The sequence below is a fragment of the Streptomyces sp. genome (assembly GCF_036524955.1).
In the GTDB taxonomy this organism is placed as follows: domain Bacteria; phylum Actinomycetota; class Actinomycetes; order Streptomycetales; family Streptomycetaceae; genus Actinacidiphila.
On sequence record NZ_DATDBG010000020.1, the window covers coordinates 1 to 47263 of the forward strand.

Annotated in this window: 42 protein-coding genes and 2 pseudogenes; 14 read left to right on the top strand and 30 right to left on the bottom strand. The window is 71.3% G+C overall.

All coding sequences use genetic code 11. From position 1 onward, the window contains the following. From VIW71_RS01755 to VIW71_RS01780, 6 genes are all read right to left on the bottom strand, one after another. Positions 1 to 122 (bottom strand): biotin carboxylase N-terminal domain-containing protein (locus VIW71_RS01755; protein ID WP_146166841.1); only part of this gene is annotated, 122 nt, incomplete at its 3' end. Positions 123 to 184: 62 nt separating this feature from the next. After that, positions 185 to 385, bottom strand: a complete 201-nt coding sequence (locus tag VIW71_RS01760; protein ID WP_331620031.1) for an acyl-CoA carboxylase epsilon subunit — start codon at positions 383 to 385, stop codon at positions 185 to 187. 20 nt (positions 386 to 405) lie between these two features. Continuing rightward, a complete protein-coding gene (locus tag VIW71_RS01765; RefSeq protein ID WP_331620032.1) occupies positions 406 to 1980 on the bottom strand; it encodes an acyl-CoA carboxylase subunit beta in 1575 nt (524 codons plus the stop codon). Continuing rightward, positions 1977 to 2957 (bottom strand): alpha/beta hydrolase, encoded by a 981-nt coding sequence (locus tag VIW71_RS01770; protein ID WP_331620033.1) that lies wholly within the window; start codon positions 2955 to 2957, stop codon positions 1977 to 1979. Before VIW71_RS01770 ends, VIW71_RS01765 begins: the two co-directional genes overlap by 4 nt. Positions 2958 to 3127: 170 nt before the next feature. Continuing rightward, complete coding sequence (locus tag VIW71_RS01775) at positions 3128 to 10111, bottom strand: SDR family NAD(P)-dependent oxidoreductase (RefSeq protein ID WP_331620034.1); 6984 nt, start codon at positions 10109 to 10111, stop codon at positions 3128 to 3130. After that, on the bottom strand, positions 10108 to 11946 hold the full coding sequence (locus VIW71_RS01780; protein ID WP_331620035.1) for a fatty acyl-AMP ligase: 1839 nt from the start codon (positions 11944 to 11946) through the stop codon (positions 10108 to 10110). The genes VIW71_RS01775 and VIW71_RS01780 overlap by 4 nt, the downstream gene beginning before the upstream one ends. A 622-nt stretch (positions 11947 to 12568) precedes the next feature. Here VIW71_RS01780 and VIW71_RS01785 point away from each other — a divergent pair. The 5 genes from VIW71_RS01785 (at position 12569) to VIW71_RS01800 (ending at position 14751) form a co-directional block, all read left to right on the top strand. Beyond that, entirely contained in the window at positions 12569 to 12727 is a 159-nt protein-coding gene (locus tag VIW71_RS01785; RefSeq protein ID WP_331620036.1) for a hypothetical protein, read from the top strand. Between the two features lie 5 nt (positions 12728 to 12732). Beyond that, a complete protein-coding gene (locus VIW71_RS01790) occupies positions 12733 to 12873 on the top strand; it encodes a hypothetical protein (RefSeq protein ID WP_331620037.1) in 141 nt (46 codons plus the stop codon). Between the two features lie 245 nt (positions 12874 to 13118). After that, positions 13119 to 13859 (top strand): IPT/TIG domain-containing protein, encoded by a 741-nt coding sequence (locus VIW71_RS01795; RefSeq protein ID WP_331620038.1) that lies wholly within the window; start codon positions 13119 to 13121, stop codon positions 13857 to 13859. A gap of 300 nt (positions 13860 to 14159) precedes the next feature. After that, complete coding sequence (locus tag VIW71_RS26480; RefSeq protein WP_414720624.1) at positions 14160 to 14462, top strand: hypothetical protein; 303 nt, start codon at positions 14160 to 14162, stop codon at positions 14460 to 14462. Between the two features lie 37 nt (positions 14463 to 14499). Continuing rightward, positions 14500 to 14751, top strand: a complete 252-nt coding sequence (locus VIW71_RS01800; RefSeq protein ID WP_331620039.1) for a hypothetical protein — start codon at positions 14500 to 14502, stop codon at positions 14749 to 14751. 33 nt (positions 14752 to 14784) lie between these two features. Here VIW71_RS01800 and VIW71_RS01805 read toward each other — a convergent pair whose 3' ends face one another. From VIW71_RS01805 to VIW71_RS01830, 6 genes are all read right to left on the bottom strand, one after another. Continuing rightward, positions 14785 to 15003 (bottom strand): hypothetical protein, encoded by a 219-nt coding sequence (locus tag VIW71_RS01805; protein WP_331620040.1) that lies wholly within the window; start codon positions 15001 to 15003, stop codon positions 14785 to 14787. A 1-nt stretch (position 15004) separates the two neighbouring features. Then, entirely contained in the window at positions 15005 to 15400 is a 396-nt protein-coding gene (locus VIW71_RS01810; protein ID WP_331620042.1) for a carboxymuconolactone decarboxylase family protein, read from the bottom strand. Between the two features lie 256 nt (positions 15401 to 15656). After that, a complete protein-coding gene (locus VIW71_RS01815) occupies positions 15657 to 17018 on the bottom strand; it encodes a UDP-glucose dehydrogenase family protein (RefSeq protein WP_331620044.1) in 1362 nt (453 codons plus the stop codon). A gap of 192 nt (positions 17019 to 17210) precedes the next feature. Further along, complete coding sequence (locus VIW71_RS01820) at positions 17211 to 18404, bottom strand: right-handed parallel beta-helix repeat-containing protein (RefSeq protein WP_331620045.1); 1194 nt, start codon at positions 18402 to 18404, stop codon at positions 17211 to 17213. 57 nt (positions 18405 to 18461) lie between these two features. Then, positions 18462 to 20300, bottom strand: a complete 1839-nt coding sequence (locus tag VIW71_RS01825; RefSeq protein WP_331620046.1) for a right-handed parallel beta-helix repeat-containing protein — start codon at positions 20298 to 20300, stop codon at positions 18462 to 18464. Positions 20301 to 20356: 56 nt separating this feature from the next. Further along, entirely contained in the window at positions 20357 to 21604 is a 1248-nt protein-coding gene (locus tag VIW71_RS01830; RefSeq protein ID WP_331620047.1) for a glycosyltransferase family 2 protein, read from the bottom strand. An 859-nt stretch (positions 21605 to 22463) separates the two neighbouring features. Here VIW71_RS01830 and VIW71_RS01835 point away from each other — a divergent pair. After that, complete coding sequence (locus VIW71_RS01835; protein ID WP_331620048.1) at positions 22464 to 23678, top strand: S8 family peptidase; 1215 nt, start codon at positions 22464 to 22466, stop codon at positions 23676 to 23678. A gap of 244 nt (positions 23679 to 23922) precedes the next feature. Here the strand turns inward: VIW71_RS01835 and VIW71_RS01840 are convergent, their stop codons facing one another. The 17 genes and pseudogenes from VIW71_RS01840 to VIW71_RS01920 all read right to left on the bottom strand — a co-directional run bounded on the left by VIW71_RS01840 (position 23923) and on the right by VIW71_RS01920 (position 38200). Then, positions 23923 to 24537, bottom strand: coding sequence for an NUDIX hydrolase (locus VIW71_RS01840; protein ID WP_331620050.1), 615 nt, complete (start codon positions 24535 to 24537; stop codon positions 23923 to 23925). Then, a complete protein-coding gene (locus VIW71_RS01845; protein ID WP_331620051.1) occupies positions 24534 to 25751 on the bottom strand; it encodes an MFS transporter in 1218 nt (405 codons plus the stop codon). The genes VIW71_RS01840 and VIW71_RS01845 overlap by 4 nt, the downstream gene beginning before the upstream one ends. Before the next feature lie 161 nt (positions 25752 to 25912). Continuing rightward, positions 25913 to 26446 carry a GTP cyclohydrolase I gene (gene folE / locus VIW71_RS01850; protein WP_331620053.1) on the bottom strand — a complete coding sequence of 178 codons (534 nt, stop codon included), beginning with the start codon at positions 26444 to 26446 and terminating at the stop codon, positions 25913 to 25915. A gap of 474 nt (positions 26447 to 26920) precedes the next feature. Further along, a complete protein-coding gene (locus VIW71_RS01855) occupies positions 26921 to 27175 on the bottom strand; it encodes a hypothetical protein (protein ID WP_331620054.1) in 255 nt (84 codons plus the stop codon). After that, entirely contained in the window at positions 27172 to 27378 is a 207-nt protein-coding gene (locus tag VIW71_RS01860; protein ID WP_331620055.1) for a hypothetical protein, read from the bottom strand. The genes VIW71_RS01855 and VIW71_RS01860 overlap by 4 nt, the downstream gene beginning before the upstream one ends. A 52-nt stretch (positions 27379 to 27430) precedes the next feature. Then, positions 27431 to 28291 carry a peptidoglycan-binding protein gene (locus tag VIW71_RS01865; RefSeq protein ID WP_331620057.1) on the bottom strand — a complete coding sequence of 287 codons (861 nt, stop codon included), beginning with the start codon at positions 28289 to 28291 and terminating at the stop codon, positions 27431 to 27433. 53 nt (positions 28292 to 28344) lie between these two features. After that, complete coding sequence (locus VIW71_RS01870) at positions 28345 to 28572, bottom strand: hypothetical protein (RefSeq protein ID WP_331620058.1); 228 nt, start codon at positions 28570 to 28572, stop codon at positions 28345 to 28347. A 560-nt stretch (positions 28573 to 29132) separates the two neighbouring features. After that, positions 29133 to 29285, bottom strand: a complete 153-nt coding sequence (locus tag VIW71_RS01875; RefSeq protein WP_331620059.1) for a hypothetical protein — start codon at positions 29283 to 29285, stop codon at positions 29133 to 29135. A 60-nt stretch (positions 29286 to 29345) separates the two neighbouring features. Further along, positions 29346 to 30041 carry a hypothetical protein gene (locus VIW71_RS01880; RefSeq protein ID WP_331620061.1) on the bottom strand — a complete coding sequence of 232 codons (696 nt, stop codon included), beginning with the start codon at positions 30039 to 30041 and terminating at the stop codon, positions 29346 to 29348. 186 nt (positions 30042 to 30227) lie between these two features. Next, on the bottom strand, positions 30228 to 31685 hold the full coding sequence (locus VIW71_RS01885; RefSeq protein ID WP_331620062.1) for an L-serine ammonia-lyase: 1458 nt from the start codon (positions 31683 to 31685) through the stop codon (positions 30228 to 30230). Between the two features lie 122 nt (positions 31686 to 31807). Further along, positions 31808 to 32194 (bottom strand): annotated as a pseudogene (locus tag VIW71_RS01890) (oxidoreductase C-terminal domain-containing protein); the annotation flags it as partial. A gap of 147 nt (positions 32195 to 32341) precedes the next feature. Next, complete coding sequence (locus VIW71_RS01895) at positions 32342 to 33298, bottom strand: sugar kinase (RefSeq protein WP_331620063.1); 957 nt, start codon at positions 33296 to 33298, stop codon at positions 32342 to 32344. Continuing rightward, positions 33295 to 33990, bottom strand: a complete 696-nt coding sequence (locus tag VIW71_RS01900) for a bifunctional 4-hydroxy-2-oxoglutarate aldolase/2-dehydro-3-deoxy-phosphogluconate aldolase (protein WP_331620064.1) — start codon at positions 33988 to 33990, stop codon at positions 33295 to 33297. The genes VIW71_RS01895 and VIW71_RS01900 overlap by 4 nt, the downstream gene beginning before the upstream one ends. Before the next feature lie 67 nt (positions 33991 to 34057). Beyond that, positions 34058 to 34471: a sensory rhodopsin transducer gene (locus tag VIW71_RS01905; RefSeq protein WP_331620065.1), complete on the bottom strand. Its 414-nt coding sequence runs from the start codon at positions 34469 to 34471 to the stop codon at positions 34058 to 34060. A gap of 221 nt (positions 34472 to 34692) precedes the next feature. Next, the gene (locus VIW71_RS01910; protein ID WP_331620066.1) at positions 34693 to 36162 is read right to left on the bottom strand and encodes an APC family permease; all 1470 of its coding nucleotides are present in this window, start codon (positions 36160 to 36162) and stop codon (positions 34693 to 34695) included. Next, complete coding sequence (locus tag VIW71_RS01915) at positions 36159 to 37364, bottom strand: mandelate racemase/muconate lactonizing enzyme family protein (protein WP_331620067.1); 1206 nt, start codon at positions 37362 to 37364, stop codon at positions 36159 to 36161. The genes VIW71_RS01910 and VIW71_RS01915 overlap by 4 nt, the downstream gene beginning before the upstream one ends. Before the next feature lie 59 nt (positions 37365 to 37423). Further along, positions 37424 to 38200, bottom strand: coding sequence for an SDR family NAD(P)-dependent oxidoreductase (locus VIW71_RS01920; protein WP_331620069.1), 777 nt, complete (start codon positions 38198 to 38200; stop codon positions 37424 to 37426). A gap of 111 nt (positions 38201 to 38311) precedes the next feature. Between VIW71_RS01920 and VIW71_RS01925 the strand changes: the two genes are divergently transcribed. The 8 genes from VIW71_RS01925 to VIW71_RS01960 all read left to right on the top strand — a co-directional run bounded on the left by VIW71_RS01925 (position 38312) and on the right by VIW71_RS01960 (position 46331). After that, positions 38312 to 39070, top strand: coding sequence for a GntR family transcriptional regulator (locus VIW71_RS01925; RefSeq protein ID WP_331620070.1), 759 nt, complete (start codon positions 38312 to 38314; stop codon positions 39068 to 39070). Between the two features lie 92 nt (positions 39071 to 39162). After that, entirely contained in the window at positions 39163 to 39762 is a 600-nt protein-coding gene (locus VIW71_RS01930; protein WP_331620071.1) for a DUF4760 domain-containing protein, read from the top strand. Positions 39763 to 40253: 491 nt separating this feature from the next. After that, positions 40254 to 41015: a DeoR/GlpR family DNA-binding transcription regulator gene (locus VIW71_RS01935; RefSeq protein WP_331620072.1), complete on the top strand. Its 762-nt coding sequence runs from the start codon at positions 40254 to 40256 to the stop codon at positions 41013 to 41015. A 200-nt stretch (positions 41016 to 41215) separates the two neighbouring features. Beyond that, positions 41216 to 42214, top strand: coding sequence for a zinc-dependent alcohol dehydrogenase family protein (locus VIW71_RS01940; RefSeq protein WP_331620073.1), 999 nt, complete (start codon positions 41216 to 41218; stop codon positions 42212 to 42214). A gap of 105 nt (positions 42215 to 42319) precedes the next feature. Further along, positions 42320 to 43600 (top strand): ABC transporter substrate-binding protein, encoded by a 1281-nt coding sequence (locus VIW71_RS01945; RefSeq protein WP_331620074.1) that lies wholly within the window; start codon positions 42320 to 42322, stop codon positions 43598 to 43600. 58 nt (positions 43601 to 43658) lie between these two features. Further along, positions 43659 to 44045: a hypothetical protein gene (locus VIW71_RS01950; RefSeq protein WP_331620075.1), complete on the top strand. Its 387-nt coding sequence runs from the start codon at positions 43659 to 43661 to the stop codon at positions 44043 to 44045. 2 nt (positions 44046 to 44047) lie between these two features. After that, the gene (locus VIW71_RS01955; RefSeq protein ID WP_331620077.1) at positions 44048 to 44656 is read left to right on the top strand and encodes a carbohydrate ABC transporter permease; all 609 of its coding nucleotides are present in this window, start codon (positions 44048 to 44050) and stop codon (positions 44654 to 44656) included. Between the two features lie 67 nt (positions 44657 to 44723). Beyond that, on the top strand, positions 44724 to 46331 hold the full coding sequence (locus VIW71_RS01960; protein WP_331620078.1) for a glycoside hydrolase family 13 protein: 1608 nt from the start codon (positions 44724 to 44726) through the stop codon (positions 46329 to 46331). Between the two features lie 18 nt (positions 46332 to 46349). Here VIW71_RS01960 and VIW71_RS01965 read toward each other — a convergent pair. After that, positions 46350 to 47129: pseudogene (locus VIW71_RS01965) on the bottom strand (IS982 family transposase); the annotation flags it as partial. Between the last annotated feature and the right edge of the window lie 134 nt (positions 47130 to 47263).

Below are 47263 nucleotides of genomic sequence, written 5' to 3' on the forward strand. Positions count from 1 at the left end.
ACGTGCAGCGCGTCCCGGTCCGGGTCGGCGTAGACCGCTACGCTGGCGATCCCGGCATCACGGCAGGCACGGGCGACGCGGACTGCGATTTCACCGCGGTTGGCGATGAGCACCTTGCGCACGATGGCTCCCTCCTTGAAACAACTCCTTGAAAACAAGCCGTCTCGTCTCGGTTCCGGCTCGGCTACCGCACGCGGCTGATCAGCCAGGCGCCGGGCCCGCGTTCGGTGATGTGCTCGGTCAGGTGCAGCGCCCGGCGGCTCCACCACCGCGCGGGCGGCCCGGCCCGGCCGCCCGCGGGCGCCACGAGCATGGCCGAGACCGAAGCCGTGAGGGCCACCACGACCGCGGCGACCTCCTCGTCGGTCGGGCTGCCGTGCGTCACCCGCACTCCTCCGGCGCCCTTCACAGCGGAATGTTGCCGTGCTTGCGCGGCATCCGGTTGACGCGCTTCGAGCCCAGCATGCGAAGGGCGCTCGCGACGTGGAAGCGGGTCTCCCGAGGTCTGATCACGGAGTCGATGTAGCCGTGTTCGGCGGCGATGTACGGGTTGCACAGCGCGTGCTCGTACCCCGCGCGCAGGCGTTCCTTCTCCGCCTCGGGGTCGTCCGACTGCCGGAGCGTCTCCTTGTGCAGGACCCCGACCGCGCTCTCGCCGCCCATGACGGCGATCTCCGCCGTCGGCCAGGCGAGGTTGACATCGGTGCCGAGGTGCTTGGAGCCCATCACCCCGTATCCCCCGCCGTACGCCTTCCGGGTGACGACGGTGACCATGGGGACGGTCGCTTCGGCGTAGGCGTAGATCAGTTTGGCGCCGCGGCGGATGATGCCGGCGCGCTCCTGGTCGACGCTCGGCAGGAAGCCCGGCACGTCGACGAAGGTGAGCACGGGGAGGTGGAAGGCGTCACAGGTGCGGATGAAGCGGGCCGCCTTCTCGCTGGCGTCGATGTCCAGCGCGCCGGCGGCGTACATCGGCTGGTTGGCCACCACGCCCACGCTCCGGCCCTCGACCCTGCCGAAGCCGCAGATGATGTTCTGCGCGAACAGCGGCTGGACCTCCAGCAGTTCTCCTCCGTCGAGGACGGCGGACACCACGCGGCGTATGTCGTACGGCCGGCCCGCGTCGTCGGGGATGAGACCGTCCAGCGCCGGATCGCCGTCCCCGGGACCGACGCCCGCGAGGTCCGGGTAGTACGGCGGGTCCTCCATGTTGTTGGACGGCAGGTAACTCAGCAGCGCCCGCGTGTAGTCGAAGGCGTCCTTCTCGCTGCGCGCCAGGTAGTGCGCGGCGCCGGACAGGGTGTTGTGCCCGACGGCGCCGCCCAGCTCCTCCCGGCCGACCGACTGGCCGGTGACGATCCGCAGCACCTCCGGGCCGGTGACGAACATGTGCGAGATGCCGTCGACCATGACCACGAAGTCGGTGACCGCGGGCGCGTAGACGGCACCGCCCGCGCAGGGGCCCAGCATCAGCGAGATCTGCGGGATGACCCCGGACGCCTGCACGTGACGCTTGACGATGTCGGCGTACAGGGCCAGCGACCGCACGCCCTCCTGGATGCGGGCCCCGCCCGAGTCGTTGAGGCCGATGACCGGACAGCCGGTGCGCAGGGCGAGGTCCAGTACCTTGACCACCTTGTGGCCGTACATCTCGCCGAGGCTGCCGCCGAAGACCGTGAAGTCCTGGGCGAAGACGAACACCTGGCGCCCGTCCAGCGTGCCGTGGCCGGTCACCACCCCGTCGCCCGGCGGTCGGTGGTCCGCCATTCCGAAGTCGTGGCACCGGTGCCGGACCATGGCGTCCAGTTCCACGAAGGAACCGCCGTCCAGCAGCGCGTCGATGCGCTCGCGGGCCGTCAGCTTGCCCTTGGCGTGCTGCCGGTCGACCGCCTCGGGCGCGGAGGGAGCCAGCGACTCCGCACGGCGGCGGTCGAGTTCCGCCAGCCGGTCAGCGGTGCTTCTCCCCCGTGGGGTGCTCACCGGGCCACCCGGAGCGCGGAGAGCACGGAGCGCCAGGCCAGGTGCAGTTCGCGCTCCCAGTACGGCCAGGCGTGCGTTCCGGTCACGTAGAGATGGGCGGTGACGTCCACGCCCGCCGCGCGCAGCCGGTCGGCGAAGGCCCGCGTCGGGGGGTAGGCCGGGGCCTCCAGCAGACCCGCCGCCACCGGTGCGTTCCGGGCGAGCGGACCCGGCAGACCGGCGGCGGCGGAAAGGTGCACCTTGACGCCGCGGAACCGGTTCACCATGCGTGCCGGATTGTGCTCGTTCCACACCGCGCGGTTCTTCTCCGGATCGCCCCACAGCCGCATCGGGTCCACGCCCTCGCGCATACAGGTGAGGGTGATGCCGCCGCGCAGCCCCGGGTCGTCGAGGTCGACGACACCGCTGAAGGAACCGGCGAAGACGTACTGCCCGGGGTGGCGGGCCGTGTAGGCGAGGGCGCCGAGCCCGCCCTCGGAGAGACCGAGCACCGCCCGCCGGGTGTTGGCGCGGAACCCGCGCTCCAGGATCTGCGGCAGTTCCACGGTGTGGAAGGTCTCCCAGTTCGGGCCGCCCTTCCGGCCGTAGTTCCACCAGTCCGTGTAGAAGCCCGCTCGACCGCCCTCCGGCGTCACGACGATGACGTCCGCCTGCGGCGCCAGCTCCTCGATGTCGGTCTCACGGGTCCAGGAGGTGTAGTCGTCACTCGCCCCCTGAAGCAGGTAGACGGTGGGGAAGGTGCGCCGCGCATCGGGGGACCAGCCGGGCGGCAGCATCACCCGCACCGGCATCCGGGCGCCCATCGCGGGCGACTCGATGCTGAGATCGGCGACGTTCGGCCCCAGCCGCCGGATCGCGCTGACGTACGCGCCGTCGTCGGCCCGTACCGGCGGAACGTCCTGAACTGCCAGGTCAGGGCCGGTGGCGGAGACGCTCGGGGTCGCGCCTGGCAGGGTGATCGCGGTGAGGAAGCCCACGCAGGCCACCACCGTGCAGAGCCCGCGGGTGAGCGGGCGGCGGTGCCTCGGTCTGGCTCGGACCCGTCGATGGCGTGGAGCGTTGCGGGGTGCCAAGGTCTCTTCCTTCGTGTCGGTGGGGCGTGCTCGGTAGGCCGGTCGGTCCGGTCGCGTGCGTCAGGCGCGGTCGGTCAAAGGGCGGTGGCGAGATGACCGGCGATGACCTCCACGTACGGTGGATCGATCAGCGACAGATGGTCGCCGGGGACCGGGACCACCTCCAGCCGGGGGCACAGCGGTGCCCATCCCAGGTCGGCGTCGTCCCGCAGATAGCGGGGGTCGATGGCGGTGGTCAGCGCCTGCGCCTTCTGCGCGCGGTAGAGGACGACGGGCTCGGGGCAGGGGCGTGGGCGGTAGCGCTCACCGATGCGGGCGTCGATGTACGAGGTGCGCTGGTGTTCCAGGACGCCCGGGCTCATGTCGAGCCCGGCGTCGGCGACGTGCCGCATCAACGTTTCGACCTGCGCGTCCTCGTCCATGGCCGCCAGCTCCCGGTACGGCAGCCGCAGCCGCCGTCCGTAGGCGGTCTCGACGTACTCGGCGAACCGCGCGAACCGCTCCAGCAGGATCTCCTCCGGCGGAGGGCCGGGCAGGGCGGCGGGCAGGATGGTGTCGATGAGGCCGAGGTAGCCGACCCGCTCACCGCGCTCCCGCAGGCGGGCCGCCACTTCGTAGGCCAGGCAGCCGCCGAAGGACCAGCCGAGCAACCGGTAGGGGCCCTCGCTCCGGACCTGGCGCATCAGCCCGAGGTAGTGCTCGGCCTTGTCCTCCACCGAGGTCAGCGACTCCACCCGGTCGAGGCCGAAGACCGGTTGGCCCGGGGGCAGCAGATCGGTCAGCGGCCGGAAGACGCTCGTGGACCCGCCGGCGGGGTGGAAGACGAACAGCGGCGCCCGGTCGGTCCGGGGGCCCGGGTCCCGCAGGACGCGGAGCGGCGTATCGCCCGCGCCCTCCAGCGCCGGCCGGACCAGGTCCGCCACGGCGGCCACCGTGGGACTGCGCCGGATCTGCGCGGCGGTGGGGGCGGAGATGTCACCGCCGAGCCGGGCCCGGATTCCCTCGGCGAGCGCGACGGCCGACGCGGAGTCGTCCCGCCACTCGGGCAGTTCCTGATGGACGCTCCCGGCGGGGCGCCCCGACACCCGCGCCCACACGCCGGCCACCAGCCGCTCGGCGGCGTCCCGGGGAAGGACGGTGCCGGGGAGGGGCGGGGCGGTCTGCGGCGGCGCCGAAGTGCCCTCCGGGCCGGACACCGACGTACCGTCCGGGCCGGGTCCGGAAGAGCCGCCCGACACCGGGGTGCCGTCCGCACGGGGTCCGGGAGAGCCCTGCACCGGGGTGCCGCCCGGACCGGGTCCGGGAGAACCGCCCACGCCCGGCACAGCGGTGCCGCCCGACACCGGGACCCCGCCCACACCCGACACCGAAGTGCCGCCCGGGCCGGGTCCGGGAGAGCCGCCCGGCGCCGGGGTGCCGTCCGGCGCCGCTGTTTCCGCCGTACCGCCTGCCAGGGAGCCCTCCGCGTCAAGCGCCGACAGCAGTGCCGCCGCCGCCTCGTCCAGTGAGCCTCCTCTCAGCAGCAGGGTCTCCGGCAGGACGATCCCGAAGTCCTGCTTGACGGCGTTGCGCAGACGCACGGCCACCAGCGAGTCGAGACCGAGCTCCGTGAGCGGCACCGTCGTGTCGATCTCCTGCTCGGCGAAGCCCATGACCGTCGCCACCCGCGCGGCGAGCCGGCGGACCACCGCCGCCAGGGCGGACGTACGGTCCAGCCGGCGCAGCTCCTCGACGCCGAACCGCTCACCGGTGTCCTCGGCGGCGGAGCCCAGGAGGTCGGCGAAGAACGGCACCGACTCGATCCCGGGGAACGCCCGCACGACACGGCGGGCGTCGAGGCGTACGACACCGGTGTAGGGCCGCCCCGCGCCGACGATCGTCCGGAGGGCGTCCAGCCCCTCGTCCGGGGTGAGCGGATCGACGGCCAGGGCTGCCATGTCCGGAGCGCCGCCGGTTCCGGCCCACGGACCCCAGGCGATGGACTGGCCCGCCGCTCCGCGAGCCCGGCGCCGGCGCACCAGGGCGTCGAGGTACGCGTTGGCGGCCGCGTACGCGGCCTGCCCGGGGGAACCCAGCAGAGCGGCGGCGGAGCTGAACACCAGCCACCAGTCGAGGTCGTGACCGGTGGTGGCCTCGTCCAGGTGGCGGCCTCCGTCGGCCTTGGGCCGGAACACCGCGTCCACATCGCCCGGTTCGAGCCCGGTGAGCACGGCGTCACGCAGGACCCCGGCGGCGTGGGCGACTCCGCGCAGCGCATGCCCGTGGCACACGGCGCTCGCCACCAGGCGCGGGGCGGTGCCGGGTTCGGCGATGTCGCCCAGCACGATCTCCACCTCGACGCCGAGCGCGCGCACCTCCCGGAGCACGGCCTCGGCTTCACCCCTCGGCGGGCGGCGCCCGTTCAGTACCAGACGGCCCGCCCCGCCCTCGGCCAGGCGGCGCGCGGTGGCCAGGCCCAGACCGCCGAGCCCGCCGGTCACGATGTACGCGCCTCGCGGACGGACAAAGGGCACACCGGCGGCTTCCGCAACCGGGTCGACCCGGGAGAGCCGTGCGGTGAGCCGGGTGCCGGCGCGCCAGGCGACCTGGTCCGCGTCGCCGTTCCCGAGCAGTTCCCGCGCGAGGTCGTCCTCCGCTCCCGGCGCGGTGTCGATGTCGACCAGGCACGGGCGCAGATCCGGGTGCTCAAGGGCGAGTACCCGCAGCAGACCGCGCAGGCAGGCCCGGTCCGGGTCACCGGGCTCCGCACCGGTCACGGATTCCGCGCCCTCGGTGACCAGGAACAGGCGGGTGGACGGGGCGTGACCGGCGGTGCCGACGAGCGAACGGGCCACATCCGCGGCGGTGAGGATCGTCTCGCGCGCGCCGTTCGGGCCGACTGGCCCGGTGCACAGCAGGACGACAGCCGCCGGGGCGTCGTCCGCCAGGCCGTCGTGCCAGGCGGTCACGGTACGGCCCGAGGACCGCGCGTCACCGCGGTCGACGGTGGTACGGCCTCCCGCCCGCCGCAGCGCGGCGCACAGGGCGGTGGCGGTGCCGTCGCCGTTCCCTTCCGCGCCCGCGGGTCCGGCGGTGAGCACGAGCCAGTCGCAGGGCGCGGCCGGCCGCTGATCGGGCAGCGGGGTCCTTCCCCAGGCGATGCCGTATGCCGTCTCGCTCACCGGCAGCGGAACTTCGCGCGCTTCGGGGACCCGCAGCGCGACGCCCTCCGCCTCGAGCACGACGGCTCCGCCGGCGTCCTCCAGGCAGACCGACCAGCGGGCGGGGGCGCCGTCCGGGTCGCCGGGCGGGGTACGTCCGGACCGGTCGCCGGCGGGGGCGGGCCCGGTCCGGTCACCCGTGGGCACCGTCGGCCGTACGCGGCACACCCCGGGTGCCGCCGTCGGCCGGCCCACCCGCAGCCGGCCGATCGCCACCGGAACCGCGTCCTCGGGGACGGGCCCCGCCGGACCGCCGCGCGTGGCCGACGCGGGTACGCGCAGGCACGCGTCGAGCACGGCCGGATCGAACTGCCAAGCGGTGGCCGGGCCCTCGGGCACCGTGGGCAACTCGACGGTGAGGGTCTCTCCGTCCGGCTCGGCGCGAACCCGGTTCTCGGGCGGGACGCCGATCTCCACGGTCGCGGAGGCGTGACGCGTCCACGTACCGGCGGCCGACCGGGTGTGCAGGGTGACGGTCGCCCGGCCCGGCCCGGTGGGATCGAGGAGGGTCATGACCGGTGTGCCGTCGGCGAGCGGCAGCAGACGGTCCAGCGAAAGCCCGTGGACGACGACGCCGTCCGCGGCGGTGGCGAACGCCTCGGCCGCCGCCGCGACGACCGTCTCGGCGCATACGGCCAGCGGCAGCACGGAGGTGCCGTGCACCCGCTGGTCGAGGCGGCTCCAGCCGTCCGTGCCCAGTTCGCCCCGCCACAGGGTGCGCCGCGTGCCGGGCACGTCCAGCCGGGTGCCGAGCAGCGGGTGTCCGCCCGCGCGCACCGGGCCGCCGGTTCTGGCCGCCACCCAGTGGCGGGTGTGCCGCCATGGAGCGGTGGGCAGCGATGTCCGCCGGCCGGTCGGCCACAGCAGGTCCGGGCGCCGCTGGATTCCGGCCGTGTGCAGGGCGGCCAGGCTGGTGTGCAGCGCCGACGCCTCGTCACTGTCACGCAGCAGGGTCGGCAGTACCAGGCACGCGCCGTCCGTCGTCGCGTCGAGCGTCTCCCGCAGGGCCGCGGCGGCGACAGGATGCGGTGAGATCTCCAGGAAGGCCCGGTGTCCGTCGGCCGCCGCGGCGGCTACCGCCTGGTGGAACCGCACCGGGCGGCGGGCGTTGTCGCACCAGTAGCCGGCGTCGGCCCGGGGCGCGAGCCGGGGGTCGTCGTGGGCCGTTCCGTACCAGGGGATCGTGGGCTGCCGGGCGCGGATGTCCGCGAAGGCGGCGCGCAGGTCCGGGAGCACCGCGTCCACGGCGGCGGTGTGTCCGGCACCGCCGACATCGAGCAGGCGCGCCTGGATTCCCCTGTCCTCCAGTTCGGCGACCAGGTCGCCGACGGCGCCGGCCGGCCCGGCCACCGTGCAGCGCCGCGGCGACGCGTCCACCGCGACCTCGACTCCGGGAAAGCGCGCCAACGTGTCGGCCCGCTCGTCACCGGGCAGCGCGACCGCGGCCATGGCCCCGGCCCGGTCCGCGTCGACCGCGCTGAGCAGCTCCGATCGGCGCAGCATGACGCGGAGTCCGGTGGCGGGGTCGAGAGCCCCGGCCACCACGCCCGCGGCGACCTCGCCCATGGAGTGCCCGACGACGGCGGCGGGCTCGACCCCGTAGGCGGCCCATGTGCGGGCGAGCGCCAGCTGAAGCCCGTACAGCAGCGGTTGGACTTTCGCGACGGCGGTGAGCGGGACGCCCTCGGTGATCAGCCGGCTCAGCGGTGTGCCCGTTTCGGCGGCGAAGACCGGATCGAGGTCGTGGACGGCGGCGGCGAACGCGTCGTCGTCGGCCAGCAGCCGGCGGCCCATGCCGGCCCACTGGGAGCCGTAGCCGGTGAAGACGAACACCGGTCCGGGGCCGGCCGATTCGATCACCGGTTGCCGCGGACCCACCACGCCTTTCGCCGCCCGGTCGGCGCCGAGGGCGCGCAGCCCGCGCGCGAGGGCGTCCCGGTCGCGGCCCACGACGGCGGCGCACACCGATCCGTACCTGGTGTTCCCCAGCGTATGGGTCACGTCGTCCAGGGACGCCCGCGCGCCGGCCGGGCCGGTGAGCCAGTCGGCGAGTCCGAGCGCCGTGTCCGCCAGCCGGTCCTTCGATCGCGCCGACACCACGAGGACGCGCGGCACGGAGGGCGCGGCCGGGGCGCCGGTGTCCTCGCTCGGCTGCCCCTGCCACTGTTCGAGGACGGCGTGCGCGTTGGTGCCACCGAAGCCGAACGCCGAGACTCCGGCCCGCGCGGGACGGCCCGGGTGAGCCGGCCACGGGGTCGCCTCGCTCACCACCCGCAGGTTTCCCGCCGTGAAGTCGATGTGCGGGTTGGGCCGCCGGAAGTGCACGGTCGCGGGAAGCGTCCCGTGGTGCAGGGCCAGGACGGTCTTGATGAGACCGGTGATGCCCGCGGCTCCTTCCAGGTGTCCCAGGTTGCTCTTCACCGAGCCGATCAGCAGCGGGCGGTTTTCCGGCCGGTCCCGCCCCAGTACGGCGCTGAGCGCGCCCGCCTCGATCGGATCGCCGAGCAGCGTGCCGGTGCCGTGCGTCTCGACGTAGTCCACCTCCGCCGCGTCGGCCCCGGCGTCCCGCAGGGCGGCCCGCAGCAGGGCCTGCTGCGCCACGGGATTGGGCGCCACCAGTCCGGACGAGCGTCCGTCGGAGTTGACCGCGGTGCCGCGGAGCACCGCCAGGACGGTGTCCCCGTCGCGGACCGCGTCCGCCAGTCGCTTCAGTACGACGACGCCGCAGCCCTCGCCGCGGACGATGCCCCGGGCCGCGGCGTCGAACGGCCGGCACCGGCCGTCCGGCGCGAGCACACCCGCCTGGTCGAAACCGGCGGTGATCATCGGGGAGAGCAGGACGTTGACCCCCGCGACCAGCGCCGTGTCGCACTCTCCGAGCCGCAGGCCGCGGCACGCCTGATGCAGCGCCACCAGCGACGACGAGCACGCCGTGTCGACCGTGAGGCTCGGGCCGCGCAGGTCGAGGACGTACGACACCCGGTTCGCCACGATGCTCCCGGCCGATCCCGTACTGGTCCACTCGGTGACCCGGGACAGATCGGCCGCGGTCAGAAACCCGTACTCCAGCGCGCTGAGACCGACGTACACCCCCGTCGAGCTGCCCTGCACCGTGGGCGGCGGCATTCCGGCATGGTTCAGCGCCTCCCACACGACCTCCAGCAGCAGCCGCTGCTGAGGGTCCATCAGTTCCGCTTCGCGAGGCGTGATGCCGAAGAACTGGGCGTCGAACCCGGCCACGTCGTCGAGGAACGCGCCCCAGCGGGTGGCCGGGGGAAGGGCTGTCGCGGCGGCGACGGTGTCGGCGCCCCATGCCCGCCACCGCTCGGCCGGCACCTCGCTCACGGCGTCGCCGTCGCGGAGCAGGAACTCCCAGAAGGCGTCGGGGCCGCCGATGCCTCCGGGGAGGCGGCAGCCGATACCCACGACGGCGACGGGACCGGAGGCGCCGCGGGACGCGGCAGGGTCGTCGGTTGCGGCGGGCTGCGGGGTCGCCTCGGCCGCCGCGGCCTCCTCCGGCGCCTTCCCCGTGTCCCCCGTCTCCTCCGTACCCCCCGTCTCCTCCGTGAGATGGCGGACCAGCTCCGCCAGGCTCGGGTTCTCCCACAGCAGGGTGGCCGGAAGCGGCCGGTTCAGCGCGTCCTCCAGTTCGCCGGAGATGCCGACCGCGTCACGGGAGGACAGACCGTAGTCCGCGAGAGGACGGTCGGCCTCGATCTCCTCCGGGGCCCTCCCGCACGCGTCGGCCACCAGCCGGCGCAGCAACGCCGTCAGGCCGCCGGGACCGAGGGGCCCGTCGGATCCCTGCCCGCCGTCCCCACCGTCCCCACCGCGCCCGTGGTCCTGGGGCGGCCTCATTCCTCTCCCCCCGCTCCGGCGAGGTCCGGCTCGCCGTGCTCGGCCCGCTCCACCCGCTCCACCCGCGACGTCCAGCCGCCCGTCAGGTACTGGTCCCGGCAGGCGCCGCGCGCCACCTTGCCGCTGCTGGTGCGCGGCACCGTTCCGGGCGGCACCAGCACGAAGTCGTGAAGGGCCACGCCGTGTCCCGTCACGACGGCCTTGCGCACCGTACGTACGACCGCCTCCAGTTCCAGGCCGGGCTCGGTCACCCGGCGGGAGTGCTCGGCGACGACGACCAGGCGCTCCTGACCGCCGACCGTCAGCGAGAACGCCGCCACGTGGTCGACCCTGATGACCGCGTGCGCGTCCTGCACCGTCGCCTCGATGTCCTGCGGGTAGTGATTGACGCCGTCGATGACGACCAGGTCCTTGATACGGCCCGTGACATACAGGCAGCCGCCGTGGAACGCCCCCAGATCACCCGTGCGCAACCACGGCCCGGCCCCGTCGGCCTGTGACGGGCCCTCGGTGGCCAGTGTCGCGCCGAAGGTGTCCGCGCTGCGGCCCGGGTTGCGCCAGTACCCGCGCCCGACGTTCGGACCCCGCACCCAGATCTCGCCCACCGCGTCCTCCGGAAGGGAGCACCGCGTTCGGGTGTCGACGATGGCGACCTCCTGTCCCACCGGCACCCCGCAGGCGACGAGTTCGGTGGTTTCCTCGGCCGCGACGCCCGTGACGGGCTGGAGGACGCCGTGCCCGAGCAGTTCCCGGTTGAACGCGGTGACCTCCGGTGCCCGGCCGGTCGGCGACGTGGAGACGAGCACCGTCGCCTCGGCCAGGCCGTACGAGGGGCGCATCGTGTCCGGGCTGAGGCCGGCGGTGGCGAAGGCCCGCTGGAACCGGCTGATGGTGGCGGGGCGGATCGGTTCGCTGCCGTTGATCATCACCGACACGTCGTGCAGCGCGAGACCGGCCTGTCGCGGATCGTGGATCCGCCGGGCGCAGTAGTCGTAGGCGAAGTTCGGCGCGGCGGTGACGGCGCCCCGGTGGTGGGCGAGCAGCCGCAGCCAGCGCAGGGGCTGCTGCACGAACGCCGTCGGGTCCATGATCACCGACGGCACCGCGCAGACGACCGGGAGGGCGACCGCGAGCATCAGGCCCATGTCGTGGAAGAGGGGCAGCCACGAGACGACCTGGTTGCGGTCGCGGTGGATGTCGAACACCTCTACGGCCTGCCGCACGTTGGCCACGACATTGGCGTGGGTGATCTCGACGCCCGCCGGTTTCCTGGTCGAACCGGAGGTGTACTGGAGGTACGCGCAGTCCTCGGGCCGCGGCCGAACGGGGTCCGGAACATCGGTACGCACCGGCGGGCATTCCTCGATGTGCGCCCGGCCGAGGGAAAGGATCCGGTCGGCGCCCGGGAGGCGGCGGCTCGCGCAGAATTCGGCGACATCGGCCCGCGCGCCGGGAGTGGTGATCAGGCAGACCGGATTCGCATCCCCCAGTGCGGCGGCGAGCCGTTCGTCATGGCCGGGCAGGTGCGGCGGAAACAGCGGCACCGCGATCGCGCCCGCACGCAGCGCACCGAGGAAACCGACCACGTACTCCAGTTCCTGCGGAGCGACCACCGCGACACGCCCGCCGGTGCCGCCGGCCCGCATCAGGCACTGGGCGACCGCCTCCACCCGCAGGTCGAGTTCGGCCCAGGTCACGGTGGTACGGCGGCCCTGCGGATCAGTGGCGAAGTCCACGAAGGTGAAGGCGGCGGATTCCGGGGTCAGCCGCCGGGCACGGGCCAGGTGACCCACGAGTGTGTCCGCCGCGCCGTCCGCGTCCTCCGGCGCCGCCATTCGACCGGTACCGGACAGGAAAATAGAGGAACGTCCCTCCGATGGATGATCCGCCATAGCCTGGCCTCCGCCCGAGTGAGCCCACGGAAAAAGCAAAAGAATCATGGGCCTGATGTGATTCCTGGAGCAGCGGACACCGGAATTCCCCTGCCGCCGCCGCGCGCAGGACGTCGGAACCGGTGCCGAATGAACTGCCGTGACTCGCGAACATAACAGGTCAGGGGATCGACTTCGCATTCGACGCGTAACCCTTCGGCGGACTGCGGGAGCACCGGGGGGTTACAGCGTTGACACAAAGGGGTGGTACATCAAAGACTCCGAATTTCACCACCTCAATTAATACGACTATTGCTCCGCGCCTTGATTTTGATTCACCCCCGGTGATTTGCTGTGCATATCCAAACCGGCGGGCCGCCCACCTTTCCCGGGGGAGTTACGACAGGCGGTACGCCGTTGACTCTCACAGTCGGCGGGAGGTTGTCCGGCCGCCGGCGTCGTTGGGCAAGCTCCCCCGGGAGGGACATGGATCCACCAGTCGGTGCCACTCCAGGCACCGACTGGTGCGGCTCCCGAATCAGGGCAGAAGGGGCATCCCATGCGAGCTTCTCGCACGATCTCAGCCATGCTCGGCACCGCGGCACTGGCAGCGGGCCTGTCCCTCGTACCCACCAGCGCCCACGCCGTGCAGTTCGTGGGATGCAGCGAAAACGCACTGGTCAACGCGATCAACGCGGCCAACACCATGGGCGGCGACGACCTGGTGCTGTCGCCGTTCTGCTGAACTCGGTGACCCTGCGGGGCGGCAAGGCCTCGACAGGCGGTGTCGGCGGGGGCATCGCCAACCTCGGCGGCACCGTGACGCTCAACGCGGCCACGCTCCGCGACAACACCGCCCAGGCCGGCAGCGTGCCCTTCTGCTCCGGCTGACCGGAGACACTCGCGCCCCCGCGCGCGCCGCCGTGGCGCGTCACGCCCTGGTCGCAGCCACCGAACGGCGTGCGCCGTTCCACTCCTGCCGAGCCCGGCACCCCCAGCTCAACCAGCCGACTCGGCGAGCCGACTCGAACGGCTCAGCTCCAACCGTCCAGCCAACCAGTCGAACCAACCCAACCCAACCAGCCAAGCCAGCCAACCAGGCCAACCAGGCCAACCAGGCCAACCAGGAGGATCCCATGCCGATCTCACCCAACCAAGGCTCGACCGGCGGAGGAACGACCGTGACCATCACGGGCACCAACCTCACCGGCACGAGCGCGGTGCGCTTCGGGACCAAGCAGGCCACCGGCGTCACGGTCGTGTCGCCCACCCAGGTCACCGCCGTCTCACCGTCGGGCACCGGGACGGTCGACGTCACGGTGACCACACCCGGCGGGACCAGCAACCCCATACCCTTCTTCTACGTCGGGGCGCCCTTCAAGGCCGCGCTCAGCGACAGTTCCGGCCCGGTCGCGGGCGGCAACACCGTCACCATCACCGGTACCGGACTGAGCACCGCCACCAGCGTCGCCTTCGGCCCCAACTCGGCCACGCCCACGGTGGTCTCCGACAGCCAGATCACCGTCGTCGCGCCGGCCGGGACAGCGGGCACGGTGAGTATCAGCGTCACCACGGCGGGCGGGACCAACAACGGCCTGTCCTACACCTACGTCGCAGTGCCCACGGTCACCACCGTCAACCCGAACACCGGTCCTGAGTCCGGCGGCACCGCGGTGACGATCAGCGGCACCAACCTGGGGAGCACCCAGTCGGTCACCTTCGACGGCAACGCCGCGCCGTTCTCGGTGATCAACTCGACCACGGTGTCGGCCGTCTCCCCGGCCGGTACCGGTGCCGTCGACGTGGCCGTCACCAACCCCGCCGGCACGGCCACCGCCGTCGCCGGCTTCACCTACGTCCCGGGACCCGGCATCTGATCGACGGCGATGAGGGCAACCAACCCATCGAACGTCACGCACGGGTCATCTCGGGACCTGGAGGACACCACGGGGGTCCTCCAGACGCGGGCTCCAGCCGACAAACCCCCACGGTCGGCCGGAGTCCGCGCATTCGTCACCACCCGGGAGCAGCCATGACCAGTCCTGAAGCCTCGCCCACGACCAGGTCTCTCACGGCACACAACACCGCCGCCGCGTCGACGGTGCCGGTGGTCCCTCCCCGGCCTCACGGGCATCGCACCCGCCCAAGGGCCGACGTCGGGCGGCAATACCGTCACGCTGACCGGTGCCGGCCTCACTCTGACCCAGGCCGTCACGTTCGGCACCGCACCGCCGCCTTCACGGTGCTCTCCGACACCCAGGTCACCGCGATCGTGCCGCCGGACCCGCCCTTCCGGTTCCTGTCACCGTGGCCACGCCCGGGGGAATCAGCACCAGTGTCACGTACACCCGTGCGCCTCCACCGCAGATCTGAGACCGGGTACCGCGAGCCGAGCGGCGACCCGAGGCGCCCCCCTATACCGCACGTCTCGGTCCGTCGTCCTGCCGACACTCCGCATTCCCTGCACACCACTCGAATGATGGAATCCTGAATCGGGGTGGAAGTCGTTATCGATGCATGAGCGAGTTCAACGCGAATACGGTACCGGCAGCTCCCACCACGACGGCCGGCTACTGGCTCGGAGGGTGGGTGTTCATCCCCGCCACCCTCGGATCCATCGGCGACCGCCGGGACGCGTATCTGGAGCGCGAGGGCGAACGGGTCCCGCTCCTGCACTGCTCGGTGGATCTCACACAGTTCGTGGAACTCATGATCGGCATCGAGGCGGAACTCGCCCATGACGACGCCGACGCCCCGGAACGGGAGTGACGAGCCCGTGCGTCCGGTCGCCAGAGCCCGGCGTCACTTCCTGCTCTGCGGCCGCGCCGGCGCGCACAGCGACAGGTCGCGGACCTGCTCGTCGTACTCGTCCAGAAGCCCCCGCAGCTGTTCGAGCAGTTGCGCGGGCATCTCCGGGGGCGGGGAGTCGGTGACGTAGCGGGCGGCAGCGACCAGGGCCGCCAGCTCGTAGACGTGGAACGTGCCCCGGAGCACCGTCAAGCGCACTCGTTCGAGTTCCATGTCAGGCTTGCGACCGTACGTAGTCGACGACCTGAGCCAGTTCGGCCGCGAACTGGTCGTAGTCCTCCTGCATGCCGTTCAGGTACGCGCTCCAGCCCAGGCTCGCCTTCGCGTAGTGGACGGCCTCCTGGATCTCCTCGTCCGTCGCACCGAAGAGCTTGGCGGCCTCGGTGTGGAACAGGCTGCAGTAGCGGCACTTCGTCTCGGCGTGCAGGCCGACGCCGATGAGCTCCTTGTACTTGTTCGGGATCAGCGTTTCGCCGAGTTCGATCTTCTTGAAGATCTCCCACTCGGCTGCGAGCAGGTCGGTGGGGATGCGCTGGAAGAAGTGCGGGACCAGACCCAGGGTCTGCTTGATGTCGGCCTCGATCTCGGCGCGGTTCGGGGTGGCAGCCATCACGGCTCCCTCCTGGGAGGCGCCGCGTGCCCGACCCGGGCCCCGTTCGTGCCGTTCACGAGCTGGGAAGGCGTCGGGTCTCCCGATGGCACTCACGGCCCTCACCTCAACTCAAGCACGGTGGGGCCGTGCTGTCACCCGGCGCCGTCCCCACCGCTTCTTGACCTGGCCGACCGCATCCGTGAACTCCCGTTCCGGTGACGAGTCACCGCACTCGGGGTCCCCGACCGGTTCCGGAGCGTGATGCCGATGCGGATCAGGGGCGGCCCAGCGCCCGGTACTCCCAGCCCGCCGCGCGCCACTCGGCGGGCTCGAGGGCGTGCCGGCCGTCGACGATGCGCCGCTGGGCGACCACCGCGCCCATCGCCTCCGGGTCGATCTCGCGGAACTGCGACCACTCGGTGAGCAGCACCACCACATCGGCTCCGCCGGCGGCGGAGATCGCGTCCGTGTCGTACGTCAGCTCCGGGAAGGCCCGCTGGGCGTTCTCGGTGGCCGCCGGGTCGGTGACGGTGACGTGGGCGCCCAACCGGTGCAGGGTCATGGCCACGTCCAGGGCCGGGGCGTCGCGGATGTCGTCGGAGTTGGGCTTGAACGCCGCTCCCAGCGCGGTCACCCGCGCGCCGGCCAGTTCGCCGCCGGCCAACTCCCGTACCAGGTCGACGGTACGGGCGCGGCGCCGCAGGTTGATGCCGTCCACTTCGCGCAGGAAGGCGACGGCCTGGCCGACGCCCAGTTCCTCGGCGCGGTGGGCGAAGGCCCGGATGTCCTTGGGCAGGCACCCGCCGCCGAAGCCCAGGCCCGGCTTGAGGAACCGGCCGCCGATCCGGTCGTCGTAGGCGAGCGCCTCGGCGAGTCCGGTCACATCGGCTCCGGCGACCTCGCACACCTCGGCCATCGCGTTGATGTACGAGATCTTGGTGGCGAGGAACGAGTTGGCCGCGACCTTGACCAGCTCCGCGGTCGCCAGATCGGTGACCACCACCGGGGTGCCCTGGGTGATGATCGGCTCGAAGGCGGCGCGCAACTGCTCCTCGGCCCAGGCCGAGTCGGTGCCGAAGACCAGCCGGTCGGGCCGCAGGGTGTCGTCCACGGCGTAGCCCTCGCGCAGGAACTCCGGGTTCCAGGCGAGTTCGACCTCGGTCCCGGCCGGGGCCACGCGCTGGACCAGCTCGGTCAGCCGGGCGGCGGTGCCCACCGGCACGGTGGACTTGCCGACCACCAGTGCCCGCCTGCGCAGGTGCGTGGCGAGCTCTTCCACCGCGCTGTCGACGTACGTCAGGTCGGCCGCGTTGGACCCCTTGCGCTGCGGCGTTCCCACGCAGATGAAGTGGACGTCGCCGAACTCGCCGGCCTCCTCGAAGCTCGTGGTGAAGCGCAGCCGGCCGGAGTCCAGGGCCTTGGCCAGCAGCTCCGGCAGGCCGGGCTCGAAGAAGGGCACCTCGCCCGAGCTCAGCCGCTCGATCTTGGCCGGATCCACGTCCACGCCCAGGACGTCGAAGCCCAGGACTGCCATGCAGATGGCGTGCGTGGCACCGAGGTAGCCGGTACCGATGACGGTGAGACGAGGAGCTGGTGCGGTCATGGTGGCCTCCAGGAGTGCGTGGGCGGTTGACATGCGTCACCCGCGAGTGATGTGTCGTGTATGTCGCGTATGCAGGAGTGTTTTCGGGTGTGCGAACCCACCGTCACGGCCGGTGACGGTTCATGGGGGATCAGGTTGTGTCAGGGCGCGCTGGGGGGCGGGACGTGCGGTACGTCAGGACGTGCGGTGCGGCAGGAGGTACCGCGTGTCCGGGCGTACCGCGTGTCAGCGGGTGCAGTTGATGTTGGCCTGGCCCTGGGCCGCGCCGGTCACCTTGTTGTCGCAGGCGACGGTGTTGCCGTCGGAGGTGAGGTGGAACCCCCAGCCGGGTCCGTCCACCTGCGCGGTGTTGCCCTTGAAGATGTTGCCGGTGCCCCAGCCGTCGAGGATCTGATGCGTCTGGAAGCCGTCTCCGTTGGAGTGGCGTCCCGTGTTGCCCTGCACCAGCCAGCCGTTGCCCTTCACATCGACCCAGGAGTCGTTGCTGGAGCCACTGAGCTTCGATCCGTCGAAGGTGTTGCCGATGACCTTGCCGCCCGTGGTGCCTTCCTTGATGTCGATGGATTCGGCGGTCGTGGCGCTGATGTGGTTGCCGATCACGACGTTGTTGTTGCTCGCGTCCGGCTTGCAGTCGCTGTTGGTGCACCAGTTGGACTTGGCGGACCCGATGTAGACGCCCTCCCCGAACTTGTCGCGACGCAGTCCGGTGGTGCTGATGGTGTTGTCCCGGACCACGTTGTCCGAGCTGAATTTGCGCAGGTGGATGGCCTCGTCACCGATCTGCGTGACGGTGAGGCCCTGGATGACCGCCCCCTGCACCTGGTCCGCCACCACACCCTTCTGGCCGTTGCGGACGGTGAAGCCGGCCAGCCGCCAGTAGCTCGCGCCGTCGAGGTGGAAGGCGTAACCGCCCTTGATGCCGCCGCCGTCGATCACCGCACCCGCGCCACCGCACAGGAAGATCGGCTGGTCGGCGGTGCCGGGGGTCGTCGCGGTGAAGCGACCGGTGTAGGTGCCGTCGGCCATTCGGATGCTCTGCCCGGGCTGTGCCATGGCGAGGGCCGCTTTCAGGGAACGGGCGTCGTTCACCGTGACCGAGGCGGTCGGGCAGTCGACCGGCGCGGACGGCGTCGGGCCACCGGTGCCGGAGGACGGCGTGGGGTCGTCGGTCACGATCGGCCCGGCCGAGGGCGTCTCATCGGGCAGGCTGGGCAGCTCCGAGGACGCCGAGGGCCTGGGCCCGGACGAGGTGGCTCCGACGGTTTCCCCGGGCCCCGACCCGCCGCCGCTCCCGGCGACAGCGACGATGAGCGCCACCAGCGCGACCAGCAGTGCCGCTCCGCCCAGCCAGACGGCCGGCCCACCGGGCAACCGGAACGTGCCCGGGGGCGGCGACTGCGGCGGGGGCGTGTGGGACATGATCAGTAACTCCGGCTCGGCGAAATCGGATTGGCGAGGCGTGCTCGGGGGCGGCGATCACTCTGTCATCGCCGGAACCCTGTGCCGTCCACGCCCCACCGCCTGGATCTCGGTGACCCTACCGGGCAGCGGCGCCTTGTCGGCGTACGGGTGGGTGCCTCGGACCAGGTGGCCCCGGCGGCTGTTCCGCCGGGCGCCGACGAGCGCCGAGAACAGGATGAGCAGCAGCACGAACGACCAGAGCAGCGTCATCGGGCTCGCGTAGTGCCGGAACTTGATCCAGAAGGCGCTGGTGTCGTGCCAGGCGAACGTCTGGTTCTTCTTGGCCGTGATGCCGCCGTGGGCTCGGCTGGTGTCCACCGCGCTCGGGCCGACCCCGGCGATGACGTTGTACGAGATCGTGGACTTGGACACCTTGCCCACCAGGGAGATCCCGTGGTCGGTGACGTCCTGGATCGTGTTGCCCCGGATCTCTGCCTGCGAGTCGCGGACGTAGACGCCGGTGTCGGCGCCCTCGACGATGTTTCCGGTGACCGTGGCCGCCGACACGCCGTCGCGTACCGAGATGCCCTGCCGCTTCTGGCCGGTGAGGTGGTTCCCGGTGATGGAGACCTTGGTGGCTTCGGCGCGGGCCACGATGCCCATGTCACCGCCGTCGACCTGGTTGTTCTGCACGCCGACGTTTGAACCGCCGTAGACCTCGATGCCGTAGCGCCCGTTGCCCCGGGCGGTGCTGTCCGAGACGGAGTTGGAACCGTAGCTGCTGATGGACTCGCCGGAGGCGGACGGGCCGCTGGCCAGCGGCCGGCCGCTGAGCGTGAAGCCGTTGCCGCTGTTGGACAGCGACTTGGAACCGGTGACCCGGACCTGCTCGGTGGCGCGGGACAGGACGAAGCCGTCGCCGCCGTTGCCCTCGGAAATCGTCTTGTCCACGACCGCGTTGGTGACACCGCGGTGCATGACCAGGCCGTGCTCCATGCTGTCCTTCACCCTGGTCCGGCTGATGTTGACCCCGGTGGCGCCGGAGATGAACAGCCCGTACAGGTTGCCCGAGATGATGGAGTTGGTGATGTTCGCGGACACGTAGGAGAGCGTCGGCACCGAGAACCGGCTGTCCGGCGTGGTCAGCGGACCGGCGGGCTCCGCCATGATGCCGCCGCTGCTGGGCGCCTGCGAGTTCGGGTTGGGGCCGTCGATGTTGCTGGTGTCGGGCCGGTCGGTGCCGGTGAGGCTGAGGCCGCCGGTGCGTCCGCTCCAGAACCCCAGATCGGTGACCCGGGCGTAGTTCATGGCGAACTGGCCGCCGACGGCGCGTACGTAGGCCCGCCCGTCCCGCACGTCCGTGTCGAAGGTGTTGGTGCGGGTGTCCCAGCTGCTGATCCTCATCGGGGCCTGCGGGGTGCCCGCCAGGGTGAGCCGGCCGCCGAACGAGACGATGGACACGAAGCCCTTGTTGTTGCTGGCCAGCCGCAGGTTCAGCCCGCCGGGGGTGGACAGGCTCAGCTTGGCGCCGGCGTCCACGTAGATGTTCTCGGTCAGCAGGTACGAGCCGTCGTGCTTGCGGACGAAGGTCTGGGGGGCGAGCTTGATCAGGTCGGCGACGCCGTAGGGCTTGGTGCGCTGGGTGAGCACCAGGGTGTACCCGCTGCCGGTGTCCAGCCGGTACGGCTGCGTCCAGCGTTGGCCCTTCAAGGCGGCGACGGCGGCCACCGCGCGGACCTGGTCCAGCCGGTGGTCCTCCGCTGCGACGAGCCCCGCTTCGTTCTCCGAGTCCGCGGCCGTGATCTTGTGCGTGCCCTTGCCGCCCGCGCCGTCGGCCGGCGCCGCGAGGGCGGTGGCGGTCGGCGCGGCGAGCAGCAGCGCGCCGACGACGGGCGGTACGGCCGCGAGGCGCAAGGCCCGTGCGCCACGAGACCGCTTCCGCTCACGAGGTATGTGGTGGTGAGTCATCGCTACAGCGCCCCCGCCCCGGTAGTCGCACCGGCCGCGCCCGCGAGCGAGGCAGAGCCCTGCCCCTCGCCGCCGACGCTGTCGCTGGTGCGGGTCAGCCAACCCTGCTTGTTCATGGTGACGAACGCGTACAGCTTGATCGGCAGCGAGATCATGATGACCACGAGGGCGAGCAAGGGCAGCAGCACAATTTCCTGCGGGTGTCTGCGCAGGTGGGAATAGCCGCGGATACCGCGTCCGACGAGCAGCCAGATCAGGATCAGCACAATGCCGCGGCCGTTCAGTTCCAGCCGGCTGAACAGCAGGTAGCTCAGCGCCATGCCCATGGTCACCGGCGTCATCAGGATCTGCAGCACAGTGATCTTGGTGACCAGCGGCACCCGCCAGATCCAGCCCTTGTAGACGGCGGTCAGGTAGCACCGGTAGGAGTTGCGGCTCCACCGCACCCGCTGCTTGACGAACGCGCGGAACGAGGTGGGGAACATCGAGATCGCCCGAGCGGAGGTCTGGTGCACGGTCTTGTAGCCGGACGCCAGCACCAGCCAGGTCAGCCGGCCGTCGTCACCGGCGATACAGCGGCGGCCCAGGAAGAACTCGTTCTCCAGGTTCTCCAGGACCGGGACGATCGCGGCGCGGCGGTAGGCGGCCGTCCGGCCGGAGAGGCAGGCCACACCACCCGCGCGGCCCATGGCCGGTACGTAGTCGTAGTAGCGCAGGTTCACCAGCCAGTCGGCGATGCGCCGCCAGACGCTGCTCCGTCGCTGGTAGACATTCTGCTGGGTGCCGACTCCGCCGACCTCGGGGTCGATGAAGGGCATCTGAACCGCCGCCAGGAGCCCCGGCTCCCAACGGGTGTCGGAGTCCACCAGTACCACGACTTCGCAGGTCGCGGCGCGGATGCCCACACCGAGCGCGGACCGCTTGCCGCGGTGCTCGAACGCCAGCACCCGCACGCGGGGGTCCTCCACCAACGACAGCCTGCGGATGACCTCCGTGTCCTCCACGTCCGGCACGATGATGATCTCGTTGGGGTCCTGCGCCAGCCAGGTGTCCAGACAGTCCAGCAGGATGTCCGGGTCCTCGCGGTACGCCGGCACCACGACCGACACCGTCGTGCGGAACTCGTTCACCACTGGTCTGGCGAACCGGGAGAGCACCGCCCGGTAGAGCCACAGCCCCCAGACGAAGGCACCGGCGAGGCCGAGCGGCATCACCTCACGCCATGACGTCTCCTCGACCGCCGTGACCATCCACGACCACACTGCATCGAAATATCCCGACACGTACCCCGGTCCCCCACCTCGCGTGCCAAATGCACGATTTATCCAGAGAAGTGCGCCATGCGCGTCTGTATGGGTGAATGTAGTGCCTCTGCGGGAGGACCTTCACACGTGAAACACAAAGTTCACCAACTCTTCGCCATCCACGGACACCGCTTCCACGCCGGCTACTGAAACATCTGCTCACCAGTGGTACTGGTGAGTCGTGGCCACGGACCGCGGCGAGAGCACTCCCCTTCACCCGCGGCGGTACCTGACCTGCCCGGACACCCCCACCACCGCGACCGAGGCCCCCTCCGAAGACGAAAGAGCACATCCCGGCGAAAAAAGCCCGGCAGTTGTCCGCTATGTGGACACCTGGCGTACCGCGAGGGCGAGTTGTCCACCTACGAGGCGGACGTCCCGGTTCACGGCGAACGGCGAGTCAGCCGCGCGGAGCCGCCGACGACGCCGAACGGTCGCCCCGCGGGCGGCCGCGGGCACGGCCCTCCCCCCCGACCGACACCCGCAAACCAGAAGGAGGGCCGTGCCCGCGCTCACGTCCCACCCGGGAGGCGAGGGCCTTCCGGCCGTCGGCCTCGCGAACCTCGCACCCCAGGACTCCGGGCGCCTCACCCGCACAGCCGTATTGACGCTATGTCATGTTATGTCGAAGCGCCTGCTGTTGCCGCAATGTGTCATGTCTATGACTTCCCTTGGCGGCCTTGTCCCGCCCCTGTCACGCACGTCATCCTTGTCTCGGTGGGCGGAAGCGGAACACCGATTTCCGAACCCGCGTCCCCGTGGCCAACGCCCTTCACGTCACCCCCGAGCAGAGGAGAACCCTCAGATGGCAGTGATGCGCTTAACCCGGCGCGGTCTGGCCGCAACAGCCGCGGCGACCCTGGCGGCCACCGCGCTCGGGACCGGCGTCGCCCTTCCGGCGTCCGCCGCCCCCGCTCCGGCGGTGGGCAAGGTCCTCTACGCGGACTCGCCCACCGCGATCCCGGGCAGTTACATCGTCAGGCTGGCGAGCGACGCGGGGTTCGCGTCCTCGTCCACCAAGGGCAAGGCCCTGGCAGCCAAGTACGGCGCCACGGTGACGCACTCCTACACCGCGGCGCTGAAGGGCTACAGCGTCAAGCTCTCCCCCGCCCAGGCCGCCCGTTTCGCCGCCGACCCGGCCGTCGCCTCGGTGGAGCAGGACCAGACCTTCACCATCGACGCCACGCAGACCGGCGCGACCTGGGGCCTGGACCGCATCGACCAGCTCGACCTGCCGCTGGACTCCACCTACACCTACCCCGACACCGCCGGCTCGGGCGTCACCGCGTACGTCATCGACACCGGCGTCCGGATCACCCACACCCAGTTCGGCGGGCGCGCCTCCTACGGCTACGACGCGGTCGGCGACGACTTCGTCGCGGCCGACGGCAACGGTCACGGCACCCACGTCGCCGGCACCATCGCCGGTTCGACCTACGGCGTGGCCAAGCAGGCCAAGATCGTCGCCGTCCGGGTGCTCAACAACGCCGGCTCCGGCACCACCTCCGGTGTGATCGCGGGCATCGACTGGACCACCGCCAACGCCGTCAAGCCGGCCGTCGCCAACATGAGCCTGGGCGGCAGCGCCAGCTCCACGCTCGACGCGGCCGTGAGCAACTCCATCGCCTCCGGCATCACCTACGCCGTCGCCGCGGGCAACGAGACCGACTACGCGTCGAACCACTCGCCCGCCCGGGTGGCCAGCGCCATCACCGTAGGCGCCACCACCAGCACCGACGCGGTGGCCGGCTACTCCAACTACGGCCCCACGGTGGACATCTTCGCCCCCGGCTCCTCCATCACCTCGGCGTGGAAGACCAACGACACCGCCACCAACACCATCTCCGGCACCTCGATGGCCACTCCGCACGTCGCCGGAGCCGCGGCCGTCTACCTGTCCGGCCACCCCAGCGCCACCCCCGCCGGCGTCGACAGCGCCCTGAAGGCCGGCGGCACCCCCAACACCCTCACCGGCGTCATCAACGGATCGCCCAACCTGCTCCTGCACATCGTCCCCTGACGACCGCCTGACCGGGGACCCGGCTCCCGCGCGGCACCCCCCTTGCGGTCGGTCTTCCTGCTCGCTCCCTGCGCGGGTGGCCTCGTTCCTCGGCTCCTCCGGGCGACAGGGTCGGCGCACCCGGGCCTGCCCATGGCGTCGGGGCGGACGCCGACCACGCGACATACCGGGTGAGCACGCTGCCGCCGTCCTGGTCCGGCCGGAGCCTGCGACCTGGACAGGCCGCACCCCGACGAGACGGCTTTCACCGTTCCCGGTCGGCGGCGACGAGCCTGCTCGCGTGCTGCTCGATGATCCGCGCCACAGCGAAGGTGAGCCGGTGTGACCGGGCATCGTCGAGCGAGAGCCAGACGGGAGACTCGCCTTCGTCGTTCACCGCCACCTCTGACGCCGCGGCGACGTCCAGCAGGTAGGCGTGCCAGAGATGTGCGTCGGAGCCCCTTCGGCAGACGTCCCCCCGCAGGTGGTGACTGGCGATGAGGCGGAGGTTCCCGCTGCGAAGTCCGACTTCCTCCATGAGTTCTCTGGCGGCCGCGCTGGCCGGGGGTTCACCGCGTTCAACATGTCCTGCGGGAACGGTCATCGAGAACGGGTAGGCCAGCCTTCGGAAGAACAGGAATCGCCGCCGGGGGTCCCGTACGAACACGCCGGCGCTTTCATGCCAGTATTCGCCGCCCTCGTCCGTCCACCACGAAATACCGGGGTCGATGACAATGGCCCGTTCGGCCCGCTCGCCGCACGATCGACAGATGCACTCCTTTCTCCCGTCCACAGTGATCCATTCGATGGCCGCCGCATGGCAGTGCAGGCAGTACTCGCCATAGGTGTCGTCGGACCGCTGGAGGAAATCGATTCTCATTCCGACCTCCGGTTGAGGATCTCTCCGTACGCCGCTGAATCCGGCCCGGGCAGCTGCGTCGACGGGGATGGGAAGTCCGAGGCCGCGGTCTGGACACTGCGAGCGGTGACCAGCAGGAGCGCGGCGCCCAGCGCCGCGAAAAGCGATGTCGCGGCAGTCGTGCCGCTCCAACCCCCGTATTTCACCGCCAGGCCGAAGGCAGGAGGTCCCATCAGCACGCCCAGGCTGCCGAACTGGGCGAGGGCGCCGTTGGCGAGGTCGACGTCTTCGGCCCGCCTGGCGATGGCCGGCACGGCCGCGAACACCACGGAGATGAGCAGCCCGTCGACGAGCAGAACGACGGCGGCGGCGCTCACGCCCGCGCCGACCGGGATGTCCGCCGAGAAAGCGGGCAGGCAGGCGAGCGGCATCAGGACCGCGAGCGGAGCGAGCGCCCTGACGGCGACGCCGCGTCGCAGCAGCCAGCCGGCGAGAAGGCCCCCCGCCGCACTCCAGGCGGTGACGACGGCGGCGACAGCCCCGGCCTCCGCGGAGGTCTCGTTCCGGGCCTCGGTGAAGAAGGTGGGCAGCATGACCACCACGGCCACACCGATCAGTGACAGGCAGGCGTACGCCCCGGCCGGCCCGAGGAACCGGACCCACGTGCCGGCGGCGCGAGGCCGGGGGCCGATCGCGGCGTTCGGCAGCCGCGGAAGGGTGACGGCCAGGAAGCCGGCCAGCAGGAGAGGGCCGATCCCCGTGACACCCAGCCAGCGGTTCCAGGTCAGCTCGGACGACAGGGCTCCCCCCGCGGCCGCGGCGGCGGCGAGTCCGGTCGGAACGCAGGTTCCCCACAGGGCGAGTGCCGCTGCCTGCGTGCGGCCCCGTGTCAGTCTGGTGAGCACGATCGGGCCGGCTACGAACACAAGGAGGTAGCCGGCGCCTTCCACCGTTCGCAACAGCAGCAGCAGACCCCACGTGTCGGCGAGCGCGCTGAGCCCGGCGGCCGCCGAGATGACGAGAAGGCCCGCAAGCAGCGCACGACGGGCACACAGGCGGCTGGTCCACCAGCCCACCGGGATTCCGAGCGCCGCGCCCACGGCGGTCATGGTGGAGGTGGCACAAGCGACCGTGCTGATGGAGAGGCCGAACGAGGACTGGACCGCGGAGCTGACCGGCGAAACGGCGCCCAGTCCCACGGCGGCCTGCACGCCGGCGAGCCATGTCGCGACCACATGCCGCCAGGGTGAGGGCGACCTGCCGCTGCTACGACCACTTCCGTACCTGTGGAGCACTGGTTCTCCCGGTGGCGGCGCCGCGCCGCCGGCGCGGCGGGATCCGACTCCAACTCGTGGCGGGAGGGGACAGTGAGCACCTCCCGCCACGCGAGCCTGCATCACTCAGTCAGGCCGAACTTTCCCAACAGCTCCTGGTGGCCGGCGACGTAGGAGGTGTCGGTGATGACGGTCTGGTCGGACGGCCCGCGGCTGCACATGCACAGGTGGCGGCCGCTGGAGGTCACGCGGACGGCCCGGGCGCCGCCGGACGACATGATCTCCTCGGCGATGTCCCTGACCAGGTACTCCTGGATCTGGAATCGCCGGCTGTAGGCCTGCACCAGGCGGGGGAACTTGCCCAGGCCGAGGATCCGGTCACCGGGGACGTACGCGATGCTGACCTTCCCGAAGAAGGGCAGAAAGTGGTGCGCGCAGATCGAGAAGTAGTTGGCGTCATGCACGTGCACGACGCCGGCGTGCTCCCCTTCCACGAGACACGTCGTCTTGAGGATTTTCGATGTGTCGATGTCATAGCCGCTCAGCAGTTCCCGGTAGGCGCGGACGATACGATCCTCGCATTCCGGTCCGCTATACCAGCCGAGCGCTCTCTCGTCGGCGGTCACATTCTGTTTCAGCCACTCTGCGATGGTCACGGTGGACCTCCGTTTCCGCTCTGACCAACGGTCCTGGAAGGACTCAGATGGAGTAATTCCACTGTCGCGCCGGATGTGGCTCTTGAATAGGGCTTTCCCCGACTGTCACTCGACCAGAGCAATGCCGAGATGGTCACACCATAGGGAAATAGTGGCGTGAAATTCCGGAGAGAATACCAGGCGTCCGGCCCCCGGGCCCCACTACCGGCGTCATATACCGGCTTTTTGCACGCGGTCACCATATGCGATCGGCACCGCCCCGATCCGGCACCGAATCCGTGCCGATGCGCTCCCCTGGGACGACACGCACCAGCGCCTCGCCCGGACCCGGCGTCCGCCTGTCGGGCTCGACGGCTCACCACCCCCCGGACCGCCTGGGTGTGCTGCGGTCGTCCGTGCGCACCGTACGCAGCATGCGAAAAGGGGCCGGAAGGCGGATTCCCGCCTTCCGGCCCCTTTTCGTCTGCTCGGCGCTCAGCGGCGTGTCGCCTCCCACAGGGTGATGGCCAGTGCCGTACAGGACGTCACGGCGGCCAGCGATGGAAGAGGCCAACGGGTGCGTTCGAGGGCGTCGAGGCGGTCCTCGTGCTCGCCGAGGGTCTTGTCGGTCTGGTCCGCGCGCTGCAGGAGGAGGGCCAGGTCGCCACGGGTGGTGGCGAATCCGACGTCGACGGAGCGACGGAGGCGCTCCAGTTCGACGGCGATGCCCTCGGCTTGCCCTGTGGTCACGGGCCGACCTCCTTCCGCAGCCAACGTGGCAGCAGCCGCTCCACCGCCGGCACGGACATCAGCCGGCTGAGCGCCGCTGCGGCCACCACCACGCCGGCGAGGGCGGGTACCTCGCTCAGCGAAGGATCCCCGGCTGCTGTCGGGACGAGTGCTACCAGGATCTGCAGCGTGGTCCGCAGAGTCCTGCGGGTGGCATCACTCATGAACCGGCCCTCCCCCAAGGTCCGGCGCGTCGCTTCACTCATCGCGCCCCCTTCAGGTATGCGGGACGCGCAGCTTGTCCCAGCTGACACGTCCCGGGATGCCGTCGGCTGCCGCGCCCGCGTAGCCGAGCTTGCGCTGCCAGGCGGCGTACGAGCGGACGTCGGCCTCGCCCCACACCGGCCCCGGCCCGACGGCGTACCGTCCGCAGCCCTCGGCCACCAGCCGCTCGCCGGCAGCGGTGATCAGTGCACCGCGCCGACCCGGTACGAAGTAGGCGGTACCCGGGAAGGGTTCGTACGCGCCGGCGGCCGGGGCAGGCCGCGGTACCGGCTTCAGGCTCAGCCGCGCCTCGATCCGCGCACGCATCACCGTCATGGAGAACGAAGGGTCGATCTTGCGGCGCGTCCACTCCTTGTGACCGATCACGCTGGCCGAGGACCAGCCATGGGCCCGGCAGATCGCGGCCGACAAGCGTTCCACAGCGGCGAGTTGGGCCGCCGGGTACGGGTCTCGGCCGTTGCCGAGGTTCTCGGTCTCGAAGCCGTAGAAGAGGGCGTTGCCGTCCACGGCGTCGGGGCCCGGGGACGGCGGTGTCCGCTCGGCCACGACCGCGTCGAGCACGGCGGCGGAGCCGGAACCCGCGTGGTTGGTACGGCCGTATCCGAGCAGGTGCGCCGTGCCGTCCTTCGCGATGAGGCCGATGCACAGCGGGCCCGGCAGCGACGCCGTGCCGTCGCGGCACAGCCGGAGGCTGTTCCTGCCCGCGGTGTGGTGCAGCATCACACCGCGGACCGGACCCCAGGGGCCTCGGTGATTGCGGTTGTGGGTACGCCAGTCGGGGTGTTCCACGACCTGGACGCCTTCGGCGCGCAGGGCGTCGGCGAATGTGTCAGCGGTCAGAGGTACTGCCATGGGGCCTCCTCAGGGTACTTGGGGACTCTTGGCGGGATCGGCCACGAGACCGGCTACGGGATGGGGTCGACGCGGATGAACCGGTTGTCGAAGTGGGCGGTGTTGCCGGTGTTCCCCGACCGGTAGGCGGGTGTCGCGGTGTACGTCGCGCCCGGGGTGAGGCCGGTGACCGGGAACTGCGCCGACACGGACGCCCTGGTGGCGTTCTGGGCCCAGGCGGCGCGGGCGTCGTCCGCGGCAAGGACGACCGTGCCCGACGCGTTGCGTACGTTCGCCGACATGAAGGAGGTGTACGTGGTCGTCGAGGACCACAGGAAGCCGCCGACGGTGACGACGACCTGGCCGGAGCCGGTGCGGTGAACGACGCGTTCACGGGGTCGCCGACCGCGTCGGTCAACGTCTCCGTATAGGTGAAGGACGTCGTTTCCCCGCCGTCGACGTTGATCTTGAACACCGGCGTCAGGGCGGCCGGGACCCATGCCGAACCCGTCCAGTACATGAGCCGGCCGGGTGTGCCGATCCAGGCCAGCATCCCGGCGACCGGCGCGGTCACCTTGGCGTCGCGGGCCGCCACGTCCGCGAACCGCAGGACGACGCGTCCGTCCAGGGCGTCGGCGAGCGCCTTCAGATGGGTCGGTAGGTCGGCCGGGTCGGATGCCTGCGGGTAGGGCAGACCGCTGATCGGCGTGTACTGGGTGGTTATGCTGACTCCTCCTGATGGGGGGCGGGGTGAGCGGGCACACGGGCCCTCGGATTCGAGGCGAGCCAGTGGCCTGGGCGGTGTTCGGGAAGTGGCGCCGGCGCCCGGAGCGCGGGACAGGCGGGACTTCCAGACCACGGCCTAGTCGGTGGGGGGGTCGACCGTGACGGTCAGCAGCTCCCGGCCGGCGGGCGGCTCGGTGTCGTACGGGTCGGGTTCGAGGACGATCGCCTCGGCGAACTCGCGCAGCTGGTCGTCGGTCGGCTGCACGGGTTCCGGTGCGGGTTCGGACATGGCTGGTCTCTCTCTGGGACAGGGGAGTTCTGCTGGTGCCGCGTCCTGGCTGACGCGGTACTAGACGCCGGCCCACGTCGGGTTGGCCGCGAGCAGACTGGCGAGCGTCGGATACGCGGCGGCGACGGCTGCATACGTCGCCGAGGTGTCCGACGGTGCGGGGAGCGCCGGGGCGTCCGGGGTGAGGCCCGCGTCGGCGGGCACAACGTTCGCCGAGACACCGCGCAGACTCAGGGTCTGCTGGACCCCGCCGTCCGCGGACGCGGACGTGTTGATGCCCACGACCCAGGCGAGGGTGTCGAGCACGGCACCGGTCGTGTCCTGCACCCGCACCACGTCGCCGAGCTGGATGCGCGGGTCGTACAGCACCTGCACATCACCGATCACCGGCGCCGGGTACTCGCCGGCCTTGCGCATCGCGTCCGCCAACTGCCGTGCCGCGCCCAGGTCCTGGACCCAGTCGGAGGCTTCGCCGTAGAACTCCTGGCGACCGTGGAACCGCTCGCTCGCGCCGCCGGAGACATACGAGACCGCTTGCCGTTCCATCGGATCGCGGTCGGGTTTGATCGGGACGATGCGGATGGACGGCTCGCCGCTTTTGGTGACCGTGTAGAGCGTCTGAGCGGTGCGGTTGGTGAGCCGCAGCACGATGGTGCCGTCCTCGCGCCGCACCTGCGCCTCGACCGCGCCCTTGACGGCCGTCGCGCCCGCCGCGTGCTGAGCCGCGACGCGGAAGTTCGAGCCGGGGGTGTCCACCGAATCGTCCGGTTCACAGTCAAGAGGAAGAACGACCCCAGCGGCTGTCCCCTGAGGAAGCAGCACGGAGAATGTGCGTACCGACCGAGCTGCGGGACCTTTTCGTGAAAGTGGTCCGGCAGTTTCTGCCGGACGCCTCCTAGGCGGAAGCGCCCATGGGTGTGCCGGTGGTCAGAGCCGTTTCCCTCAGCATTCGATGACGTTGACGGCGAGGCCGCCGCGGGCCGTTTCCTTGTACTTGGTCTTCATGTCGGCGCCGGTCTCCTTCATCGTCTTGATGACGGTGTCGAGGGAGACGTGGTGGCGGCCGTCGCCGCGCAGGGCCATGCGGGCGGCGGTGACGGCTTTGACCGCGGCCATACCGTTGCGTTCGATGCAGGGGATCTGGACCAGGCCGCCGACCGGGTCGCAGGTCAGGCCGAGGTTGTGTTCCATGCCGATCTCGGCGGCGTTCTCGACCTGTTCCGGGGTGCCGCCGAGGATCTCGGCGAGCCCGGCGGCGGCCATGGAACAGGCCGAGCCGACCTCGCCCTGGCAGCCGACCTCGGCGCCGGAGATCGAGGCGTTCTCCTTGAACAGCAGGCCGATGGCGCCCGCGGCGAGCAGGAAGCGGACCACCGCGTCGTCCTGGTCGTCCTCACGGCCCCCGCCCGGGTCCGCCACCGCGCCGACCGAGCCCACCGAACCGCCGGAGCCGCTGGGGCCACTGGGGCCACTGGGGCCGAGGAAGCCGGTGGAGTAGTGCAGGACCGCCGGGATGATGCCGGCCGCGCCGTTGGTGGGGGCGGTCACGACGCGCCCGCCGGCCGCGTTCTCCTCGTTGACGGCCATCGCGTAGAGGGTGACCCAGTCCATCGCGTGGGCGGCACGGTCGCCGCCGGCGCGCAGCCGGCGGGCGGACTGCGCGGCGCGGCGGCGGACCTTCAGACCGCCGGGCAGGATGCCCTCGCGGGTCATACCGCGCTCCACGCAGGACCGCATGACCCGCCAGATGTCCAGGAGCCCGGCGCGGATCTGGTCCTCGGTGCGCCAGGCCTTCTCGTTCTCCATCATCAGCGCGGAGATCGACAGACCGGTGTCCCGGCACATGCGCAGCAGGTCGTCACCGGTGCGGAAGGGGTGGGGCAGCGCGGTGCCGTCCGGCGTGACCCGGTCGCCGCCCTCGACGAGGGTGTCGTGGTCGACCACGAAGCCGCCGCCGACGGAGTAGTACGTCTTGTCCAGCAGCGGCGTGCCCGCGCCGTCGAACGCCCGGAGCGTCATGCCGTTCGCGTGGTGGGGCAGGCTTCGGTGGCGGTGCAGCACGAGGTCGCCGGCCGGGTCGAAGGCGATCTCGTGCGCGCCCAGCACACTGAGCCGCCCGGCCGCCCCGATACGGGCCACCTCCTCGTCGGCCGACTCCACATCGACCGTGCGGGGCGAGTGACCGGACAGGCCGAGCAGGACCGCCTTCGGGGTGCCGTGGCCGTGACCGGTCGCACCCAGCGAACCGAACAGCTCGGCACGAACGGAAGCGGTGTGCGCCAGCAGGCCCTCCTCCTTCAGTCGGCGCGCGAACATACCTGCCGCCCGCATCGGCCCCACCGTGTGTGAACTCGAAGGGCCTATACCGACGGAGAACAGATCGAAGACGGAGATGGCCACGGTGTGCCTCCTGCGGGGGGGGTGGGTGTCTTCTCTCTCACGCGCCCTTCTCCGGTCGGCGCGGGACTGCCTGGCGCGAAGCCGGCGCCGGTTCGGCCGGTGCCGGCTCGGTCATCGGTGGTTCAGCGGACCGGGGCGGCCGCGCGAGCGAGCTCCCGGCGCAGCCGCGTGAAGGGGCGGGGCCGGTTGACGGCGAGCACGGCGGTGATGCGCCCGTCCCGCTCATAGATGGCGAGGAAACTCCCAGCGTCCACGTCGCCCTCCGCGATGTGAGGAATATCAGTCGGCAGAGCCCGGCCGGCGAACTGGATGCGCGTGCCGTACTGGTCGGACCAGAAATAGGGCACCCCCCGGCAGTGTTCGACAGTACGGCCGGCGAGCAGGTTGCGCACGGCGACCGCGGGCTGTTCGGTGGCGCCGGTCCAGTGTGCTGCCCGTACACCCGCCGTTCTGGCCACGTCGCCGACGGCGACGACGCCCGGCAGCGAGGTGGCGCAGCCGGCGTCGCACACCGCCGCGATGCCGCCGCCGAGATCTCCCGGCTGGCGGGCTTTCTCGGTCCCGGGTGAGGGCAGGCCGCCGCCCGGCCCCGGCTGCGACAGACCCCGACTGGTACGGGCCGCGCGGCACCCGCACACCGACCGGTGGATCCAGGTTCAGCGGACGACCGGATCGGCGGCGTCGAGCAGCGCCAGCTCTCGGCGGCGAGGCAGTCCCTCCCAGTCTCCCGGCACGGTGACGGCGAACGCGCCGGCGGCTGCGGCGGTCTCCAGCCGGGCCGCCGCGGGCTCGCCCGACATCAGTTCGGCGAGATACCCCGCGACGAACGCGTCTCCGGCGCCGACCGGGTCGACCGCGCGCACGGCCATCGCCGCCTGCTCATGCACGGAGTCGTCGATGACGGCGACGCAGCCGAGATGTCCGCGCTTGAGGACGGCTTGGCGCGGGCCGAGCGCGGACAGGCCGCGTGCCATCCGTTCGGGCGCGTCCTCTTCCACGAGCAGCGCCGCCTCCTGCTCGCCCGCGAACACCACGTCGGCGTACTTGACCAGGGCACGCAGCGCGGTCGCCGCGGTCCGCGTGTCCCACAGAGCCCTGCGGTAGTTCAGGTCGAGCGAAACGACGACACCGGCGGCGCGGGCGGTCTCCACCGCCGCGTGCACGGCGGCGGCCGGTGCCTCGCCCAGCGCCGGGGTGATCCCGGTGACGTGCAGGACTGCGGCGCCGCGGATCGTGTCCTGCTCGACGTCCTGCGGGCCGAGCCGGGATCCAGCGCTTCCGGCCCGGTAGTAGGCGACCGCGGTGAGGTCGCCGGTGCGCCGGGTTTTGATCATCAGCCCGGTCGGCGCGCTGTCCCGGACGGCGGCGACAGCGACGTCCTCGGCGCGCAGTTCGCGCAGGACCAGGTCGCCGATCTCGTCGCGGCCGACCCGGCCGATCCAGGTGGCGGCGCCGCCGAGTCTGCGCACGCCGATCGCGACGTTGGACTCCGCCCCCGCGATGCCGAGGCGCAGCTGGGGCACATGGTGCAGCGGACCGACCTCGACGGGGCTGAGCAGTCCCATCGTCTCGCCGAGGGTGACCAGGCCTGCCCTCGCGGTGGCGGCGCTCATCGGGCGTCTCTCGCGGCCGCGACCCGGGCCAGCACGCTGGACGCGCGTGCACGCAGCCCGTCCATGTCTCCGTCGTCGAGCGCGTTGCCGAGCAGCGGGCCGCCCATGCCGACGGCCGCCGCGCCGGCGGCGATGTAGCCGTGCACGTCGTCGACGCCGATTCCACCGGTCGGCACGAGCGGGATCCCGGGCAGCGGCTCGCGCAGGCTCCGCAGGTGCCGGGGGCCGCCGCTGGCCGCGGGGAACACCTTCACCGCGCTCGCGCCGGCCTGCCAGGCGGTGAGCACCTCGGTGGGGGTCCACGCTCCCGCATAGCAGGGAATCCCGGCTGCGGCGGCGCAGGCGATCACGTCGGCCCGCACCACCGGGCTCACCACGAACCGGGCGCCGGCCGCGACGGCCTCAGCGGCTTCGTGCACGCTGGTGACGGTGCCGGCGCCGACCGACACGTATGCGGGCAGCCGCGCGGTGAGGGCGCGGATCGCGTCCATCGCTCCGGGGATGGTCAGGGTGACCTCCAGGCAGGTGACGCCGGACCCGACGAGGGCGTCGACGGCGGCCGGCACGTGCCGCGCGCTTCGGGCGCGCAGGATCGCGACCACGCCGGTGTCGAGCAGTTGCGGGGTGAGCGCGGGCCGGGCGGGTGCGCGGTCGGGCTGGGCTTGCGTGGAATCGGGAGGTGCGGTGGGCATCGGTTTTCCTTGCGGGACGGGATCGGAACGCCCGGACGGACTCGTCGGTCGGGCGTAGGCGCCGGCTTCAGACAGCCGGGAACGCGATGGTCGACATGAGCGCGTTCTCCGCCTGGCGGGAATCCAGACGGGTGTGCTGCACGACGATCGGCAGCGACGCGCGGATCACGGCCGAGTAGTCGGTGGCCGTCGGCACCGGCTCGGGGTCGGTGAGGTCGTTGAAGCGCACGTGGCGCACCCGCTCGCCGGGGATACCGACGCGGTAGGGGCCGGCCGGCGGCCGGTCGGCGAAGTACAGCGTCACCTCGACGTCCACGGCCTGCCGGTTGGGGTTGAGCATGCAGGCGCTCTCGTGGCTGGTCATCTCCGGGGCCGGCCCGGTGCTGGTCGGGGGGATCCAGCCGTCCCCGATGACCCACACGGTGTTTCCGATCACGGTGTTTCCGATCACGGTGCTTTCCGTCGCTGTGTTTCCGGTCACGGTGGCGGACTCCTTTCAAAGAACGTGGTGCGTGAGAAAAAAGTGGTGCGTCGCGTGGCGACGAACGGCTCGGCAGGGCGGCGCGGCACGGCGGAGTGGTACGCCTGCTCTGCCGCGCCACGCCCCGCGGACGGGCCGGCGTGTGCCCGGTCCGTCCGCGGGAAACGTTCCGTCCTGCGTGTGCTGATGCGCGGTACGCGTGGGCGTGTCGCGCGGGGCGCTTACTCGACTGCTGCCGTGCCCAGACGGTTCATCATCGACGGGTGCCTGCGCCGCAGCCACGCCGCCAGGACGATGCCGACGACCGCGTAGGCGACGAAGCCGAGGTTCAGCCACAGGAAGGCCCCGGCGGGCAGCGGGTGGTACGAGCCGTAGATCGCCGTCAGGGCCACGGCACTGCCCGCCAGGGGGATCATCACGTGGCGCACCGGGTGGAACTCCTCGCGGCGCTCGCGCCACATGTAGACCAGCAGCGAGACGCCGACCATGGTGTACAGGAGGATGACGGGCAGGCCGCCGACGGCGCCGAGGTAGCTGTACGCCTGCGGGTAGGGGCCGAACGCCCCGCCGAGGGCGAATTCGATCACCAGGCTGACGGTTCCGACCACGGTGATCGCGACGGCGGGAGTGTTGCGGCGGCTGTCGACCTTCGACAGCCGGGCCGGCAGCAGGCGGTCACGGGACATGGCGAAGATGACGCGCACGAGGCCGTTGCCCGCGGCGAGGGACACGGCGAAGGCGGAGACGATCACGGCGATGTCGACCAGGACGGCGTAGCCGCTGCCGATGTAGCGCTGGGCGAGGTCGTCGAGCGGCAGGGGCGTGGCGGCGAGCTTGTCCGCGTGGTGGCGGCCGTAGCCGATCGTGATGGCGTAGGTGATGAAGAGGAAGAAGACCCCGGTGACGGCGACGGCGCCGATCATCGCCCGCGGGATGTTCCGGCGGGCGTCGCGCGTCTCCTCGGCCACGGTGGCGGCCGATTCGAAGCCGATCATGGTCAGGAACGCGAACACCAGGCCGAACAGCAGTCCGGAGGAGACGTGCCCGGAGGCGGCGGGGGTGAAGACGGCCGCGGTGTTCCCCTCGGCGCCGCCGCGCGCCACGATCACCACGGCGAGGCCCAGCAGCACGGCCACTTCGATGCCGATCATCGCCAGGTCGACGCGCACCGACAGGCCGAGTCCGCGGATCGCGATACCCGTGATCAGCACGGTGGCGAGTCCGGTGAAGACCCACCAGGGGACGTTCAGGCCCGCGTGGAGTCGCAGCACCGAGGAGAGGCTGTAACCGAAGGCCAGCATGTTCTGCGGGAACGCGGTGAGGTAGCCGATCAGCAGCAGCCATCCGGAGAAGAAGCCGGCGCGCGATCCGAGTCCGCGGGAGTTGAAGGCGTAGAACGAGCCGGCGCTGGAGACCGCGCGGGCGAACTGGGCGATCGTGTACGCGATGCACAGACAGCCGACCAGCGCCATCAAGTACACGAACGGCACCGCGGCGCCGGCATGCGAGGCGACGATCTGCGGCAGGAACGCCATTCCGGCGGCGGGGGCGATGAAGGCGATGCCCATCGAGGTGGCGCCGGGCAGCGAGATCGCGTTCTTCTTCAGCCCCGGGCGAGCCGCGGGGGGAGTCTGGGAGGTGTCGGGGGAGATCGGCTCCAGGCCGTTCGCCGTTCGGGAGTCAGCTGTCATGATCCACCTGCTTTGCGGTTGTGCAGGGCACGCGCTGCGTCGGCGAAGCGCTCGAGGGCGTCCCGGTCGAGTTCGACGCCCAGGCCGGGCGCCTCCGGGAGGGGTATGGTGCCGTCGACCATGGCCGGCTCCTGGCGCAGCAGCTCCTTGCGCAGCGGCGACTCACTCAGGTCACGGGGGAGGTATTCGACGAACGGGCAGTGGGCGGTCACCGCCGAGAGGTGCACGGCGGCGGCGACGGAGATGCCGGTCTTCCACAGGTGCGGGATGACGCGCAGTCCGCGGCGGCCCGCCATGTCGGCGACCCGCAGCGCCTCGGTGATGCCTCCGACGCGGCCGATGTCCGGCTGCGCCACACTGAGGCTGCCGCGCTCGATGAGCGGGGCGAACTCGAAGCGCGTGGTCAGCCACTCGCCGGTGGCGATCGGGATGTCCTGCTCGGTGGCGACGCGGTGCAGTCCCTCCACGTCGTCACTGGGCAGCGGGGTCTCGACGAAATAGAGATCGAACTCTTTCCAGTCCTTCAGGACCGACAGGCAGGTGTCCGCGTCGGGGAACGCGTACTGGACGTCGATCATCAGGGCGAAGTCGTCGCCGACGGCTCGGCGCAGGTCGGCGATGACCTCCGTCGCCCGGGACCACGGCTCCCGCAGGCCGCGGTGCGCGTACGGGCCGGAAAGCGTCAAGGACGCCTTCGCCGCGGTGAAGCCGCGGCGCTTGGCCATGACCGCCCAGTCGACGATCGATTCATGGTAGGCGTCGAAGTTCTCGGTCTCGGGCTGCAGGGAAGCGTACGGCACGATGCGGTCGCGCACGGCCTCCCCGAGAAGCCGGTACGTGGGGACGCCGTGGTACTTCCCGCGCAGGTCGTGCAGGGCCATGTCGAGGGCGCCGATGGCGTTGATCACGGCACCGCGGCGGCCGTTCATGGCCGAGCCGACGTACAGCCGCTCCCACAGGCCCTCGACGTCGAGGGGGTCCTCACCGATCAGCATCTGCGTGAGGCTCTGCCCCATGCTGTGGGTGCCCGGCGCGGTGATACAGGCTTGGGCGATCCACGGGTTGACGTCCGCCTCGCCGATGCCGACCAGGCCTTCGTCGGTGTGGATCTCGACCACGATGTCGTCCTGCGCGGAGCTGGTGGCCGACAGATCCGGGTCCGGATCGGAGAGGACGTGACAATCGATTTTGGTGATTTTCATGGGTTCCTCAGTAGATGGATGGGATCGTCCACGGATGGACGCCCCGGACACCCGCGCCTTCAGACGCTGATGGAGGCCTTGGCCAGGACGCCGCCGTCGCAGACGAGATGCGAGCCGACCACGTAGGACGAGTCGTCGCCCAGGAGCCAGAGGGCGGCGCGCGCGGGCTCCTGCGGATCGGCCATGCGCCCGATCGGCACCTCGTCCTCCACGACCGCGCGCATGGCGGACCGCTGCTCCTCGGGTACGGCGGCCCACATCAGGGGCGTCTCGGTGGGGCCGGGGACGATCGCGTTGACCCTGATGCCGTGCCGCGCGTAGTCGACGGCAAGGCTGCGGGTCAGCGCGGACACGCCGCCCTTGGACGCCGAGTACGCGGTCGCGCCGCCCGCGGCGAAGCCCGCGAAGGCGGCCGGCGAGGAGCACAGCACGATGGACCCCGGCCGGCCCGCCTCGATCAGCCCGCGCAGCGTCTCCCGGCTGGCGAGGAAGGCCCCGGTGAGGTTCACCGAGAGCACCTGCTGCCAGCGGGCGGCGCTCAGTTCGTGCGCGAATCCGCCGAGATCGACCCCGGCGGCCGCGACCAGGCCGTCCGGCGTCCCGAGCCGCTCGCGGATCTGGCGGAACGCGTCGGCCACCGCCTGCTCGTCGCTCACGTCGCACGCCACGGCGACGGCCCGGCCGCCGTGGCGTGCGACGGCCCGCACGACCTCGTCGGCCGCCGCCGCCTCGCGGTCGAGGACCGCGACATCCGCCCCGGCCGCCGCGCACAGCAGCGCGGCGGCCCTGCCGATGCCCGACCCACCGCCGGTAACGGCAATCACTCTGTCTTTCATGCCGCAGACGATTATCTATAATCGATTGTGAGTCAAGCGGTCGCGACGAGGTTTCACCTGGGAAACTGGCTGGCAACGAGCCGGAGTTCGTAACGTAACAAAGGGGAAAAAATGGATCATGTCGGGCCTGGGCGCGGCACCGCCGCGACCGCACCGGGCGACCCCGCAGGGTCCGTCCCGGCCCCGCGCTGGCACCTGCTCGCCCCGGCATCGCGGCGCCAGCAGGTGGTGGACCTGCTGCGCGACGAGATCATCACCGGCAGGGTGGCCGCCGGCGAGCAGTTGAAACAGGACCACCTGTGCGCCGCCCTCGGCGTCAGCCCGGGACCGGTCCGGGAGGCACTGCGGCAACTGGAGAGCGAGGGCCTGGTCGAGCACTTCCCCAACCGGGGCGTCTTCGTCACGCAGGTCAGGACCGACGAGTTCATCAACCTGCTGCTGCCGGTGCGCCTGGCCATCGAGACCTACGCCGTGCCGCTGGCCGCCGAGCGGATGACCCCGGAGCGGCTCGACCAGCTCGAGGGGTTGGTCCTCACCATGGAACGGCACGCGGACGAAGGCGACCTGCGTGCCATCAACGAGGCGGACGTCCGCTTCCACGAGCTGACCGTCGAGGCCTGCGGCTCGACGCACTCGCTCCAGCTCTGGCACAGCGTGCTGCCCCGTATCCGCGCGCAGATCTTCAGGCTCGCGCCCCGGCACCGGGACCTGCACGAGATCGCCCGCGAGCATCGTGATCTGCTCGAAGCCCTCACCCACGCGAGCCCCGACGACCTGCGCGCGGCGATCGAGCACCACATCGTCGGCACCGCGACAGAACTGCTGCGCTCCGCGCGGGCAGCCGGGAAGGAGAATCCGGCTGACGGATGACGCGGGCGGGGCGGGACGGTCGGGAACGCGGCCGGGGAGAATGGGGGGAGGGGGTACCTACCGCCCGACGGGCGGAGGAGGGGGACGCGGCAGTGGTGCTCAATCTCGTGGCCACCGGGTTATCCGTGGTGGCGTTGATCGTCACAATGTATTCGGCGACCCAGCAGGCCGTTCTCCTGCGGCGGAGCAATCAGTTGCCGGCGTACGTGGACCTGCTCGCGGACTTCCGGTCGGTGGAGTTTCATGACCGGTACTGGTTCGTGACGCAGCGGCTGTCCGTCGAGTACGACCCGGTGATGGGGCTGTCCGGGCTGCCGGACGAGGTGCGCCGGGAAGTGTACGACGTCGTGTACTACTACCAGAACATCGCAGTGTTGCGGCTGGCAGACATCGTGGACGACGAGATGGTGGCGCTGCTGCGGATACGGGTCATCAAGGTGTGGGAGGCCGTCGCGCCGTTCGTGGAGCGGGAGCGCGCGGTCATGGGGACGAACGGTCAGTATCTGCTGCGGAGTCTGGAGGACTTCGCCCACGATGCGCGGCACATGCCGCACGGCGCCATCGATCACCTGCTGCACGTCAACCGGGTCCAGCGAAGCCGGCGGCGTCGTCGTGCCGTGCTGCGGCGGCTGACCGCAGCACCGGTCCCGCACAGGGCGCCCCCGGAGTCGACCGAGGAGGCGGGGGCGTGACGCCCTGAGGCGGTGACCGGGTGGTGCCGACGCCGGGCGGTGCCGACGCCGGGCGGTGGCGAAGGCCGGCACCCCGGTCGCGGCATCGACGTACGACGCGGCCGAGCGCCGCCCGCCCTCGGCCCGGTCGCTGCGCGACGCTGAACTGGGCGCCGGGATCCGGCGAATCCACCGGGCCGCCCACGGGGTCGGTCGGTGTCGTCCCCGTCCGGCACCACCGCCGGGCTCTGGTGCCGGCGGGCCCAAAACGGGCCGCGGGCCCTGGTGCCCACGGGCCCAAAACGGGCCCGGTGATGGTGGGAAGCGGGCGCCCGCCAGCCGCGGCGGCACCTCGACCACTGCTCTGACCTGGGGCGATACCGTGGACCACGCAGGCACAAACGGCTACGCCCTCGGGGTTTCTTTCCTGTTCAAAAGGGATGAAGCTTTGCTTGAATCAGGTCGCGAGCCCGAGCGGGCATCGTTACGGCCACCGAGGGAGGAGGTGCGGAGTGGACGCCGAGGAGCGCCGCCGGGGGATGCTCGAGCTGGCCCGGCGCGCGGGCTCCGTCGACGTCATCCGGCTCGCCACGGACTTCCAGGTGTCCAAGGAGACGGTGCGCCGGGACCTGGGCGCGCTGGAGGAGCAGGGGCTCGTGCGGCGCACGCACGGCGGTGCGTATCCCGTGGAGAGCGCGGGCTTCGAGACCACCCTCGATTTCCGCCGGACGCAGCATGTCCCGCAGAAGTCACGGATCGCCGCCGCAGCCGCGGAACTCCTCGGCGGCGCCGAAACGGTCTTCATCGATGAGGGTTTCACGCCCAAGCTCATCGCCGAGGCCCTGCCCCGGGACCGGCTGCTGACCGTGGTGACGACCTCCCTGGCCGTCGCGGGTGCGCTCGCCACCGGTGAGAAACGCACCGTCCTGCTGCTGGGCGGCCGGGTGCGCGGCGGCACGATGGCCACCGTCGGCCACTGGGCCGTCCACATGCTGTCCACCTTCGTCATCGACCTGGCGTACGTCGGTGCCAACGGGATCTCCCGCACCCATGGGCTGACCACACCCGACCCGGTGGTCGGCGAGCTCAAGGCGCAGGTGGTGCGCGCAGCCCGGCGGTGTGTCTTCGCCGGGGTGCACACCAAGTTCGGCTCCGCGAGCTTCAGCCGGTTCGCCGAGGTGGCCGATCTTGAGGCCATCGTCACCGACACCTCCCTGCCGCTCCCCGAGGCCAACCGCTACTCGTTCATGGGCCCCCAGGTCATCCGGGTGTGAGCCACGGGCAGCAGAACCGCGCCCGCTGACGTCACCACCCCACCGGGCGGGCAGGCCACACGCCCGCAGCCGGGCAGCCGTACCCGTTTGTGCTGTCCGACCGGTCAGTCCACGTCCCACACTGCCCCCTTTCCGCGCCGCCCCACAGGCACCCCACGGTGCCATCAACCCGAGCGATCAGGAAGCGAAGGAGCATTCCGTTGCGCGCAGTCCTCTTCACGGAACCAGGTACCGCCACCACGGCCGAGGTACCGGACCCGCGCCCTGCCCCCGGTGAGGTGGTCGTCGAGGTGGCCTCGTGCGGGCTGTGCGGCACCGATATGCACATCCTCGACGGAGAGCTGCCCTCGTCGCGCTACCCTCTCGTGCCCGGCCACGAGCTGACCGGCAAGGTCGTCGCGCTGGGCGCGGGCGTCACCACCCCGGTGGTCGGCACCCGGGTGGCCGTCGATCCGAACATGCCGTGCGGCGCCTGCCACTACTGCCGGATCGGCCGCGGCAACCTCTGCGACGACTACAGCGCCATCGGTGTCACCCGCGACGGCGGCTTCGCCGAGCTGGTCGCGGTGCCCGCACGCTGCTGCTACACCCTGCCGCACACGCTTTCCGCGGCAGCCGCCGGCCTGGTGGAACCGCTTTCGTGCGCGGTCCATGCCCTGAACCGGCTGCCGCGCCGCCCCGCCGAGCACTACCTGATCTACGGCGCGGGCACGATGGGCCTGATGATGGCGGCGGTGGTCCGCGACGCGGGTGCGGCCTCCGTTTCCGTGGTGGACCCGAACGAGGACCGGCTCCTGTTCGCCAAGTCCTTCGCTGCCGACGCCATCGCGACCGACTCCGCGGCGTTCGACCGCCCGCAGGGCTTCGAGGTCGTCATTGACGCGACCGGCGTGATCGCCGCCATCGAGGACGGTCTGGGCCGGGTCCGCAAAGGCGGCACCTTCCTGCAGTTCGGTGTCGCCGACCCGGCCCGTACCGCGGCCTTCTCGCCGTTCCGCGTCTACAACAGCGAAATCGACATCATCGGCTCGATGGCGGTCCACAACAGCTTCCAGCCCGCCGTCGACCTGCTCACCTCGGGCCTCACCCTCGATCCCCTGGTCAGTGACGTCTTCGGGCTGGACCGGTTCGACGACGCGGTCGCCGCGTTCCGGTCCGGCACCGGCCGGAAGATCCACATCGCCCCGGTCGGGATCTGAGAGGAAACGCCGTGACCAAGACCATGAACAATGCCCCGATCCGCTCGTGGTTACCGCGTCCGGCGTATTTCGGAAATTCTGGGCGACTTGCACGAAGGAGTGCGTATGGACGGACATCTCAGAACAGCGATCGCGTGCGTGGCCGCTGCCCTGGTGCTCGCGGGCTGCGGCACGTCGGCGGTGCGCACGAGCGGGCCCGACGGGCTGCGGGGACGCGGGCCGATCACCTTCGCCCAGGGCAAAGACCGGGGTGTGGTGCGGCTCCAGGTCGAGGCCTGGAACAAGGCCCATCCGAGGGAGCGCGTCACCCTGATCGAGCTGGCGGAAGCGCCCGACGCCCAGCGGCAGCAGATGGTCCAGAACGCGCAGACCCGGTCGGACGCCCTCACTGTGCTCAACCTGGATGTGGTGTGGACGGCGGAGTTCGCGGCCCACCGGTGGATCACCGAGCTGCCTCGGGACCGCTTCGAGCTGTCGGGGTTCTTGAAGCCGACGATCGACACCGGCACCTACCGGGACCGGCTGTACGCCGTGCCCTACACCTCGGACGGGGGGCTGCTGTACTACCGCAAGGACCTGCTGGCCAAGGCCGGGGCCCGGCCTCCGGTGACCTGGGAGCAGATGCGGCAGACCTGCGCCAGGGTGCTGGCGCTGCCCGAGGCGAAGGGGATGAGCTGCTACGCCGGGCAGTTCGACAAGTACGAGGGCCTGACGGTGAACTTCGCCGAGGCGGTCGACAGCGCCGGCGGCGAGATCGTCGACGCCCAGGGGAGGGCCCACGTCGACACCCCGCAGGCCAGGCGGGGCCTGGAGTTCCTGGCCCAAGGCCTGCGCAGCGGGACGATCCCCAAGGACGCCGTCACCTTCCAGGAGGAGGAGGGCCGCCGCGCCTTCCAGGCCGGCCGGCTGGTCTTCCAGCGCCAGTGGCCCTACCAGTGGGCGCTGGCGAGCAGGACCGACGGCTCCTCGACGGTGGCCGGCAGGTTCGAGGTCGCGCCGCTGCCCGGCCTGACCGGTCCGGGCACCTCCAGCCTGGGCGGGCACAACCTGGCCATCTCGGCCTTCGGCAGGAACAAGGCCACCGCGGCGGACTTCATCCGCTACCTGACCAGCGAGCCGCTGCAGCGCCAGAGCCTGCAGGAGCAGGCCTTCGCACCGACCCTGGCCGACCTGTACGACGATCCCGCGCTGCGGCGCCAGTACCCCTACCTGTCGGTGCTCAAGGCCTCGATCCTGCGCGCGAAGCCGCGGCCGAGGCTGGTCTGGTACGGCGATGCCACCGTCGCGATCCAGAGCGCGGCTTATGCCGCACTGACCGGTACCAAGCCGGCCGACCGGGCACTGGCCGACCTGCAGGCCGACCTCGCACAGCAGACCAACCGGTGAGCGCCGCCCAGTCGGCGACCGTCCGCCGGGCCGCGACGACGCGGAGCAAGGAGACCTCATGACCGTCCCTACCACGACGATTCCGGCGCGCGGCGCCGACCGCACGACCGGACGCCGGGGGGCGGACGGCTCCCAGGTGCCCGGCCGGCCCCGTGGCCGTTCGGCGGGGACCGGGCGGCTGGTCGCGCTGCTGCTGTCCCCGATCTTGCTGGTGCTGGGGCTGGTGGTGGCCTACCCCATCGTGGCCGCGCTGCACCAGTCGCTGTACCGCTCCAGCGAGCGCCTCGACAGCCAGGGCTTCGTCATCCAGGGCGAGCAACCGCCTTCCGCCGTCCCACCGACCAGTTCTCCAAGACCCTGCTCCCCCAGCCATGGTCGCTGGCCAACCTGCGGGCAGTCTTCCAGCCCGACGTCGGCTTCGCCCGGGCGCTGCTCAACAGCCTGATCGTGGCCGGCACCACCACGGTGCTCACCCTGCTGATCGGCTCCTTCGCCGCCTACGCGCTGGCCCGGCTGGCCTTCCGCGGCAAGAACCTGGTGCTCGCGCTGGTCATCGCCACCAGCATGTTCCCCGGCGTCTCGCTGCTGGTCCCGCTGCTCAAGCTGTTCACCACCATCGGCTGGATCAACACCTACCAGGCGATGATCGCCCCCAGCCTGTCCTTCGCGCTGCCGCTGGCGGTATGGAACCTGACCACCTTCTTCCGCCAGATGCCCTTCGAGCTGGAACAGGCCGCCCAGATCGACGGTTGCACCCCCGGCCAGGCCTTCCGCAAGGTGATCGTCCCGCTGGCCGCGCCGGGTGTGTTCACCACCGCGATCCTGGTCTTCATCACCGCCTGGAACGAGTTCATCATCGCCCTGACGACGGTCAACAAGAAGGAGTTGCAGACCGCCACCGTCACCGTCTCCAAGTTCACCGGTGCCTACGGCTTCGACCAGCCCTTCGGCACCCAGATGGCGGCCGGCGTCATCGTCACCGTCCCCCTCGTCGCCGCCGTCCTCATCTTCCAGCGCCGCATCGTCGCCGGCCTCACCGCCGGCGGAGTCAAGTAACCCACCACCAGGCTGCCCAGTCATCCCCGAGCCGGACCACCACCGCCACGCCTCCAGGAGAAATCCCTTGCCCGATCAGAAGAACACCGACCTCCGGTCAGCCGCCTGGTGGCGCAGCGCGGTCATCTACCAGGTGTACATCCGCAGCTTCGCCGACGGGAACGGCGACGGCGTCGGCGACCTCGCGGGACTGCGGGCCCGTCTCCCGTACCTCGCCGACCTCGGTGCCGACGCGATCTGGATCAACCCCTGGTACCCCTCACCGATGGCCGACGGCGGCTACGACGTGGCCGACTACCGGGACATCGAGCCGGCCTTCGGCACCCTGGACGATGCCCAGGCCCTGATCGGCGAGGCGCACGCCCAAGGCCTGAAGGTCGTCATCGACCTTGTGCCCAACCACACCTCCTCGCAGCACCCGTGGTTCGTCGCCGCACGCAACGCCGCCCCTGGCAGCCCGGAGCGGGCCCGGTACATCTTCCGCGACGGCCGGGGTCCCGACGGCGCCGAGCCGCCCAACGGCTGGCAGTCCGTCTTCGGCGGCCCGGCCTGGACCCAGGTGCCCGACGGGCAGTGGTACCTGCACCTGTTCGACACCGCGCAGCCCGACCTGAACTGGACCAACCCGGAGGTCGGCGACGAGTTCGCCGACGTCCTGCGCTTCTGGCTCGACCGGGGCGTGGACGGCTTCCGCATCGACGTGGCACACGGCCTGGCCAAGGACCCGGCGATGCCGGACCTGCTCACCAGCCTCGATCCGGCCCTGCCCGTGCACGTCGCGCAGGCCGGCCACCCGTTCTGGGACCAGGACGAGGTCCACGACGTCTACCGGCGCTGGCGGCACATCATCGACAGCTATCCCGGTGAGCGCACCACGGTGGCCGAGGCATGGGTGTACGACCCCGAACGGCTCGCGCTCTACCTGCGCCCCGACGAACTGCACACCGCCTTCAACTTCCTCTTCCTCATGGCGCCGTGGGACACCGCCGCCCTGCGTGCGGCGGTCGACGACACCCTCGACGCGCTGCGCACGGTCGGCGCGCCGGCGACCTGGGTACTGTCCAACCACGACGTGGTCCGGCACGTCACCCGCTACGGCGGCGGCCCAACCGGCCTGCGCCGAGCCCGCGCCGCGACACTGCTCATGCTGGCCCTGCCCGGCGGGGCATACCTCTACCAGGGCGAGGAACTCGGCCTGGAAGAGGTCCTCGACATCCCCGACGAGCTGCTCCAGGACCCGAACTTCCTGCGGACCGGCGGACGCGACCGCGGACGCGACGGCTGCCGCGTGCCGCTGCCCTGGTCGGGCACCGAGCCACCGTTGGGATTCAGTCCCGACCAGGCGCAGACCGCGCCATGGCTGCCGCAGCCACCGTCGTGGAAGGGGTCCACCGCCGAGGCCCAGGCCAAAGACCCCGGATCGCCCCTCGAGCTCTACCGGACCGCCCTGCGGCTGCGCCGGGAACACCCCGCCCTCGGCGACGGAACACTGCGGTGGCTCACCTCCCCCGAAGGCACGCTCGTCTTCGCCCGGGAGCCGGAATTCGTGTGCGCGGTGAACAGCTCCGGAGACCCGTTGCCGCTGCCCGCCGGCAGCCGGGTCCTGCTGGCCAGCGGACCGCTGGACGAGGGCCGTCTGCCCCAGGACACCGCAGTCTGGTACACCGCCGGCTAGATGATCAATTCCAAGGGGTCAGTGATCGTAAGGGGTGAGCGAGCGGAGGGTGGCTTGTCCGGTGTGGTCGTTGTGCCAGATCGCGGCGGTCAACGCGAGGATTCGCTGCATGACGCGGGCGATGACGCCGCGGGGTGTGCGTCCTCGGTGCTGTTCGAGGTCGAGCTGTCCCTTGAAGGTTTCGTTGACGGACTCGATGACCTGCCGCAACGGTTTGAACAGGGATCCGCCGGGCCGTGGCCGTTCGCCCTTGCGGGTCGGCCGTAGCAACTGGATGCCCTGCTGGGCGAGTTCCTGTTCGAAGGTGCGGCCGTAGTAATTCTTGTCGCCGATCAGTGTCTGGCCGGGCCGGGTGGCGGTGAGGTGCGGTTCGGCCGCGAGCAGGTCCAGCAGGGTCTCGCGCTCGTCGGCCTTGGCCCCGGTCAGGGCGAAGGCGACGGGCAGTCCCTGCAGGGTGCACACCAGGTGCAGTCGCAGGCCCCAGAAGAAGCGGCTGTGGCTGGCGCAGTAGCCGTACTGGGCCCATCCGGCCAGGTCGGAGCGTTTGACGGTCTCCCGGGAGCGGCCGCATTCCACGGGTGTGGAGTCCACGATCCACACATCGTCGCTCCACACCGAGGTGCTGGTGGCCAGGATCCGGGTGACCCGGCGCAGCAGTTCGGCGGCCTTGCGAAGCCGCTTGTTGTAGCCGGATTGCTGCGGCAGATAGGGGAACAGATGCCGCAGGTGGGCCCGGGCATGCCGGAGCCACCTGGCCTCGGAGGTGAAACCGAGCATGGCCTGCATCATCGCGAGGGTGTCAATCCCCTCGTAGCGTGGAGACGTTGTTATGCCACTTCGGCCCTGAGCTGGGCCATTGACGTTCTCCGTGCTTCTGCCATGTGCTGTTCGAACGGGATCGGGGCGAGCCCGTCGTTGGCGCTGTGTCTTCT

What these genes read in the sequence shown, in the direction of transcription:
- VIW71_RS01805 (WP_331620040.1), bottom strand. Translation starts at nt 15,003, where the DNA reads ATGGAACTCGAACGAGTGCGCTTGACGGTGCTCCGGGGCACGTTCCAC.
- VIW71_RS01820 (WP_331620045.1), bottom strand. Translation starts at nt 18,404, where the DNA reads ATGTCCCACACGCCCCCGCCGCAGTCGCCGCCCCCGGGCACGTTCCGG.
- VIW71_RS01900 (WP_331620064.1), bottom strand. Translation starts at nt 33,990, where the DNA reads ATGCCCACCGCACCTCCCGATTCCACGCAAGCCCAGCCCGACCGCGCA.
- VIW71_RS01830 (WP_331620047.1), bottom strand. Translation starts at nt 21,604, where the DNA reads ATGGTCACGGCGGTCGAGGAGACGTCATGGCGTGAGGTGATGCCGCTC.
- VIW71_RS01915 (WP_331620067.1), bottom strand. Translation starts at nt 37,364, where the DNA reads ATGAAAATCACCAAAATCGATTGTCACGTCCTCTCCGATCCGGACCCG.
- VIW71_RS01895 (WP_331620063.1), bottom strand. Translation starts at nt 33,298, where the DNA reads ATGAGCGCCGCCACCGCGAGGGCAGGCCTGGTCACCCTCGGCGAGACG.
- VIW71_RS01795 (WP_331620038.1), top strand. Translation starts at nt 13,119, where the DNA reads ATGCCGATCTCACCCAACCAAGGCTCGACCGGCGGAGGAACGACCGTG.
- VIW71_RS01800 (WP_331620039.1), top strand. Translation starts at nt 14,500, where the DNA reads ATGAGCGAGTTCAACGCGAATACGGTACCGGCAGCTCCCACCACGACG.
- VIW71_RS01920 (WP_331620069.1), bottom strand. Translation starts at nt 38,200, where the DNA reads ATGAAAGACAGAGTGATTGCCGTTACCGGCGGTGGGTCGGGCATCGGC.
- VIW71_RS01815 (WP_331620044.1), bottom strand. Translation starts at nt 17,018, where the DNA reads ATGTCAACCGCCCACGCACTCCTGGAGGCCACCATGACCGCACCAGCT.
- VIW71_RS01775 (WP_331620034.1), bottom strand. Translation starts at nt 10,111, where the DNA reads ATGAGGCCGCCCCAGGACCACGGGCGCGGTGGGGACGGTGGGGACGGC.
- VIW71_RS01780 (WP_331620035.1), bottom strand. Translation starts at nt 11,946, where the DNA reads ATGGCGGCGCCGGAGGACGCGGACGGCGCGGCGGACACACTCGTGGGT.
- VIW71_RS01810 (WP_331620042.1), bottom strand. Translation starts at nt 15,400, where the DNA reads ATGGCTGCCACCCCGAACCGCGCCGAGATCGAGGCCGACATCAAGCAG.
- VIW71_RS01865 (WP_331620057.1), bottom strand. Translation starts at nt 28,291, where the DNA reads ATGGCAGTACCTCTGACCGCTGACACATTCGCCGACGCCCTGCGCGCC.
- VIW71_RS01925 (WP_331620070.1), top strand. Translation starts at nt 38,312, where the DNA reads ATGGATCATGTCGGGCCTGGGCGCGGCACCGCCGCGACCGCACCGGGC.
- VIW71_RS01785 (WP_331620036.1), top strand. Translation starts at nt 12,569, where the DNA reads ATGCTCGGCACCGCGGCACTGGCAGCGGGCCTGTCCCTCGTACCCACC.
- VIW71_RS01945 (WP_331620074.1), top strand. Translation starts at nt 42,320, where the DNA reads ATGGACGGACATCTCAGAACAGCGATCGCGTGCGTGGCCGCTGCCCTG.
- VIW71_RS01870 (WP_331620058.1), bottom strand. Translation starts at nt 28,572, where the DNA reads ATGTCGGCGAACGTACGCAACGCGTCGGGCACGGTCGTCCTTGCCGCG.
- VIW71_RS01910 (WP_331620066.1), bottom strand. Translation starts at nt 36,162, where the DNA reads ATGACAGCTGACTCCCGAACGGCGAACGGCCTGGAGCCGATCTCCCCC.
- VIW71_RS01835 (WP_331620048.1), top strand. Translation starts at nt 22,464, where the DNA reads ATGGCAGTGATGCGCTTAACCCGGCGCGGTCTGGCCGCAACAGCCGCG.
- VIW71_RS01950 (WP_331620075.1), top strand. Translation starts at nt 43,659, where the DNA reads ATGACCGTCCCTACCACGACGATTCCGGCGCGCGGCGCCGACCGCACG.
- VIW71_RS01860 (WP_331620055.1), bottom strand. Translation starts at nt 27,378, where the DNA reads ATGAGTGATGCCACCCGCAGGACTCTGCGGACCACGCTGCAGATCCTG.
- VIW71_RS01875 (WP_331620059.1), bottom strand. Translation starts at nt 29,285, where the DNA reads ATGTCCGAACCCGCACCGGAACCCGTGCAGCCGACCGACGACCAGCTG.
- VIW71_RS01840 (WP_331620050.1), bottom strand. Translation starts at nt 24,537, where the DNA reads ATGAGAATCGATTTCCTCCAGCGGTCCGACGACACCTATGGCGAGTAC.